Consider the following 45,584-nt stretch of genomic DNA (forward strand, 5'->3'; position numbering starts at 1 on the left):
GCCTGCCGAATGGCAGGCGCAGGACGTCGGAGCAACGCGACGACGGGCCCGAAGGGCCGAGCGCCGAGAGGCGCGAGCAAAGTAGGTCATCGTCAGGCTCCCAATAACAAACCCCCAGCGGCGGCGCCGTTGGGGGTTTTTTATTGGCTGCACGAAAGGGATGACCTACGGGAGTGTGCGAGCTGGTGCCCAGCGGGCAGCCGGAGCAACGCTCCGGCAGGCGAGCACGAGCGGTCCGTCCCGGACCGCTCCGGGTCATCGTCGCCGCCCAAAGGGCGGCCGGTTGAAACACACCCACATCACTGCCCACTTTCCAACTCCACCAAACCACTGATGATCCGTTCCACAAGAATGAGCTGTTCATTGAGGCTGTCCATTGCTGATGCGATTTCGCCAAGTTGCCATCCGAGAACCAGCGTGATCACTCCGAATAGGCCAACGGTGGTCCACCACTTGGCCCGGTGGCGTCGACGCTCCCGTTCGAGTGCTTCCTGATGTCCCGACTGGATACCTGCCAATGTGTTTTTCAACGCCCTTATCTGCTCGTCGGCCTCTTCATAGGCGATTTCCAGAGTGGCCAGGCGACCTGTGAGGCGTTTGTTTGCGCTGGCTTGATTCGAGGACGGGGGCGGTGGTGAGGGGGCGTCATCCATCAAGGCTTCGGCGACCGTGTCCGGTGGACCGGAATCTGTGGGAGTGCCCGAAAGAATGGCATCAATGGTCTGGACCAACTGCTGACGATCGACCTGCTTGCCAATCACGCCGGCGGCACCGTGTGCTTTTGCTTCCTCCATGTATCGCTCAGCTCGCTGTGAGGTGTACATGAACACAGGAATGTGGTGGGTCGCCGGTTGACTCTTCAGTCGCTCCAGTGCCTGAAATCCATCCATTCCGGGGAGTAGGTGATCCAGAAAAATCAGGTCGAAGGTTTCGGTTTGAAGACGCGTGAGCGCCTCTTCGGCGGATGATACCCCGGAGGTTCTGACGTCGACCCGTTCGAGCAGTCGGGCCAGAATGATGCGGGCCGTCGACGAATCATCGACGATGAGTGCGTGGCCTCTCGGCATTCCCTGTCTCCCTTTTAAGGATGCTTGCCTCTGACCAATCCGGACCCGGTGGTCAACTCCCTGAGGTCGTTGACGAACGCTAAGAGGCTTCTGTCCACGATTCAAGGACCATTGTCACTGTTTGGCCGGAAACTGTGTCATGGGAGCCACAATTCGAATCGACCGCCACCAAGGTCACTTTGATTATGTAGGCGGATGAACCCCTTGCGATCCCCATCGTGGTGCAGCTGTGCAACTGTCGAGGCAAAATAAAGCCCTAGACTCGTACTGCCGCTGCTGAAGTCCAACGTCTGGAGATTGGGTGTTTCCTGATGTTGCATGTGCGACGGATAACCGACGCCGTCGTCCTCGACGCTGATGACCAGGTAGCCTTCGGAGGCGTAGGCGGCCAGGCGGATCTTGCCGCTAGTGTATCGAATGGCATTGTTGATCACGTTGTTCAGCACTCCTGTCACCAGATGGTCATCGAAGTAGCCGGTCATGTCTTCGCTTTCGATGTCGTATCCGATACCAAGGCCATTGAGGAGCGGCTTATGGCGGGCGATGTGCTGGTGGATGAAGTCCGGCAGGAAATGTTCTTCCACCGTCGCGGAGAGTGTCTGCTCTCCGAGTCGGTACAGCCCGAGAAGCTGGACCAGGTCATTGTGGATCCGTTCGGCTTCGTACTGGAGTGTGTTGAAGCCACGGGTTTCGGTGTATTGTCCCGGCAAATCGGAACGGAACTCGTCAAGCGATTGCAGAAACATCCCCAGCGAGTTCTTCATGTCATGTACCGCCGAGGCGAGCACCATGGAGAAGTCGATCGGATTGTTTGTTTCCGGTCGTTCGGGGTCAGTCGGGGGAATCGTGGGCATGGGTCAGGGCCTCCACTTTCCGGCGTAATGTCAGGTACCGACGGTATTGACGGTGCTGGGACGGCAGGCCTTCCAGGGCCTGCAGACAACGCCAGCATTCGGCCAGGTCTGCGTCGTCCAGAGGTGTATCGGCCTGGCGCGACAGCAGTACCTGGATCAGATTGAGATTGAGTGCCGTGTGTTGGGGGACCATGGCGAGAGCCGACCGGAACGCGTTGACCGCGGCTGACAGGTCCCCTTGCTCGAATGCATCGATGCCTTTACGGTTGTCTCGACGCGCCTTCATCCGCTGGGCGAAATCGACGGGCTCATCAAGGAGCTGTTCAATGGCTTCGATCTGATCCGGGTCATCCTCGTAACGTTGAGCAAGATCGTGGAGCAGGGGTGTTGCCTTGTCCGGTTGCCCGGTGGCGTAGTATGTCCGTGCGACTTCGAGTCCCGTGGGGGCATCCACCTGAGTCAGGTCGAGCCTCTGAATCACCTCATTGAGGCACCGTGATGCTTCATCTGTACGCCCTTGTCCGGCGTGAGTGCGCGACTCGACCAGCTGTGCCTGAAGACGGCTCGTGAAGGCATCCGGAAAGCGCTCAGAAAGCGTCCTCACCATCTGGATCGCGTCCTCAGCGCGTTTTTGCCCGTCCGCAGTGGTGTCCGTTCCGGCAAGATCGCTCAAGCTCCGGGCGAGGCCCAGATAATGGTCGGGATGGTCGTGTATGGAAAGTGTGCCCTGAGTGACCGCCTGTTGCCACGCCTCACACGCCGTTTCGAGATCCTGGTTCCGGTTCGCCAGTTCGGCCAGTTGGCGCCATCGCAGAATGGCGTGGGGCGAGACCGCCACCGCGCGCTGAAGAGTCCTCTGTGCCTCTCTCGGCTGATTGGCCGCCACTAGCGCAGTTGCGAGCAGGTCGTAGGCCTCCATGGTGTCCGGCTGGTTCCTGACCAGGTGTCGGAAACAGGCGATGGCCTCCTGAAGGTAGCCCTCGGACAATAGAACTCGTCCAAGCCCAAGCCGCGCCCAGGGGACATCGCGCTTGTCCAGTACATCCTGATAGATCTTACGGGCGTGACGGTCATCCCCAAGCCGCAGGTAGAGATCGGCCATTGTTTTCAATAACCAGGTTCGGTAGCGAGGTTCGCTCTGAAGGCGTTCGCGGCATAGTGAAATGGCGCGCGGGTAGTTTTCCAGGTCGATTTCCCGGTTGATTGGCAGGAGCGTACTGCGTTGGCGGATGAGGGCGCCAAGGCGTTGATGCAGCACCGAATGGTTGATGGGTTTGGTGAGATAGCCGTCTGGCTGATACTCCCGGGCGCCCATCACCCGATCACGTGAGGTTTCGGCGGTCACCATGATGAACAGTGCGGTTCGCCTCAGTAGGGCCTTGTAGCGCAACTCCTCCAGAATGTGCTGACCATTGCGGTCTTCTCCGAGATTGAAGTCGCAGAGCACCACATCGAACACGTCGTAGGTGCACATCCGAAGAGCCGAGGACGCCGTGGCGACGGTTTCAATCCGCGTTGCTCCCATTGAAAGCAGCATCTGGCACATGGACCGACGAAAATGGTCAAAGTCGTCGACCACCAGGAATCGTAATCTGGCCAGCTCGCCAGCCAGCCAATGGTCGTTGTCGCGAGTCTGCGTCATGACATGAACTATGGGATGCCGCTGGGCGTTATCCTGAACGACGTTAGATGACCCCTGCCTGAATCACAAGTGGTCCGTTAAGCGGTCTTGCGCCGCCGCAGCAGTTTGTTGACCATGGCGCGCAGGGCAGCCGGCTTTACGGGCTTGAACAGGATCTGGTAACCACGGTCCGTGGCCTGGGACCGGATGTCGTCTCCCAGATACCCCGTGATCAGGATGCCGGGAATAGCGCGTTGGAAATCCCCCTGGAGGGCATCCATGACATCGAGGCCATTCTCATCATCGTCCAGCTGGTAGTCGGCCAGAATGATGTCCGGCGCTTTGCCGTTCAGTCGTTCCCGGGCCTGGTTGAGATGGGTTGCGGCAATCACGTTGCAGTCCCAGTTGCCGAGCAGCGCCACCATGCCCTCGAGGATCGTTTCGTCGTTATCGATACACAGCACCGACAGGCCGCTCAGCTGCGAGACAGAGCGTGATCGCCTGCCGGACGCCGGTTCGGTTGGCGGGGCCGCGGGCGCTTCGGCCATGGGCACCATGATACTGAACACACTGCCTCGCCCCTGATGGGAACGGACGTTGACCGGCAGGTCCAGCATGGTGCTGATACGGTCGACGATGGCCAGACCCAGTCCCAGGCCTTTCGCGTCACTGCCGTGCTGAAGACGCTGAAACTCCTCGAAAATGTGCTGGAGTTTGTCGTCCGGGATGCCCGGGCCCGTGTCCCAGACCTCAATCCGGAGATACCCTTTCAGCCGTCGGCAGCCAAGCAGGATGCGGCCCGACGGTGTGTATCGGATCGCGTTGGACAGGAAATTCTGGACAACCCGTCGCAGAAGCTGCGGGTCCGAGCGCAACCACGCGGAGCTGGGGACCAGGTCCAGACTCAGGCCTCGCTCCTCTGCAATTGCCGAGAATTCTGTAGATAGGTGTCGGAGCATATCGATGACGGGGAAGTCGCTGATATTGGGCTCCAGGGCGCCGGCATCCAGCTTTGAGATGTCCAGCAGGGTGCTGATAATCTCCTCGGCCGCTTCCAGTGAGCTGTCCACGTGACCAACGAGTTCGCTCAGTTCTCCGGTTTCGGTTTTGCCGGCAAGTGCGGACGTGAACAGGCGGGCCGCATTGAGTGGCTGCAGCAGGTCGTGACTGGCCGAGGCCAGAAACCGTGTCTTACTCTGGTTGGCCTGTTCGGCAACGGACTTGGCTTTCAGGAGCTGATCGTTGAGAACCTGCAGCTCCTGTGTCCGTTCCTTCACGCGTTGCTCCAGGTACACGTTCGTTTCCTTGAGTGCCTGTTCTGTGCGACGCATGGGAGTGATGTCCTGAAAAGTCACCACATAACCGCCGCCCGGTATCGGGCTTCCCTCGGTCTGCAGAATGGTGCCATCGGGTCGGTGTTGTTCATCGGAGAGGGTATCACCGCGGCGGATTGTTTCCAGTCGCTGATGGACGATGTCGTCAATTTTGCGAGCCGGCATATTGGTGGTGACCAGGTTGTAGCGAATCAGATCCTCAACCGGTCGTCCGGCCCGGACGTAGCCGCGGGGGTAGGTGAACATGTCGAGAAAACGCTGGTTCCAGACCACGAGCAACTGTTGGTGATTGATGATGGCCACCCCCAGGCTGATGTTCTCGATGGCCGATTGCAGCAGCTCCCGGCTGAACGTCATGGCCTTGGACGTTTCGTCCACGATGCTGACCACATCCTCGATCTGCATATCGCGACCGGTCAGGGTCGATTCCAGCACCACCCGGGCCGTCGACGCCCCGATGACGGAGGCGAGCTGGCGCTCGACGTACTTCATCAGGTGGTTGCTCGCAGGACGTTGAGGGCTCAGTCGCACGGCGTTGCGTCGTTCGTAGTTGCGGAAGGCGGCTGACGCACGCTCCTCTCCCATGAAGCGGTCCGCCAGGGCCTCCAGGTCGGCGGTCATCACATTGCCCTGCCAGGCCTGCTCGTGTGGCGTTTCAGGGCGCGGTTCCGGATCGTGGAAAAACGATGCGATCTGGATAGTCTCCCGCACCCGTTGGCGGGTCAGCAGGGACAATACAACGTAGGCCAGTGTGTTGAGTCCGAGGCTCCAGATAACACCGTGGCTGGTCTGGTCCAGTGACAGACCGAAGAGGGCAGTGGGACGCGTCCATCCCAGCCCGAACAGACCATCCCGGGTAATCGTGGTATCCAGCCAGCCTGTTGATACCAGTGCTGGTAACAACAGCGTGTAACACCAGAGGGTGAAGCCAATCGCCAGGCCAGCGAAGGCACCGGTCTGGTTGCCCCGCCGCCAGACAATACCGCCGATCAGCGACGGCCCGAACTGGGCGGCCGCGGCAAATGAGAGCAGCCCGAACGCTGTCAGGCTGTAGTCCGAGCCGGCCAGCCGATAAAAGCCATAGGAGGCGAACAGAATCAGGAGTATCGCGCCGCGGCGGATCCAGAGCAGCAGGGAGCTGACATCCCGCTTGCGGTCAATGCGGTCCTGAAAGAGTTTGAGGACCGCCGGCATGACAATCTCATTACTGATCATGGTGGCAATGGCGACGGAGCAGACGATGACCATCGCGGCCGCAGCCGACCCGCCACCCAGATAGGCGAGGACCGCCAGCACCTCAGCGCCCGCCTCGATGGGGAGTGTCAGGATCAGAGTGTCCGGGTCCACGACCGAGGTTGTGCCGGAATTGGCCAGTAGACCCGCCGCAGCGATGGGCAGGACAAATGCGCTGGCGATAATCAGGTACGCCGGCATGGCCCAGCGGGCCGTGTTGAAGTCCCGGTGGTCGGCGTTCTCGACCACCATGACGTGGAACTGTCTGGGCAGACAGAAGATGGCCAGCATGGCAATGAGCGTCTGGGTGATGAACGCGGGCGCCTCAATGCCATCGGTGGTGAGGGTTCCGGTCAGATTGGCCGCACTGATACGGCCGAACAGGTCGCCAATGCCATCGTGAAGAGAGAAGGTGACAAATAAGCCAACGGCGACAAAAGCGACCAGCTTGATGATCGACTCAAATGCAATCGCCTGGATCATCCCCCGATGGTGTTCGGTGGATTCAAGATGCCGGGTCCCGAACAGTACCGTAAACGCCGCCAGTGCCAGGGTGATGTACCAGGCCGAGTCGTTCCACGCCGGATGGATCACGAACGGTGAGCCCGTGTTATCGGCTGACAGCGTGTTGAAGCCCATCGCAATGGCTTTGAGTTGCAACGCGATGTAGGGGACGCTCCCGACCAGCGCGATGAGCGCGACCAGCGCAGCGAGCGACTGGGATTTGCCATAGCGCGACGCAATGAAATCCGCGATGGAGGTGCTGTTGTTGCGTTTACTGATCGTGATGATGCGACGGATCAGTGTGGCCCCGAACAGAAAGACCAGCAGCGGGCCCAGATAAATGGGGAGAAACCCCAGCCCTTCCTGTGTGGCACGTCCGACAGCGCCGTAAAACGTCCACGACGTGAAGTAGACCGCCAGGGATAGCGCGTAGACGTGCGTTCGTGTCCACCGCTTTCGATACAGTGCCGGATGCCGGTCGCCGGCCCAGGCGATGCCAAAGAGCAGTGAAATATAGGCCAGGGATATGAGAACCAGCAGCCAGACGTTCAGCATGGGGGGCTCTTCCGTCGTTGATTCACAATCGCAAGGCCGGAGCGCCGGGGTATCCCGGGGTCCGGCATAACCGGTTATCGGCAGACTTCCGTCAGCAGTGGATCGCCATTGGGCAGTTTCGTCAGAGACCCATCGTGAAAGGCTCCTTCGTCGTTTAGCTGGCCCAGCTCGCGCGATTCGCAGTTCAGCAGGTAGCGACTGTTGGCCACCTGGTCTGTCTGGCTGTGTTCGAACCGGTAAAGCCGGAAGCCGACGACGCTGTCCTGTGTCGCAGAAGTCCGGATGCTATTGGTATCCAGAACTGTAAAACCGCCCACTCGGGGAATAATGAAGGTCCAGGGCTTCCAGATCGCGGGTTCGCGGCTTTTCTGGACCACGACTGACCCTTCCGGGAGTTGCGCCTGTTTGTGCTCGAACCAGGTGTACTCGCCGTGAATCTGGTACGCGAGCATTCCGGCGCCCGCGAAGACGGGCACCAGCCATTTGGGTGCCTTCTGGCGTGTTGCCGCCCTTATCATCAGAGCGATCCCGGCCGCACCAAAACCGGCGACCACGGTCGCAATCAAATGCCACAACATACTGCTGTCCTCAAAAAAAAAGCGGGCTTTCCCCACAGGAGGAAAGCCCGCCTGACTCAGCCCGGCGGACCCTCCGGGTCCGGCTCAGGCTGCATTATGGCTTAGTGGTCCGAGGCGCTGCCAGCTCCGCGTGGGAAACGCACGCTCTCGACCAGCTCCTGGATCTCCTCCGGCGGTTCCTCGGTGGCGTTGGACACCCCGAAGGCAACGATGAAGTTGATCACCGCGCCAATCGCCCCGAAGGACAGCGGGGACACGCCCAGCAGCCAGTACTCCGCCGTATCCGGGAAATTGGCGGTGCCGCCGACAAAGAACCAGCCCTTGTACATGAAGATGTACACCAGCGTTACGATCAGGCCGGTCAGCATCCCCGCAATCGCGCCCTTGTTGTTAATGCGCTTGGAGAAGATGCCCATCATCAGTGCCGGGAAAATCGATGCACCGGCGATACCGAAGGCCAGTGCCACCACCTGCGCCGCGAAGCCTGGAGGGTTCGCCCCCAGATACGTGGCGATGATGATGGCGACCGCCATCGAGATCCGGGCGGCAAGCAACTCGCCTTTCTCCGTGATATTGGGGTTAATGGCGCCCTTGATCAGGTCGTGACTGACGGCCGACGATATGGCCAGCAACAGACCGGCCGCCGTCGACAGCGCTGCTGCGAGACCGCCCGCGGCAATCAGACCGATGACCCAGGGTGGCAGTTGAGCAATTTCCGGGTTGGCCAGAACCAGAATGTCTCGGTTGACCACCAGCTCGTTGCCATTCCAGCCGCGAGATTCCGCGGTGCTCTGGAACTCCTGATTGTCATCGTTGTACAGCTGAATGCGGCCGTCGTTGTTCTTGTCCTCGTACTGAATCAGACCGGTCTCCTGCCATGTCCGGATCCAGTTCGGACGCTCCGAATACTCGATGGCTTCGGCCTGCGGCCCTTCTGGATAGATCGTCGTGATCAGGTTCAGGCGGGCCATGGAGGCAACAGCCGGAGCGGTCAGGTACAGCAGGGCGATGAAGACCAGTGCCCAGCCGGCGGACCAGCGCGCGTCAGCCACCTTCGGAACCGTGAAGAACCGGATGATGACGTGCGGCAGACCGGCCGTCCCGATCATCAGTGACAGGGTGAACAGCACCATGTTCAGCTTATTGGGCACATCCGCCGTGTAGGCGGAAAAGCCCAGGTCCTGAACGACCTGGTCCAGCTTCGCCAGCAGCGGCACACCCGACTCACTGTGTTCACTGAACAGACCCAGTGGTGGGATCGGGTTGCCTGTCAGTTCCAGCGAAATGAAGACCGCCGGGATGGTGTAGGCGATGATCAGCACGCTGTACTGGGCCACCTGCGTGTAGGTGATGCCTTTCATGCCACCCATGACGGCGTACATGAACACCACGACGGCCGCAATCAGCAGGCCGGTCAGGTTGTCCACCTCCAGAAAGCGGGAGAAGGCCACACCGGCACCGGTCATCTGACCGATGACGTAGGTGACCGACGCCACAATCAGGCAGGCCACCGCCACAAAGCGCGCGTTACGGCTGTAGAACCGGTCACCAATGAACTCTGGCACCGTGAATTTGCCGAATTTACGCAGGTAGGGCGCCAGCAGCATTGCCAGCAGGACGTAGCCACCGGTCCAGCCCATCAGGAAGGTGGAGTTCGCATAACCACCGGCGGCAATCAGGCCCGCCATGGAGATGAAAGAGGCCGCTGACATCCAGTCAGCGGCTGTTGCCATGCCATTGGTAACAGGGTGAACCCCGCCGCCGGCGACATAGAAATCCTTGGTGGTGCCAGCCTTGGCCCAGATCGCGATCCCGATGTACAGGGCGAAGGAGGCACCGACGAATATGAGGTTAATGACAAATTGACTCATCCGGGCTTACTCCTCGTGGACACCAAATTCGCGATCGATCTTGTTCATCTTCCAGCCGTAGAAGAAAATCAATGCGATGAAGGTGAGAATGGAACCCTGTTGGGCGAACCAGAACCCGAGGTCGGTACCTCCGAACGTGATTCCTGCGAGGAGTGGACGGAAGAGAATGGCGCAGCCATAGGAGACGAACGCCCAGACACCCAGGCATCCGAAGATGAGGCGCAGGTTCTTCTTCCAGTATTTCTCAGCGTCGTAGTTGCTACCCGACATAACAGCTCTCCTGTGTTGTTGTTGTTCAGTCGGCGATTATTTGAGTTGTTGGGAACTTGTTGTTCCTTGTTACTTCCGATCCCTTGCACTACCCGACTCTACGCAGCAATGAAAAACTGAGTATTGGCAAATGGTCTAAGTGAGCCGGTGTGCGCCAGGATCAGGTGAGGTGGCTGTTATGGAAGCGTTTCAGGCGGCGCTTGTCCCGGAGTTTGTCGGTCAGCGCTCCAAACGTCGACAGATCGTCTTTGAGGCCACGGTGCAGGGCCATCAGTGTCAGCTCAGCAGTGACCAAGGCGTCAGCCGCCGCGTGGTGGCGGGCATCAATGGTCAGGCCCAGCTGCTCAATCCACTCATCCAGTCGGGTGGCGCGTCGCTCCGGGTAGAGAGCTGGTAGCAGCTCGGCGACATCGAGCCAGGTGTGACGGCGCCGGTAGTCCAACTGCTGGCGCAGCAGTTTCTCGAGAAATGACTGATCGAACGCCGAATGAAACGCCAGTATCGGGTCACCATTCATCCACATCAGTAGATGATGCAGGGCATCTTCCGTCTCATGGCCGCTTCGAAGCGCTTCTGGCCCGATACCATGGATCAGAACGGTCTCGCGGATATCCAGCTCCGGTCGTCGTAGAATCAGATCGACCTGATCGCGCATCGGAATGGTCAGCGCCTCAATGGCGACGGCCCCGATCGCGATGACCTGGTCCCGGGAAGGATTCAGGCCGGTGGTTTCGAGATCCAGCACGATCAGGCGCATGGTCGAGAGACCCCGACTACTGGCGTCCCCCGGAACGGGCCACTCCTCCGTCTGCGATGAGGGGCGTTGGTGTCGCTGTCGACTGAACCAGTCCTTGAACCGTTCCAGCATTGGATATCGACCTCAGAGTTGGTAGGTGAGTTCCAGTTTTTGCTGCAGTCGCTGGGCCTGTCGAAACGACTCCCTGAGGATACGGCGGTCCAGCGGGTTCAGGTGGTTCGGGTTGATGTAGTTGGTCAGCGATTCGCCCCGCTCGAGCTGATCCTGATGGGCTCGCATGCGGATGGCCTGGATCAGGCTGTAAGCCTCGCGCCAGGCGCCGCCGTCCTGTTCGCTGAAAACGCCGCGCTCGATCAGGTGATCCATCCGTTCCAGCGTATTGGGGGCGGCAATGCCATGGGCCAGGGCGAACACACGGATCGCCTCAACGAACGGTGCCAGCCCCTGGCGCTTGAGGTCGAGTGAGTGCCGATCGCCGTCCGGCGCGTAGCGGAAATTGCGAAACATGGTCAACGGGGGGCGCCGCTCGACCGCATTGCCCGCCAGCATTTTCTGGAACAGATCGTTTTTCTGGATGCGCCCCAGGACCGTGTCCAGCAGGCGGTCCAGAGGCGCTTTCGGGCCAAACACCGAGCGCATGTCCAGAAAAATGCATGAGTAGACCAGATTCTGGGGCGTCGACGCGTCGATGAAGCGTAGGAACCAGTCATCCCACTCCCGGGCGCTGAGGCAGAGTTTGGGGTTGCTGGCCATGATGTTACCCGGGCAGAGGGTGAATCCACATTCGGCGAGTTCCTGGTTCACCGTCTCCGCGAAGGGCAGGAGTCGCTCCCGCACCTGATCTTCGGTCATGCCATCGGGCACCTCGAACAGGATGCCATTGTCCTGATCGGTCAGCAGAGTCTGCTCCTGGCGCCCCTCGCTGCCAAACGTCAGCCATGTGAACGAAATGCCCGGGTCGTCACGTTTCAGGTTCAGCTCCAGTACGCGTCGAACCGTGCAGTCGTTCAGAGTGGTGATGATTCGTAGTACCTGACCGGAATCGGCGCCATGGGCCAGCATGGCGTCCACCAGTCGGGAGACTTCCGAGCGCAGTGCCACCAGTGTTTGAAGGTGAGTGGCAGTGCCGATGGCTCGCGCCAGATGGACCAGATCGACGCGCTGCAGAGAGAACAGATCGCGTTCTGAAATGACACCGACGAGATGACCGTCCTCGTCCGTGAGGCAGACGTGGGCAAAGTGATGCTCCGCCATCAGCATGGCGGCTTCAAAGGCTGTCGCGGAAATCGGTAACAGTTTGGGGTTTGGTGTCATGACCGTCGAAATGGGGTCCTCCAGCGACGCGGCACTGGACGCGACCATGGTGCGCAGGTCCCTCAGCGTGAATATGCCGGTGGGATAGCGGCGTTCATCGGTAATGATCATGCTGCCGACATTGTTGTCCTGCATCCGGCCCACGACTTTGCGAATGGGGGTATCGGGCGTGCAGACAATCGGATTGCGGACCGCGTAGCGTTCCAGCGGGGTGTCCAGAGAGCTGTCGCTGCCAATGGACTGCATCGCACTACTCTGGATGCGCTGGTTGACCTGATCCAAAAGGCTGCTGACGCCACGCAGACAGAAATCTCGGAAAGCGTCGCTGTCGGCAAAGAGTGAGACGAAATGGTCGCGGTCAAGGGACAGGCAGAACGTATCCCCGGCGGCGCGGTGCAATGTCCGGGTAGGGCGTTCGCCCAGCAGGGCCGCCACCGGAAAACACTCGCCCTCACTGATCTCGAACGTTGTGTCGATCCGGCCATCACCCCGGGTGTCGCGTTCGCCGCGGATCTGTCCCTGTTTGACGACGTTGAAATGCGTGACCGGGCCCGACTCGGGAGACAGCACCACGTCGCCATCGGCGAAAAACCGCAGCTGGCTGTTCTCGGCAAAGTACGCCAGGTGGTGATCGTCCATGCTGCTGAACGGCGGATGCGCCTGCAGGAACAGCATCAGGGACCGGATGTTCTGGGACGGGGATTCCGCTGTGGATCGATTCATAACCATCTCCTCCTGCCGGCAGTCTATGGCAAACAGCCCGTAAAGGGTGTTCGACTAATGTACAACGGACAGCGTCCGGGTCCTGATCTAGTATGGTCACTGTCGCTCGGAACCGATCTCCTTCCGGGCGGCTGTCTGTGGTGTCTGAAAGCTTATGGGGGACTCCCCCTGTGCTTTTCTGCCCCCGGGATGTCCCGGGGGCTTTTTTATGGTTGGTCCCCCGCCTGATCGATCCATTGGTGGTCGACTCCCGTCTTCCGGTGCCATGGCCTGCGAGCGGTGTGGTATCGTGAGCTGGACGCGATCCACAGACGATCTTTCCGGAACGACCATGACCAGCAAAGCAGATCGACTCGAGTTTCTGGAGGCCATGGGGGATGTCCGCCCGATCAAGCGCCCCAACCGGGCTGACGTTCGGCACGCCCCCGACGTCACGCCCGGCCACCTTGAGCGCCAGAGGGCTGCGGTCGAGCAGCCACTGGTCGACCGAAATCCGCTGACCGGTGGAGACGCGGAACCCCTTGGTGCCCGCGATGAGCTGTCTTACCAGCGTCCCGGTATCCAGCACGGTGTCTATAAAAAACTGCGCCTCGGCCAGTACCCCATCGAGGCCCGGCTGGACCTGCACCGAATGACGGTCGACCAGGCCCGCCGTGAAGTGTTCGGGTTTGTCCGGGAATGCGTTGAACACAGTGTGCGCTGTGTTCTGATCCTTCACGGCAAGGGGGAACGTAATCCGGATGGCATCGCACGTATCAAGAGCTACCTGGCGAAGTGGTTGCCCGAACTGGACGATGTCATGGCCTTCCATTCGGCTCGCAAGCATCACGGGGGCACGGGGGCCGTTTATGTCATGCTGCGTAAGAGCGAGCGTGAACGTCAGCGGAACCGTGAGCGTCATGGCGGTTACTGACGGAGTAGCGGTGCTGGAAACAGCTCATTCAACGAACGATGGGAGAGTGCAACACATGCGATGGATTCTGTTCGGATTGTTTTCGGTTCTGCTGCTGGCCGGGTGTAAAGATCGCGTGATCTGGAACGACAATGGCCGGATCGATGAGGCGACAGAGAACCGCGACGTCTGGGACAGCAACGGCAAGATGAACTCTGGCGATCGCAGGATCTGGAATGACAGCAACGGGGAGCCCGTGGTCGAATAAAACGGCCATGATCCGCTTCCTTGCCATCCTGGCGCTGGCCCTTCTCGCCAGCGCTTGCCAGCCCTTTTCCGAGCCGGCGTCAATGCTCGATACCTATGTCGAGAGAGTGGCTCGTGTCCTGGACGTGAATCACGAGCTTCGCGACGTGCCCCCCGTGGCGCTCTTTCCCCGTCGGCGGACCAGACGGCTTGAGGTACCTGAGCTGGACATGGACATGCTCGACTTTCTGTCGCTCCACAGGTGCCGGTTGCAGGAAGTTGTCGGCGAGCGCAATTCCGGGTTGGGTCGGGTGATGCAGCCGGTGAATGTTCTTCGCTACGACGTACGATTTATTCGCGCGGCGGCCGACTGTCTGCCGAAGCTGGGGGATGATCCGGCGCTTGCCTCGCAGGTCCGTCAGGCCCGGAACGCGAAAATCGACGGGCTCTCGATTTCGACCTGGAATGCCATCTGGGGAACCGAAGCCATTGAGCCGTTGTTTACACGCACGCGCGGGCCGCTCCCGATTCAACCGGACCGGGAAGAGACGCGCAGACTGGTCGGCCATCTGGAACGTCTGCATCAGCAGCTTGACCGGCTTGCGTCCGGGCAATGGCAGGTCGATCTGACATTTCTCGGCGAGATGCAGCAACAGTGGCAGAACAGTCACCGGCTCGGCCAGCTGTTTCTGAGTGCCCGCCTATTGACGACGCGGCTTAACGAAGCGGCGGACCTTGTCGAGCAACGGCTGTCCGGGGCGCCTCTGTGTCTCAACAAAAAAACCAACCCTCAGGCCGATATTGTCCGCAAGATGTTTTTCTCGGTCTACGCAGAGAAGGTCCAGTCCTACATGGCGACGGTAGACCGGAATCGCCGGCAATTGCTGCCGCCGGTCAGGCGCCTGGCCGAGCGTCACGAGACTGTGATGCCGCATTCGCTACGTCCATATGTCGCCAGATATCTTGCCGAGTCGGGTAGTGACAGCCTCTGGCAGTCGCTCGACCGGGCCACAACGCGTCACACTCAGGTGTGGCAGGAACTACTCGCCCAGTGTGGCATGCGACCGGGAGGTTAGTGGTCAACGGGGTCATCGATCAGGAGACCCGAGCAGGCCGTTTAACGCTGACTGCCCGGCGTGACCCGCAGGATCTCCTCGATGGTCGTCTCTCCGGAGGCCACCTTCTGGGCGCCACTCAGGCGCAGCGAATGCATGCCGTCGCGGTAGGCTTCCACCCGGAGCTGGTCCAGGTCGCACTGATCGTCCACCTTCTCGCGCAGGCGCTCGGTGAGCTGGAGAATTTCGTAAACCCCGGCGCGGCCCATGTAGCCTGTGTTGCGGCACTCCAGACAGCCCACCGGCGCATGGACGCCTTCCGGGAGGGGCGCTTTCCAGGGTTTGGTGAGCTCTCTCCAGGCGGATTCGTCGATCGTGCTCTGCTGTTTGCAGTGGGGGCACAGGGTCCGTATGAGCCGCTGCGCCATGACACCGAGCACCGTCGCCCGGATAAGGTAGGGCGGGATGCCCAGTTCAATCAGCCGGGTAATGGCGCTGGGCGAATCGTTGGTGTGCAGTGTGGACAGGACCAGATGTCCGGTCAGGGCAGCCTGCACCGCCATCTCCGCCGTCTCCAGATCGCGGATTTCGCCCACCATGATGATGTCCGGATCCTGGCGCAGCAGGGCCCGGACGCCAGATGCAAAGGTCAGGTCGATGCCCTGTTGCACCTGCATCTGGTTGAACGATGGTTCCACCATTTCAATGGGATCTTCGATGGTGCAGATGTTGACCTCGGAAGTCACCAGCGATTTTAGCGTGGAATACAGTGTCGTGGTCTTGCCGGAGCCGGTTGGGCCGGTGACCAGGACGATGCCGTAAGGCTGTCGGGTCATGCGATCCCAGCGCTCGATGTCTTCCCGGCTGAACCCGAGTTGGTCGAAGGACTTCAGCAGCACGTCCGGGTCAAAGATCCGCATGACCATCTTTTCGCCGAAGGCCGTGGGCAGGGTGGCCAGGCGGAGTTCCACTTCCCGGTCATCGGGCTTGCGGGTCTTGATGCGGCCGTCCTGGGGCTTGCGGCGTTCGGCCACGTTGAGTCGCCCGAGGATCTTCAGGCGGCTCACGACCGCCGTGCCAACTTCGTCCGGAAATTCGTAGACGTTGTGCAGTACCCCGTCGATGCGGAACCGGACCTGGGCGATGTGGCGTCGCGGCTCGATGTGAATGTCGCTGGCGCGCTGATCGAACGCGTATTGCAGCAGCCAGTCGACAATCTTGACCACATGCTGGTCGTTGGCGTCGGGATTCTTGGCGTCGCCCAGATCCAGCAATTGCTCAAAGTTGTGGATGTTGCCGTTACCGGGCGCTTTGGGGTCGCTGGCCTTATGCACGGAATTGGCCAGTTGGTAGAACTCGACGGTGTAGCGTCGAAGGTCCTCGGGGTTGGCAACGACGCGACGGATGTCCTTTTTCAGTACATGGCGCAGATTGTCTTCCCAGTCCGCCTTGAACGGTTCCGCGCTGGCGATCACCACCTCGTCGGGACCGATCTCGACCGCCAGAATACCGTGACGCTGGGCGAAGGCGTAGGACATAACCCGGCAGATGGCCGGCACGTCGATCTTGAGCGGGTCGATGTGCACACTGTCCTGCCCCGCCCATTCGGCGAGCCATCGCGTCAGACGCTCCAGATCGAGCTTGCGACCGTCCCGGAGACTGTCAGGCTGGGCGATCGCCACCACTTCCAGCGGGTGACGTTCCCGACTCTCGGCGCCCAGGTTGGCAGCGAGAATCCGCTCGGCCTCCGCCTGATCGATTTCCTCACTGTCCACAAGAGCATTGCACACATCCCTGAGAGTGAGTGTATGGCGGGGTGGTGCGGCAAGAGCGGCGCGTGGCATGGGTCACTGACTCCGGGTTCGGCGATTCACTTTCAGGTGGATCATGGCCACGGAGAACAATAGCAGGGAGAGGGCGGCATTGATGACGGGGGCCACTTCTCCCTGGCTCAGCCACACGTCCACGGTGAACTGGGTAAAGTAGAAAATCAGAACGAAACTGAGCCAGATCAGCCCCCGGTTGTGTCCCTGGTAGACCGCCGGGATGAAGGGCAGCAGCGGCAGCAGCTTGACAGTCAGAATCAGGGCTAGCGACACATCCGCCTCTGGCCCCGGCCAGAAGCTGGTCACGATCAGCGATACGATCAGCGCCGCATACAGGCCCTGGCAGGCCATTCGGGTGCGCTGGGCATCGGGATGGTTGAGCATGGCGGTCATCCTGTCAGTCTGTGGTTGAGAGGCGGGTCGCCAGACTGGCGAGCCGTTCGCCGAGCCGCTGGCAGATGGCCTTTTCATCGTCGGTCACCGGGTGAGGCTGGTCGGTGCCGGCCCAGTGGCTTGGCCCGTACGGTGTGCCGCCGGCCTGGGTGCGCCCAAGGGCCGGTTCGGTGTAGGGGATGCCGGTTAGCAGCATGCCGTGGTGCATCAGCGGAACGGCCATGGTGAGCAGGGTTGCTTCCTGGCCGCCATGCAGGCTGCCCGTCGAGGTGAAAACGCCGGCCGGTTTATCGACGAGCGCGCCGTTCAGCCACAGGTCGCCGGTCTGGTCGAGGAAATGCTTGAGTGGCGCCGCCATGTTGCCGAACCGCGTCGCGCTTCCGAGTGCCAGACCGGCGCAGTGACGGAGATCGTCCACCGTGGCGTAGACCGCGCCTTCCTCCGGCACAGCGGGCACGGAGGCGTCGGTGTCCGGTGAGACAGGGGGCACGGTTCGCACACGTGCGGTGATACCGGTGACTCTGGCGACCCCCCGCGCGATCTGCATCGCCATGTCGGCGGTATGGCCACCACGGCTGTAGTACAGGACCAGAATGTACGGCGATTCATCGCTCATGCGGACTCCTGTGGAAATCGTTCATCGGTTCTGTCATCGTCCTCGCGTCAGTCGCCTGATCGGTGGAGTGACAGGCCCAGCGCAGTCTAACAGGAGCAACCCCGTTGAAGTACCTCGTAATCGCCGTCCTGACCGTCGTCACACTGTCCGGATGTCAGCGCGTGTCCATGGAGACCGCCGATGGAACATCGGCGCAGTGGTCGGATTATCGCGGTGACTGGGTGTTCGTAAACTACTGGGCGGAATGGTGCGAACCCTGCCGTGATGAGATCCCCGAGCTGAACGATCTGGATGACGATTCGAATGTGACGGTGCTCGGTGTGAATTACGATGGACTGACCGGCGGCGATCTCCAGGCGGCGATTGTCGACATGGGCATCCGCTACACTGTTGTCACGCCGGACCCCGGTCCCGCTCTGGGCTGGAAGTCACCGGTGGGCATGCCCGCCACCTTCGTCGTGTCGCCAGACGGCACACTGGTTGAGACCCGGTTTGGTGCTCAGACTGAAGAGGCCCTTCGGGCGATCATGAGTCGGTAGGCCGGGACGACGGTTTTGCCTTAGAATAACCGCTTCCGGTCCGGCAATCCGGCCGGAATTGATCCACCTCCCAGCACAACGGGTTCCGCTGCCATGTCGAGCCGCTTCGTTCACCTCCGTGTCCATTCAGAGTACTCCCTGTCCGATGGGCTGGTGCGGGTCAAACCCCTCATCAAACGCGTTGCTGAACTGGGAATGCCGGCCGTCGGACTGACCGAGCAGTCCAACATGTGTTCGCTGGTCCGTTTTTACAAAGCGGCCATGGAGGAGGGCGTCAAGCCGATCATCGGTGCGGACATCTGGCTTTCCAATCCGGAGGAACCCGAAAACCCGTTCCGCCTGACGCTGTTCGCCCGCAACCAGACCGGTTACCTCAACCTGACTGAAATCATTTCGCTGGGTTACACCGAGGGCCAGCACAACGGTGTGCCCATTATCGCGCCACAATGGATTGAGTCCCGTCGCGACGGCCTGCTGGCGCTGTCCGGCGCCAAGCTGGGAGACGTTGGCCGGGCACTGGTGGCCGGCAAGACCGAGCTGGCGCAGGAGCGTGCCGAGTACTGGCAGCGACTTTTCCCGGATGCCTACTATCTGGAGCTGCACCGCACCGGGCGCCCCAACGACGAGGAGTGCCTCCACGCCAGTGTTGAGCTGGCAGACACACTGGGGCTGCCGGTGGTGGCGACCAACGACGTGCACTTCATGGCTCCAGAGGATTTCGAGGCTCATGAGGCCCGGGTCTGCATCGGTGAGAGCCGGACGCTTGATGACCCGCGGCGGGAGCGGCGTTTCAGTGATCAGCAATACCTCCGCAGCCCGGAGGAGATGGAAGAACTGTTCGCGGACATCCCCGAGGCGATCGACAACACGATCGAAATCGCCCGGCGCTGCAGCGTCAAGGTTCGCATGGGCGAGTACTTCCTGCCGGACTATCCCATCCCTGAGGGGATGACCATGGACGAGTATTTCCGGAAAGTGTCTGAGGAGGGCCTGGAAGACCGACTGACCCGGATTCTCGACCCGGACCAGCCGGATTACCAGGAACAGCGGGAGCGCTATTTCAAGCGTCTGGACTTCGAGCTGAACATCATCATCCAGATGGGGTTCCCGGGCTACTTCCTGATCGTGATGGACTTCATCCAGTGGGCCAAGAATAACGGCATTCCGGTTGGTCCGGGCCGAGGCTCCGGCGCAGGTTCTCTGGTGGCGTACTCGCTGCTGATCACCGATCTCGATCCGCTTGGTTATGACCTGCTGTTCGAGCGCTTTCTGAATCCGGAACGGGTGTCCATGCCCGACTTTGATGTCGACTTCTGCATGGAAAACCGGGACCGGGTGATCGAGTATGTGGCTGAAAAATACGGCCGTAATGCGGTGTCCCAGATCATTACGTTCGGCACCATGGCCGCCAAGGCTGTCGTGCGTGACGTGGCGCGGGTGCAGGGCAAGTCCTACGGGCTGGCGGACAAGCTCTCGAAGATGATCCCGTTTGAACCGGGCATGACGCTGGACAAGGCCATTGAGGAAGAAGAGGCCATTGGCGAGTTCCTGGAGCAGGACGAGGAAGCCCAGGAAATCTGGGACATGGCCAAAAAGCTGGAAGGCGTCTGCCGGAATGCCGGTAAGCACGCCGGTGGCGTCGTCATTGCCCCGACCAAGATTACGGATTTCTCCGCACTGTATTGCGATGAGGAAGGCGGCAGTCCGGTCACCCAGTTCGACAAAGGCGATGTGGAAGACGCGGGCCTGGTGAAGTTTGACTTCCTGGGGCTGCGGACGCTGACCATCATCGACTGGGCGCTTCAGATGATCAATCCGCGTCTGGAAAAGCGCGGAGAGCCGCCGCTGGATATCAATCGCATCCCGCTTGATGACAAGCCGTCGTTTGAAATGCTTCGCAAGGCCGAGACGACGGCGGTGTTCCAGCTTGAATCCCGGGGGATGAAGGACCTGATCCGCCGTCTTCGCCCGGACACGCTTGAGGACATGATCGCCCTGGTCGCGCTGTTCCGTCCCGGTCCGCTCCAGTCCGGGATGGTGGATGACTTCATCGACCGGAAGCACGGCAAGCAGCCGGTGGCCTACCCGCATCCGGACTTCCAGTACGAGGGCCTCAAGCCGGTACTTGCGCCGACCTATGGCATCATCCTGTATCAGGAGCAGGTGATGCAGATTGCCCAGGTGATGGCCAACTTCAGCCTGGGTGGGGCCGACCTGCTGCGCCGTGCCATGGGTAAGAAGAAAATGGAGGAGATGGCCAAACAGAAGGTCAAATTCCTCGAAGGCTGTGACGAGAACGGCATCAGCCGTGAGTTGGGCGAGAACATTTTCGATCTGGTCGAGAAGTTCGCCGGCTACGGTTTCAATAAGTCGCACTCCGCCGCCTACGCCCTGGTGTCGTACCAGACGCTGTGGCTGAAGGCGCACTACACCGCCGAGTTCATGGCGGCCACGCTGACGGCGGACATGCAGAACACCGACAAGGTGGTGACGCTGATCGAGGAGTGCCGCAACCTCGAACTGGATATCGTGCTGCCCGATGTCAGCCGGTCTGAGTACTCTTTTACCGTCGACGACGACGGCCGCGTGGTCTACGGGCTTGGCGCCATCAAGGGCCTGGGTGAAGGACCGATCCAGAGCATTGTCGAAAACCGCGACGAGGGGCCCTATCAGGATCTGTTTGATTTCTGTCGCCGGGTGGATCTCAAGCGGGTCAACAAGCGCGCCATTGAGGCGCTGATCCGGGCCGGTGCGCTGGACCGGCTGGGTCCGGGGCGCGCCCAGATGATGGCGAGCATCGATAAGGCCATTCAGCAGGCCGAGCAGCAGTCCCGTAATGAGTCTGTCGGTATGATGGACATGTTCGGCGAAGCGCTGGACGGATCAGAAGGCGATCCGTTTGAAGCGGTGGCCGGCATGCGCGACTGGCCGGAAAAGGAACGGCTGAAGGCCGAAAAGGACACCCTCGGGTTGTATCTGACGGGTCATCCATTTGACGAATACGAGCACGAGGTGCGCCGGTTTGCGCGACAGTCGATTGCCGACCTCAAGGCGGGACGCTCGCCGCAGCGGGTGGCGGGTCTGGTGGTGGCCATGCGCACGATGAAGAACCGTCGGGGGCAGACCATGGCCTTTGTGACGCTGGACGACCGGTCCGCACGCATCGAGGCCACGCTGTTCTCCGAGACCTGGCACGAAGCGCGGGACCTGCTCCAGTCCGATGAGGTCGTCGTGGTCGATGGTGTGGTGAGCTTCGATGACTATTCCGGGACCCTGAAAATGCGGGCCAACGCCGTCATGGACGTCCCTACTGCCCGTCGCCAGTTCAGCCGGGGATTGCGTGTCTCGCTGGAGTCGGGGCAGCTTGCCAATGGTCTGCTCGATCGCCTCGATGAAACACTGGCGCCGCACCGTGGCGAAGGCTGCCCGGTCTGGATTGATTATTGCGGCGATCAGGCCCGAACGCGGATCGAACTGGGTGAAAACTGGCGTGTCCGTCCGGATGACAATTTGCTGCTAAACTTACGTCACCTGATTGGCGACTCGGCGGTGGAACTCGTGTACGACTGATATCGGTCATACCAAGGTCCGGTTCCGCGGCCCGGTCTTGATTGATAGGCTCCACCCAAATGAACGATGGCGCCGGGATGGCGTCGCACTGGTAAAGATGGAAGGTCATGAATCCCAATTACCTGGATTTTGAACAGCCCATCGCCGACCTGGAAGCGAAGATCGAAGAACTGCGGCTGGTTGGTAATGACAGCGATATCAACATCACTGAAGAAATCAGCCGGCTGCGGAACAAGAGCGTCAGTCTGACCGAAAGCATTTTTTCCGAACTGACGCCCTGGGATATCACCCGTCTGGCGCGTCACCCCCGTCGGCCCTACCTGCTGGATTATATCGAGCGCGTCTTCGATGATTTTGACGAACTGCATGGTGATCGCGCCTTTGCGGATGACCCGGCGATCGTCGGGGGGACGGCGCGTCTCGATGGCCAGCCTGTCATGGTGATCGGCCACCAGAAAGGCCGGGAGGTGCGCGACAAGGTGCGCCGCAATTTCGGCATGCCGCGCCCGGAAGGCTACCGTAAGGCGTTGCGCCTGATGGAGCTGGCGGAGCGTTTCCGGATGCCGATCCTGACGTTCATCGACACGCCGGGGGCCTATCCCGGCATCGGCGCCGAAGAACGGGGTCAGAGTGAAGCCATCGCCCGTAATCTGGCCACCATGTCGCGGCTCAAAACGCCGGTCATTTCCACTGTTATCGGCGAGGGCGGTTCCGGCGGAGCCCTGGCCATTGGTGTCTGCGACCGGCTGTACATGCTTCAGTATTCCACCTATTCGGTGATCTCCCCGGAGGGCTGCGCGTCCATCCTGTGGAAGAGCGCGGAATACGCCTCACAGGCCGCCGCTGCTATGGGGGTCACGGCCGACCGGCTTCATAGTCTCGGGCTTGCCGATGTGGTGATTCCCGAGCCGCTGGGCGGCGCCCATCGGGATGCGGATGCCATGGCGGAATCGCTCCGGGCCCAGCTCCGCCAGGGGCTCGACGAACTGGGCGAACTGACCATCGACGATCTGCGTCAACAGCGGTACGAGCGACTGACCGCCTATGACACCGGCCGGTAGACGCCGGCCCCCTCTCTCCCCATGGCCTGAAGCGCTGCAACGGGCCATGGAGACCCTGCCGCATTACGGCCGTCTCTGGATCGCCCTCAGCGGCGGCCTTGATTCGGTCGTGCTGATGCAGGCGGTGCATGCCGTTGCGCTCGACCGCCCCGGCCTCGGGGTGCGAGCCATTCACGTCAACCATCAGCTTCAGCCCGCCGCAGGCGATATGGAGGCGTTCTGTCGCCGGCTGTGTGCACGCCTGGGCATAGCGCTTTCCGTTCAGCGGGTCCGGGTCACGGAGTCGGGCGGTGGCATGGAAGGCAACGCCCGCCGCGCCCGATACCAGGTGTTCACGTCACTGATGGGCGAGGGCGATGTGTTGCTGATGGCTCACCACCGGGATGATCAGGCCGAAACGGCACTGTTCCGGATGATGCGAGGCAGCGGCGGTACCGGGCCGGCCGGCATGCCATCCCGGCGCGCCCTGGGACGCGGAACCCTGTGCCGGCCCCTGATGACCCTCTCCCGGGCCCAGCTCGAGGCATGGGGTGAGGCCTGGGGGGTTGAGTGGGTGGACGATCCCACCAACAGCGACACGAGTCTCGACCGCAACTTCCTCCGACACCGTGTGCTGCCGCTGATGGAGCAGCGTTGGCCGACGGTTCGGGAGAACCTTGCCCGGCTGGCGGACCAGACTGTCGAGTCCGACGCGCTGCTTGGCCGGCTGGGGGCGATTCAACGCGCGGCAGTGGAGGATGACCACGGCCGGCTGTCGGTCGCCGCCCTGGCGGCGTTGTCGCGGCCCGAGCAGAAAAACCTGCTACGCTGGTGGATGATTGAACAGGGCGTCGCGCCGCCGCCACCGGATCAACTGGAGCAGGGGCTCGCTGATCTGACCACCGCTGCGGGCGATCGCCAGCCTTTGCTGGTTGGGGACGGGTACGCCGTCCGGCGTTTTCGGGGCTGGCTGTACTGGGTTGCCGACAGGCTCCAGCCACCGGGCCATGCGGTGCAGTGGCAGACGCAGCGCACGTTGCCCTGGGGTGACGGCCAATTGCGATTTGAACCCGGTCCGGATAAGGACTTTCCGGTCTTGACGGTCCGGCGCCGACAGCCCGGAGAGCGCTTCCGACCACAACCGGGCGGGCCCAGCCGCTCCGTGAAGAAGTGGCTTCAGGAGCAGGCAATCCCGCCGTGGGAGCGCGCGATCCTGCCGTTTGTCGAGGAGGAGAATACACTGATTGCCATCGGCGATCTCTGGCAGTTGGCCGACGCGTCGGAGCGCGTCTCCCGCGGCGGCTGGCGGATTATCTGGGATCGGAGCTGTCGTTGAGAAGGCGGGGGGGTTCTGGTACTCTGGCGCCCCGTCTCGAGATGATAATCTCCCCCCTTCACCGAATCAGTTGAACCATACGGATACTGCATGACGCGTTATATTTTCGTCACCGGCGGTGTTGTGTCCTCGTTGGGCAAAGGAATCGCTTCCGCTTCACTGGCGGCGATTCTTGAGGCGCGCGGGCTCAAGGTCACCATCCTCAAGCTGGACCCCTACATCAACGTGGACCCGGGCACCATGAGCCCGTTTCAGCACGGCGAAGTGTTTGTCACCGACGACGGCGCTGAGACCGATCTGGACCTGGGCCACTATGAGCGGTTTATCCGCACCACCATGACCCGCCGCAACAACTTCACCACCGGGCGCGTCTATGAAGAGGTCATCCGCAAGGAGCGTCGCGGTGACTATCTGGGCGGCACCGTCCAGGTAATCCCCCACATCACGGATGAAATCAAACGTCGCGTTGTTGAAGGCGCGGCCGGGGCGGACGTCGCGCTGGTGGAAATTGGTGGCACGGTGGGTGATATTGAATCCCTGCCGTTTCTGGAAGCGACCCGTCAGCTTAAGGTGGAAGTGGGACCCAAGCGGGGACTGTTTATGCACCTGACCCTGGTCCCGTACATCGCGACAGCCGGTGAAGTGAAGACCAAGCCCACACAGCATTCGGTGAAGGAAATGCGCTCCATCGGCCTGCAGCCGGATATTCTGCTGTGCCGCTCCGAACATGAAGTAGACGCCAGCTCGCGGCGCAAGATTGCGCTGTTCACCAACGTGGAAGAGCAGGCAGTGATTCCGCTGGAAGATGCGCGCTCGATTTATGACATCCCACGCATGCTTCACGGGTTCGGCCTGGACGAGCTGATCATCGACCGCTTCAACCTGGAAACGAACCCGGCTGACCTCTCCGAGTGGAACGCCGTCGTTGAAGCGCAGCTCAACCCCGATCATGAAGTGACCGTGGCCATGGTCGGCAAGTATATGGAACTGCTCGACGCCTACAAATCTCTGATTGAATCCCTGCTGCATGCCGGCATCAAGACCCGCACCAAGGTCAACATCCGTTACGTGGACTCGGAGGATGTCGAACAGGAGGGGACCGGCGCTCTGTCCGACGTGGACGCCATTCTGGTCCCGGGCGGGTTTGGCGAGCGTGGAGTGGAAGGCAAGATCGAAACCGTTCGATACGCCCGAGAAAATCACATTCCGTACCTGGGCATCTGCCTGGGCATGCAGGTGGCCGTGATCGAATTTGCGCGGAATGTCGCTGGACTCAGTGACGCGCATAGCACCGAATTCCGTCACCAGACCACCACGCCGGTTGTCGGGCTGATCACCGAATGGCTGGATTCGAGCGGCGAGCGCGAGCTGCGTACGGAAGATGCCGACCTGGGGGGCACCATGCGCCTGGGCGCACAGGACTGCGTCCTGAATGACGAGTCCACCATCGCCCGTTGTTATGGTCGGAAGGTCATCCGCGAGCGTCACCGGCACCGGTATGAGGTCAACAACCATTTCGTACCGAATCTGGAAGAGGCCGGCCTGCGGGTGGCAGGACGCTCCTCGGACGGGGCGCTGGTCGAAGTGGTGGAAGTGGCCGACCACCCCTGGTTCGTGGCGTGCCAGTTTCATCCCGAGTTCACGTCCACGCCCCGGGATGGGCATGCCCTGTTCAAGGGGTTTGTGGAGGCCGCTCTGGACCGTCACAAGAGCCAGTGATCGATGGCGCCGGCCGGAGTAATATCCGGCCGGCGTTTTAGTTGGACCCCACGAAGGGATGCACGACGCGATGACACAGAACAGCCTGACCCTGTCGGATTTTACTCTGTCCAACCAGCACCCGTTCGTGCTGTTTGGCGGCATGAACGTGCTTGAGTCCCGGGAGCTGGCGCTTGAAGTGGCCGACACCTATGCCGAGGTCACCCGGCGCCTGGGTATCCCGTATGTCTTCAAGGCGTCGTTCGACAAAGCCAACCGCTCATCGATTCATTCCTTCCGCGGGCCGGGGCTGGAAGCCGGTCTCGATATTCTGCGGGAAATTCGTGAGCGTCATAATGTGCCGATCCTGACGGATGTTCACGAGCCCGATCAGGCGGAAGCGGCCGCCGAGGTCTGTGACGTGATCCAGCTGCCGGCGTTTCTCAGCCGTCAGACTGATCTCGTGGCGGCGATGGCGCGCACCGGCGCCATCATCAACATCAAAAAAGCCCAGTTCCTGGCGCCCCGGGAAATGGAGCACATCATCAACAAGTGCGGCGAAGCCGGGAATGACCGGGTCATCCTCTGCGAGCGCGGAACCAGTTTCGGTTACAACAATCTCGTGGTGGACATGCTCGGATTTGGCATCATGAAGTCGATGGGGTGTCCGGTGTTGTTCGACGTCACCCACGCGCTTCAGATGCCGGGCGGCCGGGCCGATTCGGCCGGCGGCCGACGGGCTCAGGTCACGGACCTGGCGCTCGCGGGAATGTCGCAGGGATTGGCCGGTCTGTTCCTGGAAGCGCACCCCGAGCCTGAGAAGGCCAAATGCGATGGGCCCTGTGCCCTGCGGCTGAGTCAGCTCGAACCGTTCCTCAGGCAGGTCAAAGCCGTTGACGATCTGGTGAAACGTTTTGAGCCACTGGACACCGCGTGAGGCGTCCGGCGGCACCGATTGAATCATTGAACACTGAATAGTCTGGAGACATCGACCATGAGCAAGATCGCGGACATCCGAGCCCGTGAAATCCTGGATTCCCGGGGCAACCCGACCGTGGAAGCCGACGTGCTGCTGGATTCCGGCATTCTGGGCCGGGCCTGCGCCCCGTCCGGCGCCTCCACCGGTACCCTTGAGGCACTGGAGCTGCGGGACAAGGACGCCAACCGGTATCTCGGCAAGGGCGTGACCAACGCCGTGGAAGCGGTGAATGCCCGAATTCGCGACGTGCTCAAGGGGCGTGACGCGGCCGATCAGAAAGGCCTCGACAGGGCCATGATCGACCTGGATGGCACCGACAACAAGGCCAATCTCGGCGCCAACGCCATTCTTGCGGTCTCACTGGCCGCGGCCAAGGCGGCGGCTCAGGACAAGGGCGTTGCGCTCTACCAGCACATTGCCGAACTCAATGGTCGTGACGGCCAGTACGCCATGCCCGTTCCCATGATGAACATCCTCAACGGGGGCGAGCACGCGGACAACAACGTTGATATCCAGGAGTTCATGATCCAGCCGGTCGGCGCACCGACGTTCACCGACGCGTTGCGCATGGGCGCGGAAGTCTTTCATGCCTTGAAGAAAGTGCTCAAGGGCAAGGGGCTGAACACGGCGGTGGGCGACGAAGGGGGCTTCGCGCCGGACCTGCCGTCCAACGAGGCGGCCTTGACGGTCATCAAGGATGCCGTCGAGCAGGCCGGCTACGAGCTGGGCAAAGACATCACCCTGGCACTGGACTGTGCCTCCTCCGAATTCTATCGCGACGGCCAGTACGATCTCTCCGGTGAGGGCAAGCAGTACTCTGCCGCCGATTTCGCGGATTACCTCGCCGGCCTGTGTGACCGTTTTCCGATTGTTTCCATCGAAGACGGTATGGACGAGAACGACTGGGACGGATGGAAAGTGCTGACCGAGCGGCTGGGTGATCGTGTTCAGCTGGTTGGCGACGACCTGTTCGTGACCAATACCAACATTCTGCAGAAAGGCATCGACCAGTCGATTGCCAACTCCATTCTGATCAAGTTCAATCAGATTGGCAGCCTGACCGAGACGCTGGACGCGATCCGAATGGCTCAGGACGCCGGCTACACAGCGGTGATCTCTCACCGTTCGGGTGAGACTGAGGACACGACGATCGCTGATCTGGCCGTGGCTACCAACGCCGGGCAGATCAAGACCGGCTCGCTGTGCCGCTCCGATCGCGTGGCGAAGTACAACCAGCTCCTGCGGATCGAGGAAGCGCTGGGCGATCAGGCCATTTATCGCGGCCGGTCAGAGATCAAGGGCCAATCGTAATCGCACACAGAACGCCGCTGGTCTATGCTGGACGGGCGGCGTTCTGTGCACGACTTGTGTTAGGCGGAATCAATGAAAGTCTTGTGGGCTGTCATGGCAGTACTCATCGTCCTCCTCCAGGTCCGCCTGTGGGTGGGAGAGGGAAGCTATGCCCATGCCTGGCAGCTCCAGGACAAGATTGATGACCAGAAAGCGGAAAACCGCCAATTGGCACATCGCAACGAACAACTCTACGCCGAAGTGCGCAACCTCCGTCACGGCGACGGCGCCATCGAAGGCCGGGCCCGTACGGAACTCGGCCTGATTCGTGAGGATGAGACCTTCTTTCTCGTCGTCGAACCCTGACTGACCCTATCGTCATGCCCGATCCTTTGCGTTATTGGCTGGTGATCCCGGCGGCCGGCGCTGGCCGTCGAATGGGGGCTGAGCAGCCGAAACAGTACCTTCCCCTCGGTCACCGCCGGCTCCTGGACGTCACTCTCCAGCGATTGCTCGATGCGTTCGCGTTCGAAGGCTGCATGGTGGCCCTGGACGCCGATGACCGGTGGTGGTCCCAGTGCGACAGTGCCGCGGATGAGCGCGTCGCGACCTGTGTCGGGGGTGTCGAGCGCGCCGACTCCGTGCTGGCCGCCCTGGATGCGCTGGCCGATTGGGCACGGCCGGATGACTGGGTGCTGGTTCACGATGTCGCACGCCCCTGCCTGGCGCGGGGGGATCTGGAACGACTGATCTCGACGCTGGGCCCCGGCACCGATGGTGGGCTGCTGGCCGTGCCGGTGAGTGACACGGTCAAACAGGCGTTACCGGGCGGCGAACGCGTGTCGCAGACAATGGACCGCTCCACCCTCTGGCGCGCCATGACGCCCCAGCAATTTCGGTATCAGCCCCTTCAGGCGGCGCTGAGAGGCGCCCTGAGAGGGCGCGCGCCGGTTACGGATGAGTCCTCCGCGATGGAGGCGGCGGGCTATCAGCCCCGGTTGATTCCCGGTCGGTCGGACAATCTCAAAGTGACGGTTCCGGAGGATCTCGCGCTGGCGGAGTGGCTGCTGACACGTCTGGAAGCACAAGAGGAGACAGACCGTTGAGAATAGGCCAGGGCTATGATGTTCACGCTTTTGAGTCGGGCGATGGTCTGCCGGTGGGCGGCGTTTGGCTCCCACACGATCAGGGGGTCAGTGCCCATTCGGATGGCGATGTGCTGCTGCATGCCATCAGCGATGCGCTGCTCGGAGCAGCGGCATTGGGCGATATCGGCCACTTCTTCCCGGATACGGATTCCGCATGGTCGGGTGCAGACAGTCGTGCGCTGTTGCGCGAGGTCGTGGGCGCCGTCCGTCAGGCGGGCTACCGGCCGGTGAATATCGACAGTACGATCATTGCCGAACGTCCTAAAATGGCTCCTTATCTGGGCGCCATGCGTCAGAACATTGCTGAGGATCTGGGGATGGCGATGGATGCCGTCAGCGTCAAAGCGACGACGACGGAAAAACTGGGCTTCACCGGCCGGCGCGAGGGCATTGCGGCCCAGGCCGTCTGCCTCATCGACCGGCGTGAACCGTGAGCCGCTGGACGCTCGACTGGCCGACAGCCGCCGGTCCCCGTCTTGGCCAGGCGATCATCCGCCGCTCGCCCGCGGACTTTTTCGTTGATGAGACGCTCGTAATGCCCCTGTCAGGCGAGGGAGAGCATCTCTGTGTCCGTCTGGAGAAAACCGGCGATAATACCCGTTATGTGGCCGGCGGCCTCGCCCGAATCGCCGGTTGCCGGACCGGCGACATCGGGTACTGTGGTCTCAAGGATCGCTGGGCGGTGACGCGACAGTGGTTCAGCATTCCATGGCCTGCCCGCTCGGACAGCGAGCCGCTGATCCGGGCGATCAAATCGGAATGGTCGGTGCTGGATGTCGCGCGACATGAGCGCAAGCTGCGTCGGGGTGACCACGCCGACAACCATTTCCGCCTGGTACTCCGGGATGTTTCCGCGCCAGTCAGCGACATCGACGCCCGGCTGGACACGCTTGCCCGTCAGGGCTGTCCCAATTATTTCGGCGCCCAGCGCTTTGGTCACGATGGTGGCAACCTTGATGAGGCCATGGCCGAAGCCGGTCGCCGACCCCGAAAGGGCGGGTTATACCGATCGGCGGCGCGGGCGTGGCTGTTCAATGCGGTTCTGGCGGCCCGGGTGCGGGCGGGCAATTGGCGTGACCGGCTCCCGGGCGAACCGGATGATCATGGGGTGACCGGCCCGCTCTGGGGCGATGGGGGCACGAACGCCACGGGTGAGCAGGCCTCACTGGAAACCGCGGTGGTAGCAGAGTGCCCGGAGCTGGCTGCGGTGTTCGCGACGTCCCGAATGCCGCCCGAACGACGGCGTTTGGTTCTTCTCCTGCCCGATCTCACCTGGGAGTGGCCAGCACAGGACACTTTGTCACTGTCGTTCTCGCTGCCGCCCGGGGCCTTCGCCACGTCGGTGCTGGCGGAGTTGCTGGCCGTCGCCACCGACGACAAACCGGCGGCATGAACATGATAAGATTCGGCGTTGACGACATGAATCAGGGAGTTAAAGGTGCGGATTCTTCTAGCGAATGACGACGGTGTGCATTCTCCGGGACTGGTCGCGCTGCACGAGGCGCTGGCGGATCTGGGGCGGATTCGGGTGGTCGCCCCGGACCGTGATCACAGTGGCGCCAGTAACTCCCTGACCCTGAACCGGCCCCTGACCGTGGAGGAGCACCCAGGGGGCTTTCTGTCCGTGGATGGCACCCCCACCGACTGCGTCCACCTGGCGGTGAATGGTCTGTTTGATGAGCCGTTTGACCGGGTCATCTCCGGCATTAACACGCATGCCAATCTGGGCGATGATGTCATCTACTCCGGAACGGTCGCCGCGGCAACCGAGGGGCGCACCCTGGGGCTGCCGGCTATTGCGGTCTCGCTGGCCAACGAAGGCCACTACCATTACGAAACCGCCGCCAGGGCGATCCGCGAACTCGTTCAGCACGGTGACGGACTGTCACTGGGGCCGCGTTGCCTGCTGAATGTCAATGTACCGGATCGGCCCTGGGGTGAGATCGAGGGCTTCCGGGTCACCCGTCTCGGCCACCGTGAGCGGGGCGAATCAGTGATTCCGGTGACCTGCCCGCGGGGCCGGCAGCGGTACTGGATTGGCTCGGCGGGTGAAGGGGATGACGCCGGTGAGGGGACGGACTTTCACGCCGTTCGCCATGGGTTTGTCTCGGTGACCCCGGTGCAGGTGGACATGACGCGTCACGAAGCGCTCGACTCCCTGCGCGGCTGGCTGGAGGGGGTGGGTGGATGATGGCAGAGCTGGAAGGCATTGGCATGACATCGCGGCGTACCCGCATGCGTCTGGTCAATCGCTTGCGGGACCATGGTATCCAGGACGAAGACGTGCTGCGCCAGATCGGGGAGATCCCCCGGCACATCTTTCTTGATGAGGCGCTGTCCCATCGTGCCTACGAGGATACGGCCCTCCCGATCGGGCACCAGCAAACCCTGTCCCAGCCCTACGTCGTGGCGCGCATGACGGAAGTTCTGATGGCGCACCAACCGTCGCGGGTGCTGGAGATCGGGACCGGTTCCGGGTATCAGACAGCGGTTCTCGCTCGACTCGTCGATGAGGTGTTCAGTGTGGAGCGCATCAAGCCACTGCAGGACCGGGCGCGGGATCGGCTGCGTCGCCTGCGCCTCTACAACACGACCCTCCGGTTGGCCGGTGACACCATGGGCTGGCCCGATCAGGGCCCCTTCGATGGCATTATCGTGACCGCCGCACCCGGTGGCATGCCGGATGATCTGCTGTCCCAGCTTGCGGATGGTGGTGTCATGGTCATTCCGGTCGGGGAAGAGACCCAGATGCTGACCTGCGTCGTCCGACATGGTGACGAGTTCGAGACGACCGACATTGAGCCGGTCCGGTTCGTTCCTCTTCTGGGTGGAGTGGTGCGATGAGCGAACCGGCCGGCGCCCCCCAGCGCCTGCTTGGAGTCGCACTTCGTGGGATGGCCATGGGGGCGGCCGACGTGGTTCCCGGTGTCTCGGGCGGCACCATTGCATTTATTACCGGTATCTACCAACGCCTTCTGGATGCGCTCGGAAATGCACCGACGCGCCTCTGGAGAGCGATCCGACAGCGCCAGGTCTCCGGTTTGTGGCAGTCACTGGACGGCGCCTTTCTGGCGACCCTGCTGAGCGGCATCCTGTTCAGCGTCATGACGCTGGCGGGTGTCATCCAGCATGCCCTCGAGACCTGGCCCATCCCCGTATGGAGCTTTTTCTTCGGTCTGATTCTCGCGTCAGCCTGGCATATCGGCCGGGATGTGGGGCGATGGCGGGGAGACCGTGTGGCTCTGTTGCTGGCTGGTGCGGCCTTGGCCTGGTGGGTCACGGGGCTCACCCCCGGGCAGGCGCCGGTGAACACCATGACGTTGTTTGGTGCAGGCGCGCTGGCAATCAGTGCCATGATCCTGCCTGGCATCTCCGGCAGCTTTGTTCTTCTGCTCTTGGGAATGTATACACCCGTTCTTTCGGCAATTGACGGGCTCGCCGTGTCGGATCTGGCCGTGTTTGCGCTGGGCTGCGGGGCCGGCCTGCTGGCATTTGCCCGTGTGCTATCGTCATTAATGCATCGGTTCCCGGATCGGATGTTGGCACTGCTGACGGGCGTGATGCTGGGCGCCCTCAATGCCGTCTGGCCCTGGAAGCAGACGATCAGTTGGCGGCTTGATCGTGACGGTGAGCGGGTGCCTCTGGTGCAGGAAAACCTGATGCCGGGCGATTTCGGGGCAGTGACGGGGGAGCCGGTTTTTCTCAAAACTGCCTTGATGGCTGTCCTGATCGGGGTGATACTCGTTTTCGCGGTGGATGGTTACAGGGCCTTCCGTCAGTGTAAAAAGCGCGCGCTGTCATGAAGTTAGCGTCTTGCAGGTGTTACCGGTAATGTTCCTGTCGGTAACAAACGCCCGTATTACGTAACCTTAACCTGTACAAAAAATACGCAATTATTCAGGCAGTTAGCTGGCGTTCTTTAGGCAAATCCCGATACACAAAGACTATTTAATCATAAGAAAATATCGAATTATGCCGGAGAGGTTTAAAAATCGGGCCCGTTGCCGGGTCGGTCGTCCGGCCTTCCCGCGACTCACGATCGTCACGTTGCGCTTTTTGATGGGGTGCCTGTTTTGCCTGCCTGTCATTCTCACCGGCTGTAATACCACGGCGATATATCAGGATGATCGTTACAACCCACCCGTCTACTGGGGGCGCCATGTGGTTCAGCAGGGCGAAACGCTCTACAGCATATCGATGCGTTATGGTAGGGATTACAGGGAGTTAGGTGATGCCAACGGCCTCTCGCCGCCCTACCATCTGGACGTTGGGCAGGTGATTCGGCTCGATGTCCGTGGCGAGATTCCCGATCATTCCACCACCGCATCCCGATCGGCGACGGCTCCGAAACCGTCGCCATCCCCCGAGCCCGATGAGACGTCGGTCGCTTCTTCACCCTCCAGCCCATCACCGTCGCCAACCCCGTCACAGTCCGGTGGGGCCATTGACTGGCGGTGGCCCGGTTCTGGCACTGTGCTTGCAGGGTACAGCACATCCGGAAAAGTCAATAAAGGGATTGATCTGGACGGACAGGCCGGAGACCCGGTCCGGGCCGCCGCACACGGTAAGGTCGTGTACGCCGGCAACGGCCTGCTCGGATACGGTAACCTGATCATCATCAATCACAACGAGCGTTACCTCAGTGCCTACGCGCACAATCGAGCCATGCTGGTGAAAGAAGGAGAGGATGTCGCTGCCGGTCAGACAATTGCCGAGATGGGCAGCAGCGGGACGAGCCGTACGAAACTGCACTTTGAGATTCGTAAGAACGGTGAGCCTGTCAATCCGCTGGGTTACCTCCCGGAGAGATAGACAACTGCCCGAGACGCAGTACGGATAATAAAAAACACCGTCAAAAGAAAAACAATCGCCTGAAAACGAGCAGTCAACAACCTGACAACCGAAACCGGAAAAGAACAGACGCTCATCCGGGCCGTCCGGTCAATGAGCACATAAAGACAGGTAAAAGCGGGGCCAGAGTTATGTCAGCAGACCGTGAAGAAATGATCGTCGATCGGGTTGCGGATATCGAAGCATCGGAAGAAGAAGCGCTGGAAGAGGGACTGGAGGAAAAAAGCACGGAAACCACGCAGAGCGAAACCCAGACCAGTCAATCGGTCAGCAATGGGACACGCTATTATTCCAATCACCGCCAGCTGGACGCCACCCAGCTCTACCTCAATGAAATCGGTTTCTCGCCACTGCTCACGCCGGACGAGGAAAAGCATTTCGCCCGCCTCGCGCGCAAGGGCGATGAGTCCGGCCGGCGCCGGATGATCGAGAGCAACCTGCGACTCGTGGTCAAGATCGCCCGGCGATACGTTAATCGCGGCCTGACACTGCTCGATCTGATTGAGGAGGGTAACCTCGGCCTCATTCGGGCTGTCGAGAAATTCGATCCGGAGCGGGGTTTCCGCTTCTCGACCTACGCCACCTGGTGGATTCGTCAGACGATTGAGCGGGCGATCATGAATCAGACCCGAACGATCCGTCTGCCAATTCATGTCGTCAAGGAACTCAATCTGTACCTTCGTGCAGCCCGGGAGCTGACGCAGAAGCTGGACCATGAGCCCAGCGCTGAAGAAATCGCAGAGGTGGTGGACAAACCAGTCCGGGACGTCAAACGAATGCTGGGGCTGAACGAGCGTGTCGCGTCTGTGGATACGCCGATTGGCAACAGCGGTGAGAAGTCCCTGCTGGATACGGTCGCGGACGAATCCGCGTCGGACCCGATGGACCAGCTCCAGGACACCAACATGCGGGGCTGCATCGAGCGCTGGATGGACCAGCTCAGCGACAAGCAGCAGGAAGTGTTGGCCCGTCGGTTTGGCCTGCGTGGATGCCAGACCAGCACACTCGAAGAGGTGGGCCAGGAGATTGGCCTGACACGGGAGCGGGTCCGCCAGATTCAGGTGGAGGCTTTGCGCCGCCTTCGGGAGATTCTGGAAAAGGAGGGGCTGTCCGGTGCAACGCTCTTCAAGTGACCGCCGGAAGAGCAATCCACTGAAAACCGGCTCCCTTCGGAGCCGGTTTTTTTATGAGTCGTCGCGAATAACCAAAACCTGTAGCCAATGTCTCCGACGTCGGAGTCATCCGCAAAACGACCGCGCTTGCTGACAAAGTCCCGTCAATGGGCGGCTGGGTTTACGTCGGCCCTCGTCATTCCAGTCAGCCCCTAAACAGTGTCCCTCTGTTAGACTGTTGTTTTCAATCGTAATTCAGAGGACTTGTCGAGATGAAATCTGTCGCCGTCGCCATCATGCTCACGCTCTCACTGATCCCGCCGCTCCAGGCCCGGACGGTGGAGGGGGTGGAGATGCCGGAGTCGGTGACGGTGGACGATCAGTCTCTGGTGCTGAATGGGGCGGGCGTCCGCTCCAAGTGGTTCCTGAATCTCTATGTCGGCGGTCTCTACCTGCCTGAGCCGAGCGAGGACGCCCGCCAGGTGATCCAGTCCGGGCAGCCACAGATGATCCGCCTGCATATCATTTCCGACATGATCACCAGCGAGCGCATGCGTGAGGCCACCATTGAGGGGTTCCGGGCCTCAACGGACGGCCATCTGGAACGCGTCCAGCCCAAGCTGGATCAGTTCCTGAGGATGTTCGATGAGTCCATTCAGGAAGGGGACGTGTTCGACCTCAAGGCCATTCCCGGCCAGGGGATCGTCGGGTACAAGAATGGCGAGAAGCTCCACGCGATCGACGGACACACCTTCAAGGAGCAGGTGTTCGGCATCTGGCTCTCGGACGAACCGGCACAGGCGTCTCTCAGGGAAGCCATGTTGGGCATGGACGACTGAACCCCGTTCACGTCACTTCGAGGTAATCCCGCTTGTCGCGGAATTCGCAGAGGTCTTCAATGATGCAGGCCCCGCAACGGGGCTTGCGAGCGGTGCAGGTGTAGCGCCCATGGAGAATGAGCCAGTGGTGGGCGTCCTGAAGATAGGCCTTTGGCACCAGCCGCAGTAGTTTTTTCTCCACATCCAGCACCGTTTTCCCTGGCGCGATACCGGTTCGGTTAGAGACCCGGTAGATGTGGGTATCGACAGCCATGGTGGGCTGACCGAAGGCGGTATTCAGTACCACGTTGGCGGTCTTTCGCCCAACACCGGGGAGAGCCTCCAGCGCCTTTCGGGTGCCGGGTACCTCGCCACCGTGCCGCTCGACGAGCGCCGCGCAGGTTTTCATGATGTTGGCGGCCTTGCTGTTATACAGACCGATGGTTTTGATGTAGTGCTTGAGCCCGTCCTCGCCCAGATCCAGGATCGCCTGTGGGGTATTGGCGACCGGGAAGAGCTTCGCGGTGGCCTTGTTCACTCCCACGTCTGTGGCCTGGGCCGAGAGGATGACCGCCACCAGCAGCTCGAACGGCGTATCGTAGGCCAGCTCCGTGGTGGGCTTGGGGTTGTCCGCCTTCAGTCGTTCAAAAATCTCGATGCGTTTGTCGCGGTTCATGAGTGTCCTCAGGAAATGTGACCGGTCACACGGACGCGTTTGCTGCCGGGCGTCACCTCACTGGCCTGGCGCGCTCGCCGTGCCTGGATCTGGCCATCAATGGCGTTCTTCAGGGCGATCAGCAGCCCGAGCCCGACAAAGGCCCCCGGCGGCAGAACCATGAACAGCACATCGGTGTACTCCGGAAACGGCCGCCAGACCCAGTCCTGTGCCGTCGGGCCAAAGATCAGTGCCATGTCGCGGAACAGCGTTCCCTGTCCAACCAGTTCCCTCAGCCCGCCCAGTACGATCAGTACCAGCAGGAATCCCACGCCCATCATGGCGCCATCCAGGATGGACGGCAGGACCGGGTTGCGGGAGGCGAACGCATCGGCCCGTCCCAGAATGGCGCAGTTGGTGACGATCAGTGGGATAAAAATGCCCAGAATCTGATACAGCTCGTAGGTGTAGGCTTTCATCAGCAGCTCGGCGCAGGTCACGAACGAGGCAATGATCATCACGAAAGCGGGGAGCCGAACGGACTCGGCCACAAAGTTGCGGATCAGGGAGACGGCGAGGTTCGAGCCCACCAGAACCAGTAGTGTGGCCAGACCCAGACCGATGGCGTTGACTACCGTGCCGGTCACCGCCAGCAATGGGCACAGGCCCAGCACCTGAACCAGGGCCGGGTTATTGTCCCAGAGCCCGTTGCGGATGATCTCGACGGGTCGGGGTGTCGCCATCAGTCCGTCTCCTCGGTCGGTGTGGGGGCGTTGCCTGCCAGCAGCGTCTCACGATGCGACCGGAAGTATACCAGCGCCTCCCGGACCGCGTGGACGACCGCCCGGGGTGTGATGGTGGCGCCGGTGAACTGATCAAACGCGCCGCCGTCTTTGGCCACGGTCCATTCTTCCGCCGGCGGCTGGCCCAGCTCTTTGCCGGCGAAGTCGCGAACCCAGTCCGATTTGCGGGTTTCGATCTTGTCTCCGAGGCCGGGGGTTTCCTGGTGGCGGGTGACGCGAACGCCCAGCACATCGCCCGAGCGGTCGATACCCACCAGCAGGTTGATGTCCCCGGAGTAACCGTCTGGAGCAATCACGGGCAGGATCAGCCCGGTGACGCGTCCCTCCCGGCGCACGAGGTGAGCCGTGGCCGGCTGATCGAGCCCCAGAGCGGGCGTGGCTGGCAGCGTCAGCGTGTCCGAAAGCAGGTCATTGGTATGCTGGGTCTCAGGAACAATCTGGAACAGGGCCCGGGACTCGGCCCGAGCCTCCTGTTTGGCGATCCGATCCTGTGTCAGGCCGTGGGTTAGGGCGATGGTGCCCGCCGTGATCAGGGCGAACAGGGCCAGACCGACGGCGTTGCGCGTCATGGCGCGAACGACAGGGTTCACCTCAGGCGCCTCCTGTTCCGACCCGCCGGGCCTTGCGGTGACCATAGGTCCGGGGCTGGGTGTAATGATCGATAAAGGGCACCGACAGATTCATCAGGAGCACGGCGAATGCGATGGCATCGGGATAGGTGCCCCAGGTACGGATGACATACAGCAGCAGGCCGATTCCCGCGCCGTAGATCAGTTTGCCGCGGTGACTGGTGGCGGCGGAGACCGGGTCGGTGGCGATGAAGAATGCGCCCAGCATGGTCGCGCCGGAGACGAGGTGCAGCGACAGGGGCGTGGCCCGGTCCGGATCCCAGCCGAACACGAGACTCATCAGGGCCAGGGAGGCCAGCAGGCTGACCGGAATGTGCCAGCTGATGATCCGGCGCCACAGCAGGAACAGGCCGCCGGCCAGGAAGCCGGCGTTGACCCATTCCCAGCCCCGGGCGATCCCGTCACCAAAGGTGGGGTGTGTCGTCACCTGACTGGCCAGCGCACCCGCGATGCCATGCTTGTAGACGTCCAGCGGCGTCGCCATGGTGAAGGCATCCACTGGCGTTGAGCCCCCGAAGATAATGGACAGCGTCTCGATCAGCCCGGGCAGAACGGCTTCTTCGGTGCCGGCGGGGGCCACCCACCGGGTGGTCAAGGCCACTGGAAACGACACCAGGACCAAGGCATAGCCCACCATCGCCGGGTTGAATGGATTGGCGCCCAGCCCCCCATACAGCTGCTTGGCCAGCACAATGGCGCTGATGACGGCGATGGCGCTGACCCACCATGGCGTGAGCGGCGGCAGGGACAAGCCCAGCAGCAGCCCCGTCAGCGCGGCGGTGTTGTCACGCAGGAAGAAACGCACCGGGCGCTGGCGCAGTGCCAGCACGGCGGCTTCCGTGCCTACCGACAGGGCGATGCAGAACACGGTGTTGATGAGGTTGCCCCAGCCGAAGAACAGGGTCTGGGCCAGCAGGCCGGGCAGGGCGGCGGCCATGACCCAGGCCATGAGACGGCCGGTCCGGTTGGGCCCGGGCTGGTGTGGGGAGGAGGTGCGTCCACGGTTCATTCGGTCGCGCCTCCTGTTTCGGTCAGGCCGCTGCGAGCCTTTTCCAACGCCTTTTGGGCAGCATCCACGCGGTCATCATTTTTGGCGACGGCCTTTTCCAGCTTGTCGACATTGTCGGCCCCCCGTTTGCGGGCGTCGTCGAGCATGTTCCGCATGTTGTTGCGCTTGGCTTGCGCTTTCAGCAGCTGCTTTTCGAGCGTCTCGATATCCGGCGCTTCGGAAGGTGCTGCCACCGTCTCGCTGGCTGCGGCGCTTCGTTCGGGAGCGGCCTTCGACGCGGGTGGCGTCTGACGGGCTTTTGCCGCCGCTTCCTTGCGGGCCTGCCGCTTCGCTTCCTTCTCGGCCTGCTCCCGTTCCAGGCGGGCCTGGCGGGCTTCGAACCGCTCCCGGGCCCGGTCCGCGCGGATCTGCTCTTCACGCTGCTCGCGGATTTCCCCCTTGGTGCTCCGGTAGTACTGGACCAGTGGGATCTGGCTGGGGCATACCCAGGAGCAGGCACCGCATTCGATGCAGTCGAACAGGTTATGCTGTTCCGCCTTGTCGTTCTCGCCGCTTTGTGCGAACCAGAACAGCTGCTGGGGCAACAGTTCCATCGGACAGGCGTCGGCGCAGTAACCACAGCGGATGCAGGGCTGTGGCGGCGGTGGTGGTGGCAGCTCCTCGGGTGAGCCGGCCAGCAGGCAGTTGGTTGTCTTGACCACGGGCATCGCGAGATCCGGAAGCGAAAACCCCATCATGGGGCCGCCCATCAGCACATCGCCGGCGCGGGCCTCGTCGAATCCGGCGCTGTCCAGCAGGTGGCGGATTGGCGTACCGATCAGAGTCTCCACATTGCCCGGTTCACAGAGGGCGTCTCCGGTGAGCGTGGTGATGCGCTGGATCAGGGGCTCGCCGTGGTACACCGCGCGGTGGATGGCGGCAGCGGTACCCACGTTCTGGCAGAGCACCCCGATGTCGGCGGGAATGCCACCATGGGGGACTTCCTCGCCGGTGAGCACCTGTATGAGCTGCTTTTCCCCGCCGGAAGGATACCGGGTCGGAATCACCACAACCTCGATACCGGTGCCGTCCACTGCCGACTCCAGGGCCTGGATGGCGTCGGGCTTGTTGTCCTCAATACCAATCAGGCACTGCTCCGGGTTCAGGATGCGGCGCACAATCTGGAGGCCGCTGACGACCTCAGCGGCCCGATCCCGGATCAGGCGGTCATCGGCCGTGATGTAGGGCTCGCACTCGGCAGCATTGAGTATCACCGTCCGGATCGAATCGGTTTCGGGCGGACGTAGCTTGATGCCGGTTGGGAAACCCGCACCACCCAGCCCGGCGATGCCTGCCTTGTGGATATGGGCGAGCAGGCGGTCCGGATCCTGTTGGTCGGATTCGGGGAGCGGATGACAGGCGCCCCAGTGGTCTTTCCCGTCCGGGATCAGCGTCACGCACCAGTCGTCCAGGCCCGAGGGATGGGGCACGGCATGGGGACCGATGCGTTCAATATGCCCGGAGGTCGGCGCGTGTACCGGCACGCTGAACGCGCCCTCGGTGTCGCCGAGCACATCGCCCTTGAGAACCCGGTCCCCCTCCGATACCCGCGTCCGCGCCGGCGCGCCAATGTGTTGTTGCAGCGGGATAATCAGCCGCTCCGGCAGGTTGGCGATCCGGATCGGGGTTTCTGAGGACTGGCGTTTGTTCTCCGGAGGGTGAATGCCACCGGGGAAATCATACAGCGTCCGCATCAGGCCCGGGCCTCCGTCGAGCGGTCCGAGGCGATGACCTGACCGGTCATCGGGGAGGCGTCCGGGCGGTCCCAGCGCCAGCTGTGGATGTCGGTGGCCAACTCGACCATGTCGATGCAATCCACGGGGCAGGGGTCGACACACAGGTCGCAGCCGGTGCATTCGCTCTCAATGACCGTGTGCATGTGGCGGGCGGCACCGAGAATGGCATCCACCGGGCAGGCCTGGATGCACTTGGTGCAGCCGATGCACTCGTCTTCTCGAATCACCGCCACCCGACGGGGGTGTTCCTCGCCATGCTCGGCATCCAGTGGTTGTGGCTCCACATCCAGCAGGTCGGCCAGTGCCTGAATGGTGCTCTCGCCACCGGGCGGGCACTTGTTGATGGCATCGCCATCGACGATGGACTGGGCATAGGGTCGGCAGCCGGGGAAGCCGCATTGTCCGCACTGAGTCTGCGGCAACAGCGCGTCGATCTGGTCCACCAGCGGATTGCCTTCAACCCGGAAACGCTCACTGGCGTAACCCAACAGGGCCCCGAAGACCATCGCAAGCAAAACCAGCGCACCAACGGCAATGAGAATGCTCATCCACATAACACTACAGATTGACCATGCCGGTGAAGCCCAGAAACGCCAGCGACATCAGGCCGGCGGTGACCATGCCAATCGCCGGTCCGCGAAAGGCCACAGGCACGTCAGCGGCGGCAATCCGTTCACGCATCGCGGCAAACAGCACCAGTACCAGTGAGAAACCGCCGGCCGCCCCCATGCCATACAGGATCGATTCCATCAGGTTGCTGTTGCGGTTGAGATTGAGCAGGGCGACGCCCAGTACCGCGCAGTTGGTGGTGATCAGCGGCAGGAAAATGCCCAGCACCCGGTACAGCAGCGGGCTGGATTTGCGCACCACCATTTCCGTGAACTGAACCACCACGGCGATCACCAGAATGAATGTGATCGTCTTGAGAAACGCCAGCTCCAGCGGCGCCAGCAGATAGGTGTAGACCAGATAGCTGCAGACCGAGGACAGGGTGAGCACAAAGGTGGTGGCCAGGGACATGCCCATGGCGGTCTCCAGTTTGTTGGAGACCCCCATGAACGGGCACAGTCCCAGGAACTGCACCAGCACGAAATTGTTCACCAGAATGGTGCTGACGAGGATCAGGAGATACTCGGTCATCCGCGGGCCCTCACTGGGCGCTTTACATGATCCGCATGCCCGGCTCGGCGCCGGCGTCTGGCGACAGGATCTGGATGTCCTCGCCGCCCGGTCCGGCGGCCAGGACCATGCCCTCGGACACGCCGAACTTCATCTTGCGGGGCTTGAGGTTGGCGACCATCACGGTCAGGCGACCTTCCAGCGCCTCCGGTGCATAGGCGGACTTGATGCCCGCAAAGACCTGGCGTTGCTCGTCCCCGATGTCCAGTACCAGCCGCAGTAGCTTATCGGCGCCTTCGACGTGTTCTGCCGAGACAATCTTGGCCACCCGCAGGTCGACCTTCGCGAAGTCCGGGAACTCGATCTGTTCGGCAATGGGTTCCATATGGCTGTCCTCTGCCGTTTTGGACGGCTGACCGGTTGCCGCCGGCAGGGCATCCTTTGAGGCCTCCAGCATCCGGTCGATCTGGCTGCTCTCAATACGCTGCATCAGCGGCTTGAACTTGTTGATCGGGTGGTCTTCCAGCAGTGTGGCGCGACCATTCCAGTCCAGCGGCGCATCCAGGAACGCCTCGGCGGCCTTCGCGGTCTTCGGCAGCACCGGTGCGAGGTAGGTCATGATCAGGCGGAACATGTTCAGGGCGTTGGTGGAGATCGCCTGAACCTGATCGGCCTGCTCCGGGTCCTTGATCCGCTCCCAGGGCCGTTCGTCGTGCACGTACTGGTTCGCTTCATCCGACAGTTCCATGATACGCCGCATAGCGCGTCCAAACTCGCGGTTTTCGTAATGACCGGCAATCTCATCGCCCGCGTCGATGAACGACTGCAGCTTGTCGGTTTCGGTGACCTGGCCCAGCCGGCCATCAAACTTCTTCGTGATGAATCCGGCGCTGCGCGCCGCGATGTTCACCACCTTACCGATCAGGTCCGAGTTCACCTTCTGGGTGAAATCGTCCAGGTTCAGGTCCATGTCATCGACGCTGCCGGTCAGCTTGGAGGCGAAGTAGTAGCGCAGGTACTCCGGATTGAGGTGATCCAGATACGTCTTCGCCATGATGAACGTGCCGCGGGACTTGGACATCTTCTGCCCGTTGACCGTGATAAACCCGTGGGCATAGACCGCGGACGGTGTCCGGAATCCGGCGCTGTGCAGCATGGCGGGCCAGAACAGCGCGTGGAAGTTGATAATGTCCTTGCCGATGAAGTGGTAGACCTCGGCATCGCTGCCCGGCTTCCAGAAATGATCAAAGTCCAGGTCGTCGCGCCGGTCGCAGAGGTTTTTGAAGCTAGCGAGATACCCAATCGGCGCGTCCAGCCAGACATAGAAATACTTGCCCGGCGCGTCGGGAATCTCGAAACCGAAGTAGGGCGCGTCGCGGCTGATGTCCCATTCCTGCAGGCCGGCTTCCAGCCATTCCGACAGTTTGTTGGCCACCTGCGGCTGCAGGGTGCCGCTGCGGGTCCAGTTCTGGAGGAAGTCAGCGAATTCCGGCAGCCGGAAGAAGTAGTGCTCGGAATCGCGTTCCTCCGGTGTTGCGCCGGAGACGGCCGAACGCGGTTCGATCAACTCTGCCGGGGTGTACGTGGCGCCACAGGCTTCGCAGTTGTCGCCGTACTGGTCTTCGGTCTTGCACTTCGGACAGGTCCCCTTGATGAACCGGTCGGCCAGAAACATCTGCTTTTCCGGATCATAGGACTGCGTGATTGTCCGGGTGGCGATGTGGCCGTTGTCTTTCAGCGCATTGTAGATCGTTGACGCCAGCTCCCGGTTCTCGGGCGAGTGCGTGCTGTGGTAGTTATCGAAGTTGATCAGGAACCCGCTGAAGTCTTCCTGATGCTCCTGGCTGATACGTTCGATCAGCGCCTCGGAGCTGATGCCCTCGCGCTCGGCCCGCAGCATGATGGCGGTGCCGTGGGCGTCGTCGGCGCACACATAGACGCAGTTTTCGCCTCGCATCTTCTGGTAGCGCACCCAGATGTCGGTCTGGATGTATTCCAGCAGGTGCCCCAGGTGGATCGGCCCGTTGGCGTAGGGCAGGGCGCTGGTGACCAGGATGTCTCGCGGCGTGGTCGTCTGCGTCATGGTTGATGGTCCGTTTCCGTCAAATCGAGTCAAGGATGGAAAGACTGCTGTCAGAGGCGGGCATGATACCGTTCCACGGCCTTTTTTTCATCCCGCACGACGGCTTTGGCGAGAGCCGTCGGTGTGGTTAAATAACAGCACTGCTAATAGTTGACTGCACCGGTCAGGTATTGCGCGATGGGGCGCAATACCGGATCGTTCAGGATCGGGAGACCCTCAATGACCGCAATTGCCCGCGACGCCGTAGAAACCGCCATCCGGCACTATCAGGACCCCTACCTGGGCAAGGATCTGTTTGCCCTGGATGCGGTCCGGGATCTGACCATCGATGGTGACCGGGTCCATCTGTCGGTGCAGCTGCCGTACCCGTCGTCCGGCATCCACGGAGCGCTGCGGCAACTGGTCTCGAACGCGATTGAATCCGTGCCCGGTGTCGGGTCGGTTGCGATTGACGTGGATCAGGTGATTCGCACCTATCAGCCCCAGAAAGACCTGCAGTCCATTCCCGGTGTTCGCAATATCATCGCGGTGGCCTCGGGCAAAGGGGGCGTCGGGAAGTCGACGACCGCTGTTAACCTGGCGCTGGCGCTGAAGTCGGAGGGCTGCCGCGTGGGGATCCTGGATGCCGACATCTACGGTCCGAGTGTCGGCATGATGCTGGGCATTCCGGACGGTCAGCGCCCGGAGACACAGGAAAACAAATGGTTTGTTCCGGTGCCGGCTCACGGCATCGAGTCCATGTCGATGGCGTATGTGGTGACAGAGAAAACGCCCATGGTCTGGCGTGGCCCGATGGTCAGCGGCGCCCTGACACAGCTTCTCAACCAGACGCTGTGGAACGACCTGGACTTCCTGATCGTGGACATGCCCCCGGGCACCGGCGACATCCAGCTCACGCTGGCGCAGAAGGTGCCGGTGACCGGCGCCGTCATGGTGACCACGCCGCAGGACATTGCCCTGATGGACTGCCAGAAGGGCATCGAGATGTTCCGCAAGGTGGACATTCCCGTGCTTGGCATCGTCGAGAACATGAGCACGCACATCTGCAGCCACTGCGGCCATCACGAGCCGCTGTTCGGCGAGGGCGGCGGTCAGCGTGCGGCGGACGACTACGAGACCGAGCTGCTTGGTCAGCTCCCTCTGCATCTCACCATCCGCGAGCAGACCGATGGGGGCAACCCATCGGTCGTGGCCGAGCCGGATTCTGAAGTGGCCCGCACCTATGGCGACATCGCCCGACGGATGGGCGCCCGCCTGTCCCAGCGTGAACGCAACCTGACGGCGCCGATTTCGGTGAGTAAGGGGTAGGTTTTTAGCCACAGAAGAACATATATGGTCTCCTCCCCGTTTGCCAAGGCACAGAGGTTGATGAGGGACAGGTTGCTGCCATATATCCGGCCTGTTGATGAGGCGGCCTTGCC

The 45,584-nt window shown here is 61.6% G+C and carries 41 protein-coding genes; 21 read left to right on the plus strand and 20 right to left on the minus strand.

All coding sequences use genetic code 11. The features are described from left to right. Positions 1 to 299: 299 nt before the first annotated feature. From C8D92_RS15045 to C8D92_RS15085, 9 genes are all read right to left on the minus strand, one after another. Positions 300 to 1,067 (minus strand): response regulator, encoded by a 768-nt coding sequence (locus C8D92_RS15045; RefSeq protein ID WP_116919871.1) that lies wholly within the window; start codon positions 1,065 to 1,067, stop codon positions 300 to 302. A 137-nt stretch (positions 1,068 to 1,204) separates the two neighbouring features. Beyond that, entirely contained in the window at positions 1,205 to 1,921 is a 717-nt protein-coding gene (locus C8D92_RS15050; RefSeq protein WP_116919872.1) for a sensor histidine kinase, read from the minus strand. Continuing rightward, positions 1,899 to 3,563, minus strand: coding sequence for a tetratricopeptide repeat protein (locus C8D92_RS15055; RefSeq protein ID WP_116919873.1), 1,665 nt, complete (start codon positions 3,561 to 3,563; stop codon positions 1,899 to 1,901). Before C8D92_RS15055 ends, C8D92_RS15050 begins: the two co-directional genes overlap by 23 nt. A gap of 77 nt (positions 3,564 to 3,640) precedes the next feature. Next, positions 3,641 to 7,168, minus strand: coding sequence for a hybrid sensor histidine kinase/response regulator (locus C8D92_RS15060; protein ID WP_116919874.1), 3,528 nt, complete (start codon positions 7,166 to 7,168; stop codon positions 3,641 to 3,643). Positions 7,169 to 7,242: 74 nt separating this feature from the next. Continuing rightward, on the minus strand, positions 7,243 to 7,746 hold the full coding sequence (locus C8D92_RS15065; RefSeq protein WP_116919875.1) for a hypothetical protein: 504 nt from the start codon (positions 7,744 to 7,746) through the stop codon (positions 7,243 to 7,245). A gap of 101 nt (positions 7,747 to 7,847) precedes the next feature. Beyond that, entirely contained in the window at positions 7,848 to 9,617 is a 1,770-nt protein-coding gene (locus C8D92_RS15070) for a sodium:solute symporter family protein (protein ID WP_116919876.1), read from the minus strand. Between the two features lie 6 nt (positions 9,618 to 9,623). After that, on the minus strand, positions 9,624 to 9,887 hold the full coding sequence (locus C8D92_RS15075) for a DUF4212 domain-containing protein (RefSeq protein WP_116919877.1): 264 nt from the start codon (positions 9,885 to 9,887) through the stop codon (positions 9,624 to 9,626). Positions 9,888 to 10,047: 160 nt separating this feature from the next. After that, positions 10,048 to 10,755: a 3'-5' exonuclease gene (locus C8D92_RS15080; RefSeq protein ID WP_116919878.1), complete on the minus strand. Its 708-nt coding sequence runs from the start codon at positions 10,753 to 10,755 to the stop codon at positions 10,048 to 10,050. 12 nt (positions 10,756 to 10,767) lie between these two features. Continuing rightward, positions 10,768 to 12,681, minus strand: coding sequence for a putative nucleotidyltransferase substrate binding domain-containing protein (locus C8D92_RS15085; protein WP_116919879.1), 1,914 nt, complete (start codon positions 12,679 to 12,681; stop codon positions 10,768 to 10,770). A 331-nt stretch (positions 12,682 to 13,012) separates the two neighbouring features. On the opposite strand from C8D92_RS15085, the gene smrA reads away from it, so the two are divergent. Genes smrA through C8D92_RS15100 form a run of 3 tightly spaced genes read left to right on the plus strand, consistent with a single transcriptional unit; the run spans position 13,013 to position 14,895 of the window. Next, positions 13,013 to 13,594, plus strand: a complete 582-nt coding sequence (smrA, locus tag C8D92_RS15090; protein ID WP_116919880.1) for a DNA endonuclease SmrA — start codon at positions 13,013 to 13,015, stop codon at positions 13,592 to 13,594. Positions 13,595 to 13,649: 55 nt separating this feature from the next. Then, positions 13,650 to 13,841, plus strand: coding sequence for a hypothetical protein (locus C8D92_RS15095; protein ID WP_116919881.1), 192 nt, complete (start codon positions 13,650 to 13,652; stop codon positions 13,839 to 13,841). Next, positions 13,810 to 14,895 carry a DUF3080 domain-containing protein gene (locus C8D92_RS15100; protein WP_243402476.1) on the plus strand — a complete coding sequence of 362 codons (1,086 nt, stop codon included), beginning with the start codon at positions 13,810 to 13,812 and terminating at the stop codon, positions 14,893 to 14,895. Before C8D92_RS15095 ends, C8D92_RS15100 begins: the two co-directional genes overlap by 32 nt. Before the next feature lie 41 nt (positions 14,896 to 14,936). Here the strand turns inward: C8D92_RS15100 and tfpB are convergent, their stop codons facing one another. Genes tfpB through wrbA form a run of 3 tightly spaced genes read right to left on the minus strand, consistent with a single transcriptional unit; the run spans position 14,937 to position 17,709 of the window. Next, positions 14,937 to 16,718, minus strand: coding sequence for a type IV pilus assembly ATPase TfpB (gene tfpB / locus C8D92_RS15105; protein ID WP_116919883.1), 1,782 nt, complete (start codon positions 16,716 to 16,718; stop codon positions 14,937 to 14,939). 3 nt (positions 16,719 to 16,721) lie between these two features. Then, a complete protein-coding gene (locus C8D92_RS15110) occupies positions 16,722 to 17,084 on the minus strand; it encodes a DUF2069 domain-containing protein (protein ID WP_116919884.1) in 363 nt (120 codons plus the stop codon). Positions 17,085 to 17,097: 13 nt separating this feature from the next. Continuing rightward, positions 17,098 to 17,709, minus strand: coding sequence for an NAD(P)H:quinone oxidoreductase (gene wrbA / locus C8D92_RS15115; protein WP_116919885.1), 612 nt, complete (start codon positions 17,707 to 17,709; stop codon positions 17,098 to 17,100). 104 nt (positions 17,710 to 17,813) lie between these two features. Here wrbA and C8D92_RS15120 point away from each other — a divergent pair, with 104 nt between their 5' ends. From C8D92_RS15120 to C8D92_RS15200, 17 genes are all read left to right on the plus strand, one after another. Beyond that, positions 17,814 to 18,248, plus strand: coding sequence for a TlpA family protein disulfide reductase (locus C8D92_RS15120; protein WP_243402477.1), 435 nt, complete (start codon positions 17,814 to 17,816; stop codon positions 18,246 to 18,248). A gap of 93 nt (positions 18,249 to 18,341) precedes the next feature. Further along, positions 18,342 to 21,818, plus strand: coding sequence for a DNA polymerase III subunit alpha (dnaE, locus tag C8D92_RS15125; protein WP_116919886.1), 3,477 nt, complete (start codon positions 18,342 to 18,344; stop codon positions 21,816 to 21,818). 107 nt (positions 21,819 to 21,925) lie between these two features. Continuing rightward, positions 21,926 to 22,879: an acetyl-CoA carboxylase carboxyl transferase subunit alpha gene (gene accA / locus C8D92_RS15130; RefSeq protein ID WP_116919887.1), complete on the plus strand. Its 954-nt coding sequence runs from the start codon at positions 21,926 to 21,928 to the stop codon at positions 22,877 to 22,879. A gap of 46 nt (positions 22,880 to 22,925) precedes the next feature. Beyond that, on the plus strand, positions 22,926 to 24,194 hold the full coding sequence (gene tilS / locus C8D92_RS15135) for a tRNA lysidine(34) synthetase TilS (RefSeq protein ID WP_165819293.1): 1,269 nt from the start codon (positions 22,926 to 22,928) through the stop codon (positions 24,192 to 24,194). 90 nt (positions 24,195 to 24,284) lie between these two features. Then, a complete protein-coding gene (locus tag C8D92_RS15140) occupies positions 24,285 to 25,913 on the plus strand; it encodes a CTP synthase (RefSeq protein ID WP_116919889.1) in 1,629 nt (542 codons plus the stop codon). 70 nt (positions 25,914 to 25,983) lie between these two features. Further along, positions 25,984 to 26,829, plus strand: coding sequence for a 3-deoxy-8-phosphooctulonate synthase (gene kdsA / locus C8D92_RS15145; protein WP_116919890.1), 846 nt, complete (start codon positions 25,984 to 25,986; stop codon positions 26,827 to 26,829). Positions 26,830 to 26,886: 57 nt separating this feature from the next. After that, positions 26,887 to 28,182: a phosphopyruvate hydratase gene (gene eno / locus C8D92_RS15150; protein WP_116919891.1), complete on the plus strand. Its 1,296-nt coding sequence runs from the start codon at positions 26,887 to 26,889 to the stop codon at positions 28,180 to 28,182. A 72-nt stretch (positions 28,183 to 28,254) separates the two neighbouring features. Continuing rightward, entirely contained in the window at positions 28,255 to 28,527 is a 273-nt protein-coding gene (gene ftsB, locus C8D92_RS15155) for a cell division protein FtsB (protein WP_116919892.1), read from the plus strand. A gap of 14 nt (positions 28,528 to 28,541) precedes the next feature. After that, positions 28,542 to 29,267: a 2-C-methyl-D-erythritol 4-phosphate cytidylyltransferase gene (gene ispD / locus C8D92_RS15160; protein ID WP_116919893.1), complete on the plus strand. Its 726-nt coding sequence runs from the start codon at positions 28,542 to 28,544 to the stop codon at positions 29,265 to 29,267. Beyond that, positions 29,264 to 29,743: a 2-C-methyl-D-erythritol 2,4-cyclodiphosphate synthase gene (gene ispF / locus C8D92_RS15165; RefSeq protein ID WP_116919894.1), complete on the plus strand. Its 480-nt coding sequence runs from the start codon at positions 29,264 to 29,266 to the stop codon at positions 29,741 to 29,743. Before ispD ends, ispF begins: the two co-directional genes overlap by 4 nt. Beyond that, positions 29,740 to 30,702, plus strand: a complete 963-nt coding sequence (gene truD, locus C8D92_RS15170; protein WP_116919895.1) for a tRNA pseudouridine(13) synthase TruD — start codon at positions 29,740 to 29,742, stop codon at positions 30,700 to 30,702. Before ispF ends, truD begins: the two co-directional genes overlap by 4 nt. Positions 30,703 to 30,747: 45 nt before the next feature. Continuing rightward, positions 30,748 to 31,500: a 5'/3'-nucleotidase SurE gene (gene surE, locus C8D92_RS15175; RefSeq protein WP_116919896.1), complete on the plus strand. Its 753-nt coding sequence runs from the start codon at positions 30,748 to 30,750 to the stop codon at positions 31,498 to 31,500. Then, positions 31,497 to 32,153 (plus strand): protein-L-isoaspartate(D-aspartate) O-methyltransferase, encoded by a 657-nt coding sequence (locus C8D92_RS15180; protein WP_116919897.1) that lies wholly within the window; start codon positions 31,497 to 31,499, stop codon positions 32,151 to 32,153. The genes surE and C8D92_RS15180 overlap by 4 nt, the downstream gene beginning before the upstream one ends. Then, a complete protein-coding gene (locus tag C8D92_RS15185; RefSeq protein ID WP_243402478.1) occupies positions 32,150 to 33,112 on the plus strand; it encodes a DUF368 domain-containing protein in 963 nt (320 codons plus the stop codon). The genes C8D92_RS15180 and C8D92_RS15185 overlap by 4 nt, the downstream gene beginning before the upstream one ends. 256 nt (positions 33,113 to 33,368) lie before the next feature. Further along, complete coding sequence (locus tag C8D92_RS15190; protein ID WP_207775198.1) at positions 33,369 to 34,121, plus strand: peptidoglycan DD-metalloendopeptidase family protein; 753 nt, start codon at positions 33,369 to 33,371, stop codon at positions 34,119 to 34,121. Between the two features lie 191 nt (positions 34,122 to 34,312). Then, positions 34,313 to 35,293: an RNA polymerase sigma factor RpoS gene (gene rpoS, locus C8D92_RS15195; protein ID WP_423837084.1), complete on the plus strand. Its 981-nt coding sequence runs from the start codon at positions 34,313 to 34,315 to the stop codon at positions 35,291 to 35,293. A gap of 251 nt (positions 35,294 to 35,544) precedes the next feature. Continuing rightward, the gene (locus C8D92_RS15200; RefSeq protein ID WP_116919900.1) at positions 35,545 to 36,111 is read left to right on the plus strand and encodes a chalcone isomerase family protein; all 567 of its coding nucleotides are present in this window, start codon (positions 35,545 to 35,547) and stop codon (positions 36,109 to 36,111) included. A 7-nt stretch (positions 36,112 to 36,118) separates the two neighbouring features. Here the strand turns inward: C8D92_RS15200 and nth are convergent, their stop codons facing one another. The 8 genes from nth to metG are packed head-to-tail and all read right to left on the minus strand — an operon-like array spanning position 36,119 to position 44,163. Further along, entirely contained in the window at positions 36,119 to 36,766 is a 648-nt protein-coding gene (gene nth, locus C8D92_RS15205; protein WP_116919901.1) for an endonuclease III, read from the minus strand. An 8-nt stretch (positions 36,767 to 36,774) separates the two neighbouring features. Continuing rightward, a complete protein-coding gene (locus tag C8D92_RS15210; protein ID WP_116919902.1) occupies positions 36,775 to 37,488 on the minus strand; it encodes an electron transport complex subunit E in 714 nt (237 codons plus the stop codon). Further along, positions 37,488 to 38,138: an electron transport complex subunit RsxG gene (gene rsxG, locus C8D92_RS15215; RefSeq protein ID WP_116919903.1), complete on the minus strand. Its 651-nt coding sequence runs from the start codon at positions 38,136 to 38,138 to the stop codon at positions 37,488 to 37,490. Before rsxG ends, C8D92_RS15210 begins: the two co-directional genes overlap by 1 nt. Position 38,139: 1 nt before the next feature. Beyond that, on the minus strand, positions 38,140 to 39,186 hold the full coding sequence (gene rsxD, locus C8D92_RS15220) for an electron transport complex subunit RsxD (RefSeq protein ID WP_116919904.1): 1,047 nt from the start codon (positions 39,184 to 39,186) through the stop codon (positions 38,140 to 38,142). Further along, a complete protein-coding gene (gene rsxC, locus C8D92_RS15225) occupies positions 39,183 to 40,919 on the minus strand; it encodes an electron transport complex subunit RsxC (RefSeq protein WP_116919905.1) in 1,737 nt (578 codons plus the stop codon). Before rsxC ends, rsxD begins: the two co-directional genes overlap by 4 nt. Then, positions 40,919 to 41,515, minus strand: a complete 597-nt coding sequence (gene rsxB / locus C8D92_RS15230; protein ID WP_116919906.1) for an electron transport complex subunit RsxB — start codon at positions 41,513 to 41,515, stop codon at positions 40,919 to 40,921. The genes rsxC and rsxB overlap by 1 nt, the downstream gene beginning before the upstream one ends. Positions 41,516 to 41,519: 4 nt before the next feature. Continuing rightward, the gene (gene rsxA / locus C8D92_RS15235; RefSeq protein WP_116919907.1) at positions 41,520 to 42,101 is read right to left on the minus strand and encodes an electron transport complex subunit RsxA; all 582 of its coding nucleotides are present in this window, start codon (positions 42,099 to 42,101) and stop codon (positions 41,520 to 41,522) included. A gap of 22 nt (positions 42,102 to 42,123) precedes the next feature. Next, on the minus strand, positions 42,124 to 44,163 hold the full coding sequence (gene metG, locus C8D92_RS15240) for a methionine--tRNA ligase (RefSeq protein WP_116919908.1): 2,040 nt from the start codon (positions 44,161 to 44,163) through the stop codon (positions 42,124 to 42,126). Positions 44,164 to 44,382: 219 nt separating this feature from the next. Between metG and apbC the strand changes: the two genes are divergently transcribed. After that, positions 44,383 to 45,471: an iron-sulfur cluster carrier protein ApbC gene (gene apbC, locus C8D92_RS15245; RefSeq protein ID WP_116919909.1), complete on the plus strand. Its 1,089-nt coding sequence runs from the start codon at positions 44,383 to 44,385 to the stop codon at positions 45,469 to 45,471. The last annotated feature ends 113 nt before the right edge of the window (positions 45,472 to 45,584 follow it).

This window comes from Tamilnaduibacter salinus (assembly GCF_003096655.1).
Classification (GTDB): domain Bacteria; phylum Pseudomonadota; class Gammaproteobacteria; order Pseudomonadales; family Oleiphilaceae; genus Tamilnaduibacter; species Tamilnaduibacter salinus.

Coding starts and splice junctions, on each gene's coding strand:
- tilS (WP_165819293.1), top strand. CDS start 22,926: ATGGAGACCCTGCCGCATTACGGCCGTCTCTGGATCGCCCTCAGCGGC.
- C8D92_RS15110 (WP_116919884.1), bottom strand. CDS start 17,084: ATGCTCAACCATCCCGATGCCCAGCGCACCCGAATGGCCTGCCAGGGC.
- C8D92_RS15185 (WP_243402478.1), top strand. CDS start 32,150: ATGAGCGAACCGGCCGGCGCCCCCCAGCGCCTGCTTGGAGTCGCACTT.
- apbC (WP_116919909.1), top strand. CDS start 44,383: ATGACCGCAATTGCCCGCGACGCCGTAGAAACCGCCATCCGGCACTAT.
- C8D92_RS15075 (WP_116919877.1), bottom strand. CDS start 9,887: ATGTCGGGTAGCAACTACGACGCTGAGAAATACTGGAAGAAGAACCTG.
- rsxD (WP_116919904.1), bottom strand. CDS start 39,186: ATGAACCGTGGACGCACCTCCTCCCCACACCAGCCCGGGCCCAACCGG.
- rsxC (WP_116919905.1), bottom strand. CDS start 40,919: ATGCGGACGCTGTATGATTTCCCCGGTGGCATTCACCCTCCGGAGAAC.
- C8D92_RS15095 (WP_116919881.1), top strand. CDS start 13,650: ATGCGATGGATTCTGTTCGGATTGTTTTCGGTTCTGCTGCTGGCCGGG.
- C8D92_RS15070 (WP_116919876.1), bottom strand. CDS start 9,617: ATGAGTCAATTTGTCATTAACCTCATATTCGTCGGTGCCTCCTTCGCC.
- accA (WP_116919887.1), top strand. CDS start 21,926: ATGAATCCCAATTACCTGGATTTTGAACAGCCCATCGCCGACCTGGAA.
- dnaE (WP_116919886.1), top strand. CDS start 18,342: ATGTCGAGCCGCTTCGTTCACCTCCGTGTCCATTCAGAGTACTCCCTG.
- C8D92_RS15190 (WP_207775198.1), top strand. CDS start 33,369: ATGGGGTGCCTGTTTTGCCTGCCTGTCATTCTCACCGGCTGTAATACC.
- C8D92_RS15200 (WP_116919900.1), top strand. CDS start 35,545: ATGAAATCTGTCGCCGTCGCCATCATGCTCACGCTCTCACTGATCCCG.
- C8D92_RS15080 (WP_116919878.1), bottom strand. CDS start 10,755: ATGCTGGAACGGTTCAAGGACTGGTTCAGTCGACAGCGACACCAACGC.
- C8D92_RS15065 (WP_116919875.1), bottom strand. CDS start 7,746: ATGTTGTGGCATTTGATTGCGACCGTGGTCGCCGGTTTTGGTGCGGCC.
- rpoS (WP_423837084.1), top strand. CDS start 34,313: ATGATCGTCGATCGGGTTGCGGATATCGAAGCATCGGAAGAAGAAGCG.
- eno (WP_116919891.1), top strand. CDS start 26,887: ATGAGCAAGATCGCGGACATCCGAGCCCGTGAAATCCTGGATTCCCGG.
- C8D92_RS15180 (WP_116919897.1), top strand. CDS start 31,497: ATGATGGCAGAGCTGGAAGGCATTGGCATGACATCGCGGCGTACCCGC.
- C8D92_RS15050 (WP_116919872.1), bottom strand. CDS start 1,921: ATGCCCACGATTCCCCCGACTGACCCCGAACGACCGGAAACAAACAAT.
- C8D92_RS15210 (WP_116919902.1), bottom strand. CDS start 37,488: ATGGCGACACCCCGACCCGTCGAGATCATCCGCAACGGGCTCTGGGAC.
- C8D92_RS15085 (WP_116919879.1), bottom strand. CDS start 12,681: ATGAATCGATCCACAGCGGAATCCCCGTCCCAGAACATCCGGTCCCTG.
- nth (WP_116919901.1), bottom strand. CDS start 36,766: ATGAACCGCGACAAACGCATCGAGATTTTTGAACGACTGAAGGCGGAC.
- C8D92_RS15055 (WP_116919873.1), bottom strand. CDS start 3,563: ATGACGCAGACTCGCGACAACGACCATTGGCTGGCTGGCGAGCTGGCC.
- C8D92_RS15100 (WP_243402476.1), top strand. CDS start 13,810: ATGACAGCAACGGGGAGCCCGTGGTCGAATAAAACGGCCATGATCCGC.
- C8D92_RS15060 (WP_116919874.1), bottom strand. CDS start 7,168: ATGCTGAACGTCTGGCTGCTGGTTCTCATATCCCTGGCCTATATTTCA.
- tfpB (WP_116919883.1), bottom strand. CDS start 16,718: ATGCCACGCGCCGCTCTTGCCGCACCACCCCGCCATACACTCACTCTC.
- wrbA (WP_116919885.1), bottom strand. CDS start 17,709: ATGAGCGATGAATCGCCGTACATTCTGGTCCTGTACTACAGCCGTGGT.
- rsxA (WP_116919907.1), bottom strand. CDS start 42,101: ATGACCGAGTATCTCCTGATCCTCGTCAGCACCATTCTGGTGAACAAT.
- smrA (WP_116919880.1), top strand. CDS start 13,013: ATGACCAGCAAAGCAGATCGACTCGAGTTTCTGGAGGCCATGGGGGAT.
- kdsA (WP_116919890.1), top strand. CDS start 25,984: ATGACACAGAACAGCCTGACCCTGTCGGATTTTACTCTGTCCAACCAG.
- ispD (WP_116919893.1), top strand. CDS start 28,542: ATGCCCGATCCTTTGCGTTATTGGCTGGTGATCCCGGCGGCCGGCGCT.
- C8D92_RS15045 (WP_116919871.1), bottom strand. CDS start 1,067: ATGCCGAGAGGCCACGCACTCATCGTCGATGATTCGTCGACGGCCCGC.
- rsxB (WP_116919906.1), bottom strand. CDS start 41,515: ATGTGGATGAGCATTCTCATTGCCGTTGGTGCGCTGGTTTTGCTTGCG.
- ftsB (WP_116919892.1), top strand. CDS start 28,255: ATGAAAGTCTTGTGGGCTGTCATGGCAGTACTCATCGTCCTCCTCCAG.
- C8D92_RS15140 (WP_116919889.1), top strand. CDS start 24,285: ATGACGCGTTATATTTTCGTCACCGGCGGTGTTGTGTCCTCGTTGGGC.
- metG (WP_116919908.1), bottom strand. CDS start 44,163: ATGACGCAGACGACCACGCCGCGAGACATCCTGGTCACCAGCGCCCTG.